The following is a 57,671-nucleotide window of genomic DNA, read 5'->3' on the forward strand; positions in this document are numbered from 1 at the left end:
CACGGGATAGGGCCGTCGTCCCGGGCTGGCGAGCCTTACTAAGTCGATGGCCGAACTCGAGGAGATGGTCGGCGGCCAGGAGTGAGCTGCGATCCTGATGGGTAGGGCGACTTCGCTTTTGGGGCGGACTCCGATCGCTGGCGGTCAAGGTCCTGAAAGCCCGGTACCTGTAGCGATCTGGCGCCACTGCGGTGTTCTGGGTTTTCATTCAATTTGGACGTGCTGGTAGCGGGGGTGTAGCGGGGGGCGGTACGGTGCCGGTGTGCCGTTGAAGTTGGCGTCTAAGACGCAGGTTTCGGGTCATTTCTTTGTTCGGCGACGCTTGTCGTTTGCGTTGCTGCGCCGTTCGGTGAGCATGGAGATCAATCCGGTTCGCTGGCACCGCACGCTGTTGATGTTGTCGGCGGTGTTGGGTGTGGTGCTCGTGGTGGGGGCGTTCGTGTACGGGTGGTTTCGCCCGGCGGGGGTGATCGACGACTCGTCGAAGATCGTTGCTGATCGTTCGTCGGGGGCGTTGTTTGTGGTGGTCGACAAGCGACTGTATCCGGCGTTGAATCTGGTGTCGGCGCAGCTGATTGCTGGGTCGCCGGATCGGCCGACGTTTGTGGCATCGGGGGAGATTGCGAAGTGGCCCAAAGGGCCGACGGTGGGGATCCAGGGCGCTCCGGTGGAGACACCGGCGGTGGTGTCTCCGCAGGTTTCGCGCTGGGCTGTGTGCGACACGGCGCCGACGACGGTTGGTGGTTCGCCGTTGGTGACGGGCATCAATGGGCAGTTGTTGCTCGGGGAGGCGGCGGGAGAGCTCGCCGGCAGCGAGGCCTTGTTGTTGTCTTATGGGCCGCAGGTACACCTGGTGACTAATGGTGTTCGGATGCCGATTGATCTGTCTCAGTCCGCGGTCGCCGGGCCCCTGGGGATTGCGCCCGGGGCGCAGGCGACGGGGATGTCGCGGGCCCTTTTTGACGCGTTGCCGGCGGGGGGACCGCTGGCTGTTCCCGCGGTGCCTGGCGCCGGTGGGCCCGGTCAGGTGGATTTGGGGGCGGGGGTTGTTGTCGGTGCGGTGGTGGCGAGCCGGGATGTGGCTGCACAGTCGGACCGCTTTTATGTGGTGCTGGCAGATGGGGTTCAAGAGGTCTCGCCTGTGGTGGCTTCGATGCTGCGCCAGCATGATTCGTTTGGTTTAGCCACGCCGCCGCAGATATCGCCGGATCATTTGGCGCATATTCCGCTGCGTCATGTTCTTGATGTGGATTATTATCCGCGGTCGCCTGTGCGCCTGGTTGATGCGGGCAGTCGGCCGGTTTCGTGTGTGGCGTGGCAGTGGAGTGTGAGCGAGCGTCAGGCGCGGCTCGCGGTGATTTCGGGTCGGGGGTTGCCCATCCGCGCGGATCAGCGGGCGAAGATGGTGCCGTTGGTGGGTGCCGGCAATGGCGGGGTGCAAGCGAATCAGGTCTTGGTCGGTGATGGTGCATCGACGTTTGTTAGCACTACTGGTCAGGCATTGGATTCGCCTGCGCGCGAGACGATGTGGCTGACTAGCTCCACCGGGTCGCGCTATGGTGTGCCGTTTGACGACAATAGCGTGCAGGCGTTGGGGCTGGTGTTATCTCAGGTTCGTCCGGCGCCGTGGTCGATGCTGCAGGTGTGGCCTGCGGGACCGGAGTTGTCGCGGGCGGCCGCGTTGACGGTGCATAGCCCGTCGGACGCGGTGGCTGTGTTGCCGACGAAGACCAACGTACGGGCCGGCGGATAGGAGGGGGAGAAGGTTGTCGACGATTCGTTTCAGCCCGTCTCGGCGGCTGAGGGCGCCCAAAGTTGATGGCGGCATGCAGTCGGTACGCGATTCTCCGATCGCGCCGCGCCGGTTGCCGATGACGAAGGCGCAGATCATTTTGCCTGCAGTCATGGGCGCGGCGTTTTTGGGCATGATGGCCATGATCTTGACTCAACCGGGGCTGCGCTCGGGGCCGATGAGTTTGTTTTCGTTGTTTGTGCCGGTGATGATGATTGTGTCGTTCGCCGGGGTGTTTATGCAGGGCCGTTTTGGTGGCGGTGATAAGGCGTTGTCTCCGCAGGCGTTGGAAGAAGAGCGCCGTGCCTACATGGACGAGCTCGACCAGACACGTGATGTGATTCAAAGTGACGCCGAGCGTCAGTTCGCCAATTACCAGTTCTTGCATCCCGAACCGGCGATGCTGCGTGGGTTGGTCGGGTCGCCGCGGATGTGGGAGCGATCGGGTTCTGCTGAGGACTTGGCGATGCACTTTGGTTTTGTCCGTTTCGGAACCGGTACTTCGGATTTGGCGAAGAAGCTGGCTAAGCCTCGGTTGGGGGAGTCGGCCGATTATGAGCCAGTCTGCTATGACGCGCTGCGCAAGTTTTTGTTGGAGCAGTCCAAGATTAGTGGGATCGCTAAACCGCTGTCGCTCAAGGTGATTCCGCTGATGACGTTGGTGGGTGAGGATGGTCCGGACACAGTCCACGGTGTGGTGCGGGCGATGATTTGTCAGGCGGCCTGCTTCCATTCACCGCAGGACTTGAAAGTCATGGTCGTCACCGACGAACCAGCACGATGGGATTGGGTCAAGTGGTTGCCGCATTGCCAACACGACAAGCTCTTTGATAGTGGCGGGCCGTTGCGAATGGTGTGGACGTCGCCGACGGCGATGGATGCGGCGGTTGGTCACGAATTGCATGGCGCTCGAAAGAATTACGGGGACCCTGGCGCCGCGGACGGGGTACGTCCGCATTGGCTTGTGATCAACGACCAGCTCCGTGTGGATAGTGAATGGGACACGTTGAATCGCAGGGGCGTTGGGGGGGTCGCGGGCGTGACCTTTGTGCGTGTAGTGGTCAAGGAGGGCGCGGCGGATGACAACTGAGTTCACATTGCATGTCAAGCGCGACGGGGCATATGACGAGGAGGGGTTTTTCGCGCTCCCCGATACGCTGGACACGGCGTCCGCGGTCGCGTTTGCGCGCAAAATGGCTAGATACCATGCAGATTCGCGGGTAACGCAAAGTTCGACTGCCGCCGCATCGAAGGTCGTGGATCTGTATGAGATTCTCGGCCACGCTGATCCGGGCGATATCGATGTGGAGGAGGCCTGGGCGGCGACGCGGCTGGGTCCGCCGCTGCAAGACGACGAGGGCGAATTGCAGTGGGGTCGGGAGTGGATGCGGTTCCCGATCGGTATTGATCCACGCAATGGACAGCCCGTGGCCCTCGACTTGAAGGAGACTCACGAGTTCGAGGGGATGGGCCATCACGTCGTCGTCGTCGGCACGACTGGGAGTGGTAAATCGGTGTTTTTGACGGCGTTGATTACGTCGGCGTGTTTGACGCATTCGCCAGACTCGTTGAAGGTCGCGGTGTTTGACTTTAAGGGTAGTGCGTTGGCGCATTTGGTGGCGGGATTCCCGCACTGCGTCGCGGCGATGAGCAACTTGCGTAACGATCGCCTGTGGATTGTGAGGATGGAAGATGTCCTCTACGGCGAGATGGAGCGCCGCAAGTCTTGGCTTGACCGGGCTGGGGTCAGTGACATCGCTGAATATGAGTATTTGCGCATTCACAAGAAGGAGAAGTTGCGGCCGATGCCGCACCTGCTGCTGATTGTCGATGAGTTCACGCAGATGTTCGCTGAACATGACGGAGCCAAAGCGGTCATGGACGAGGTCGGCCGCCAGGGCCGCTCGCAGGGGCTTCGCCTCGTGATGGGGTCGCAGCGGCTGGGCCACCAGATGCAGGGCGGCATCATGAGTAACATCCCGGTGCGGGTGGCGCTGCGAACTGTCGGCGACACCGATTCCCACGAGGTGTTGGGTAGCGATGAGGCCAATCATCTGCCCAAAAAACCTGCTGGGGCTGGGCTTTTGAAGGTAGGTGCCAACAAGAACCTGACGAGGTTTCAGACGGCGTTCGTGCTCAAGAGCTATGTACCGCCCCAACGGGCAGCAGCTGCTGCGGCCAGGCAGGAAGCCGGTTACCTTGAGCCACAAGAGTTCCAGGCGGTCGGTATGCCTGCTCTGCAGATGGCCCGCGACGGCGAGGGCGAGCAGACCAAAATCCCGGAACCACGCGCCATCATTGGCGCCGATGGCCGCACCGTCAAACAGGTGCAGGCAACGGTGGATTGCTTGAATCGGCTGAATCTTCCTCCACTGCAAGCGATGTGGCTGCCGCCGCTGCAGCCGGTCCCTGCTGATGAGCTGGTGCGGCGGTTGCGGGGCCAACCGTGGGATGTCGACTATGGCTCGGCCCAAAGCGAGCTCTCGAGGCTGATGTTTCCGGTCGGGATCGAAGACAGGCCGCGCGACCACCGCCAGCTTGTCTATGCGCCCAATCTGGCCGAAGGTAACTGCGCGGTCATTGGTATGGGGCAATCGGGTAAGACGGTGGCCATCGCGACGATGATCTCGGGTGCCGCTTTGTTGTATCATCCTCGGCGGCTTCAGTTCTACGTCATCGCACTCAGCGGGCCGGACCTCAACCTGGTAGCTGGTTTGCCGCACGTCGGTGGTTTCGCACGCGAGGTGGACCCCGAGCAGGTCAAACGAATCATCGCCGAGATGCTGGCGCTGATCGATCAGCGCGAGCAGGCGTTCACCAAGCTAGGTCTGACGCTAACCAAGCTGCGTGAACGCAAATTTGGCGGCGTGCCAGGTGAGGTGCCTCAAGACTCGTTCGGCGATGTGTTTTTGGTGATCGATGGCTGGCCAACGTTTGTGAAGAACTGGGAGCTGTTGGTTTCTGACGTGGAACGAATCTTGGCTAAAGGACCCGATGTTGGGGTGCACGCCATTGTGTCGACCAGTGGCTGGGTGGCCAACAAATTCCCGTCAGGAATGACCAAGAATTTCACCAGCAACGTGGAGCTCAAGCTCGGTGACAACGATGACATGACGGTCAACAATGTGAAGGTCGCGCGCGACGTTCCCTTCGGGGAGCAGAAGATGTTCCTCGACGAAGAGGACGACACTGGCGGTGAGGTCGAGCAGGTCAACGTGGTCAAGATCAGGGGCCGCGGCACGACGATGGAGGGGTACCATTTTCAGGCCGGGTTACCGGAGATAACCGTGCAAGGGCGGCGCGCCGACGTGGCAGCAGCCGTTGAGCCAATTCAGCGGCTCGCTGGACCTGACAGTGCGGCCGCGCGGGTACGGATGCTGCCCAAAATCGTCGGTATCGACGAGGTCTTCGCGCAATGGGAGCAGCGTGAGCATGGGCCGGGTGGGGTCGACTGGAGTGGTGTCGTGCCGTTCGGGATTTCAGAAATCGGTTTGGAGCCGGCGGTCGCGAACTTCGCTGCGACCCCGCATCTGCTGCTTACCGGTCGGCCTGAATGTGGATTGTCGAGCGGGTTGGCCACGGTGGCCCAAGCTGTGATGCGGGTGTACGGGCCCGAGCAGGCCCAGATCTATGTGGTGGACCCTCATAATGAGTTGCTGCGCGTGGTCGAAGGTGAACATTTGGGCGCCTACGTTTTCCGGGAGGACCAGGTGCGTGCCTTGGGTGACAGCCTGGGGGCGATCCTGACTGAACGTATGCCGATGACAGACCTAAGCCAGGCGGAGTTGGCTGCGGGGACGCGGCGTTGGAGCGGGCCAGAGATCTTTGTCTTCATCGATCGTGAAGAGACCCTTGCTAGTTGGGACACTGGTGGGTTCGTGGCAGGAACCGGATACCCGTTGGGCCCGCTGGCGCGGTTTATTGCGCGGGGTAAAGAGGTCGGCCTGCACCTGGTCGTGTCGCGGCGGATCGCTCAGTGGGGCCGCACGCTGACCAATCCGATAATCGGGGAGTTGCTCAAGGCCAAAGCACCTGTCGTGGTAATGGACGGCGACCCTGATGAAGGGCCGATCGTCGGCAAAACGAAAGCCGTGCCAGCTGACCCCGGTCGTGGCCTGTACGTCACTGACCGGATGGTGGCGCCGGTGCAGATCGCGTTCCCGGCGAGCGCCCATTGAGCGAGGATGACCCCGCGTGGCTGCTCGTCCACGCGGTGGAACAAGCCCGCTTAGAACAGGGGTTGTCCAAACATGATCTGGCACGCCTGGCGCGCGTGGCGCGGCCTACGATCTCGCGGCTGATCAACCATGGCATGGTCCCGTCTCGTGCGGCCACGCTGGATAGGATCGGCTCGGCGCTGGGCTGGGAGGCCGGGACGTGTGCGGCCTTGTTGGCCGGCCAACCCCTACCGGGTCCACGCGCGCCGGTGACTCGCTCGGCCCAGCTCGTCGCAGCGCGGCTCACCGAGATTGCCGAGGAGGCGCGGTCGGCCGCCGGTGCTGCCGAGCAGTCGATTCTGCGGCTGAAAACCATCGAGGAGCGTGCGCGTGCGGCTGCGCAGTTCGTGCTGGGCGGTTCAGTAGCTGATTAAGCGGTCGATCTGGACCGATTCATGCGTCGGCATGGGCCTTTGTCGCTCGGTGATGCGTGGCGGTATTTCGCCAGGTGAGCGGCGCCGTAGAGGGTGTCGGGAAACAGGGGGTGTTGCCTTGTGTGGAATGTCGGAGGTTTGGTTGCCGGTGTCCCTGGGGGCGGTTATCGTCGCATCAAACGGCGGCTTTATTGCTCGTGGGGCGAATGGGATATGTGGACAGGGGTGGGATTGCAATGATGTTCATTGAGGCGCCGGCGCTGGCGGCGCAGGCAGCATCAGAGGGCGCAGGCGGGGCGACCACGGCGGCCACTCTTGCCGCTGGGGCACCAGCGATGGGCGCTGTGCTGCCGATGGGCGGCGAGGAAGTGTCGGCAATGTTCGCTCAAGCTATCGCCGCGCACGGCGCGCAGTTCTTGGCGGCAGGTGCTCTAGGTGTGGCTCAGCGGGAGGCGTTCGCAGCCACCGTGGCTACGTCGGCGGCCACCTACACCGCTATGGATGCGGTCGGCAAGGCGCTGCTGTCGCTGTAGCGCGGCGGTGCACTGATGTACTGGGGTATCCCACCAGAGATCAACGCATTTCGGTTGACCAGGATGGGCGCGGGTCCAACGGCGCACGTCCCACAGATCACCGCCTACACGGCTGCTGCGGCCACGCACTTCGAGCAAGGGATGCAGCAGTCGGTGACCGCGATCGCGACCGCGCCGGTTTTCCAGGGCTCTGGCGGAATGGGGATGCTCGATAGTGCCACGCCGATGGCGGCCTGGCAGCAGACCGCCGGGCTGCATGCAGAGACTGCGGCGGCCACCATCCAAACTGGGTTGACTGCGTACAGCGCGGCCGTGTCCGCGACCATTCCTCATGAAGTGGTGGTGGCCAACCGGGTCCGCGAGGCCACTTTGGAATCAACAAATTTCATGGGGATCAACACCCCAGCGATCGCCGAGGCGAATGCTGAATATGGGGAGTATTGGTCGCAGAACGCCGGGGCCATGGTCGGCTACTTGGGCGCTATGGCCCCTGTCGTGAGCGCGCTGACCGTTCCCTTGCCGACGTTGCCTGATATGAGCAATCCGCTGGGGGCGACGGCCGGCTTGGCAGGGTTGGTCGGCGACGGGGTTGGTGCTGGCGTGCAGGCCTTAGGGTCGGGCATTAGCGCCGGTGGGGGAGTGGTGTCGGCTGGCAGTGGGATCAGCACAGGCGTGGCCACTGGGATCTCGAGCGGCGTGTTCAACGGCACGGGAGCAGGCGTGCAGGCCGCAGGGTCGCCCACTGGTGGGCAAACCCCGGCACCGCAGCCAGCGACCACCGGCACGACCGCGGGGCAGGGCGTGCCCGCAACGACGGGCACCGGCCAGGGCGTCACGAGTAACGCGCCGCAGGGAAAAGCTCCACCGTTGCAGGCGGGTCAAGGCGGTCAGCCGCCCCTGGAAGAGTCTGGACAGTCGTTGCTCGGCCAACTCACCCAGGCGCCAACCGAAATGATGAGTTCGCTCAGTTCACCACTGGAGTCACTGGGGCAGCTCCCGTCGAGTGCCAGTGGCCAACTAAGCGGCCTGATGGGCCCGTTGTCGGCGCTGACCGGTGGAATGTCCGGTGGATTGGGTGGGCCCCCAGCCGGGGGAGCACCGGGATTCAGCGCAGCCAGTGCACCGTGGTCGGGACTAAGTGGCGCCAACGGCGGCTTCGCCGGGGGCGCGTCAGCGGTTGCCGCGGCGTTGACGAAACCGTCTGCTGGCGGGCTAGGTGGGCCTGTGGGCGTGCCGGGCGGCTGGTGGGCCGACGTGGCTGATGGCGCTGAAACAGACGAGCAACCGGCTGCGGGACTGCGAAGCGGCGCGGCAGCGGGCAGAGGAGCCATGGCGCCCGGAATGTATGGACCCATGGCGGCAACGGGGCGCTCCGGACGCGGCAGTGAATATGCCGATGTCAGCGAGCAGGATAAGACGATCACGCTACCGGCCTCCGCGCATGCGGCGCCGGTGCTCACGTCTGAGGGCGTGGTCCACGTCGGGCAGGGAGGATAACTCCCGGCAGGGGCCCGGGTCATTGCTGAACTGATCGAACCAGCGGTAACCACTTGCTAGTGAAGGAGATACACCATCATGGCGTTGAACGCCGATGTCGCCCAGATGCTTTCGGGCGCAAGTCAATTGTCGAACATTCAACAAGAGGTGCTGTCGGCGTTGGGCCGTTATGTCACCATGAACCAGAACCTCACCGGTACTGGGTTTAGTGGTGATGCGGCGCTGGCCTCCATGGCCACCACCGAGGACATCAACCGGACCGGCCAACAGGTCAGCCAGCGGTTTCAGAGCGTCATCGACATAATGAAGCGCTCGGCGCACCAGTACCAAGAAACGAACGCGCAGAACCGCGCGGCGCTGGGCTCCATCCAGTCGACCTGACCGCGGCCAATCTTTCAGACATCGAACGACTTTCAGAGGAGAATGGTTATGGATTCAATGCGTTACGACCACGCCATGATCGCCGATCACGTGTCGGCCCAGGCGCAGCTGGTCGCTCACATGAACGATCTGCGTACCCGGGCCATGGGAACAATCAACCAGGTCGCCACAGTCTGGACGCAGCATGGTTCTGACGCTGCCCAGGTCGCCATGCACGAGATCGATCAGGCGTTCCAGGCGGTGTTCACCACGATCGAGCGCCATGGACAGGCCCAGGGGCACGCGTCGACGAATGCGCTGGGCACCGACCACGCGGTCCAGGCTGGTTTCCGGGGCTTGTGACCGAGACCGGAACCGCGGTTGCAGCGCGGCTGTCGACCACGTCGGAAGGTTTGTGGTTGACAGCCGCGCTTTGCGGTGTGGCTCAATTGCCACCTGCCCTCAAGATCCGGCCCATTGGGGCGGTGCAGGCCACCATCGCGGCTCACCCCGGGATGGAGGTGCTCGAAAACGCGGGGATTTGTCAGGGCGGCGAGGTTGACCCCAGCGTGGCCTCTTGGGTGCGGGCCTTGGGGCGTCCCGACGTCGAGATTGACGTGACGATTACCCGCCCCGAGATCCGACCGGAGCGGCTTGAAGGCCCACCAGCGGTCTTCACCGCCCCGGAGGACGCGATTGAGGCCGCCGAGGCGCTGGCACGGTGGTACGCCCAGCGGCCTCCCCAGCGAGTTGTGACATTGTGCCGGCGCGATAACGCGTGGGTGGCCGCCGCGCGGCTCTGGCGCCCGGGCCAAGACACCAGCGATGAGGTTGTGGTCACCCCGCTGGGTGGGACCGAGATCGCGCACGTCGTCGTCGACACGATAGGGCCGGCCGACCCGGCCCAATTCCACGGCATCAATAGCGAAGCAGCGGTACTCAATACAGTTCTGTCGGCCTGGCAGGCCAACCCCGCCATCGACATCATCGCGGGCCTCGTAGAGGTTGGACTTTCAGTTCCCCAGGCGCGGCTAGTCGAAGCGGTCGCCGACCGGGGCACCACCCGCGCGGTTATCGGCGCGGCCGAATTCTCTATCAGTGGCCCGGCGCGGGCGCCGATGGCGGTGACCGTGGCTGACACCTTGATCGGCCGCGTCGTTGTCAGCAACAGCGTTGGTCCTGACGGCAGGCAATGGACCACACTGCTGCCCGGCGCCGATCACGCAATCCACACGGCTGTGGTCGAGCTGCTCGAAACTTTGCCCTCGGGACGCGGCTGGGCGACTCATCAGCGGACATAAAATTTCGATACAGGCGAATATGGTGTCCGTTGTAGACGGATGAAAACCGTGGTTGTTACTGTCGCGCTGTGGCCAAATTATGTGGCGCTAAGCGAAATTCGAATACGTCTGGTGACGAGGGGACACGGTATGACAAGTCCGCATGAGCGTGAGGAACGCGACTTTTTCAATGGCCTGGCGGCAGGTCCGCCGCCCGAGACGCAGCCCGCGCCAGGCGCAGTTGAGCCCAGCCATCCCAACAACAGCGGCGAACCGACGAGCGATGATGGGCGGCCGCGGTTTTCACCCCCGGAGGCCGCTCTTGGGCTCCCCGCCCAGGATGCGACGCCGGCGCCGTCTTCGGCGCCCCAACAAGCCCCGGGTTGGCAGCCGCCGCGGTTTTCGCCCCCGGAGGGCACCTTGGCACCCCAGGGCCAAGACACCCCTCCGCCACCTCCGTGGGCGCAGCAGGCCGGTCCCCATCAGCAGGGGACGCCCAGCGAAAGCTACGGTTCCTCAAGTCAATTGGGCCGCCCACCGCAGGGAGTGTCGGAGGCGGCGCTCGGTGGGCGTCACGGCGCACCGCAGCCAGCCGGTCACGCAGATCCCAGCCAGGTTGCGCGTCCGTATCCGCCGGCAGAAGAACATGGTTGGCGTGCGCCAACACCCCAACCGTCGCCTCGCACCGCGGGCACGCCACGGTCTTCGGACGCGCTGCGAGAGCACCTGCGCGCCACGGACTTGATTGCCCCACACAAGGAGGCGCCATCCAAGGGGTGGCGCAGGGCGTTGCTCAAGGTTTCTGGTGGGCTGATTAACGTCGGTGAGTCCAGCGACGAGCGCACAGTGCGTGGCCTCAAGGCTGCGATCGGGGCCAATTTGCGTGGCACTTATACCGTCGTGGTGCTTGGTGGCAAGGGCGGTTCGGGCAAGACCGCGATGACTGTCGCGACCGCCAGTGAGTTTGCACGCAATCGTAACGACCAAGTGGTCGCTGTCGACGCCGATCCGGCACAGGCCGCAAATTTGGCGGCTCGGGTGGATCCCAAGGCGTCATCGCTGCGTGCGATTAACGACGACCTTAATCTTCATCGCTACGCCGATGTTGGGGCCTTGACGGGCCACAACCAAGTTGGTTTAGACGTTGTGGCTTCCCCGCGCCATGGAGGCGCTCGCGGGGAGGGGTTGACCGCTGATGAGTTCAGCAAGGGCCATATGCGTCTACAACGGTTCTACAGTGTGCTTTTCGTTGACTGCGGTGTCGATCTCGAACACGAGGTGATGAAGGGTGTGTTCGAGCGCGCCGATGCGGTGTTGATGGTGGCCTCGGCCGTCCCGGACGGCGCCGAAGGCGCGAGCACCAATTTCGAGTGGTTGCGCGACGAAGGCTATCACCAGTTGCTGTCGCGAACAGTGTTGGTGATCAACCACATTCGCCCGGCGCGCAATCGGAAGGATCGTAAGGAGGCGGCCAAACTGGTCGCCACACTCAGGGAGCATTTCGGGAGCTGGGTCAAAAACGATCGCATTATCGAGGTACCCTTTGACCCCCACATCGCCTCGGCGGGCGAGTTGGACCTTCGAAGGGTCAACCCTAAGACCGCCAGGGCGGTGCTTAAGACCGCCGCCGCATTGGCGGCAGGGTTCTCGACAGCGGCCGATGCCCGATGACCACCGCCAATTCCGCACAACAGGCGCCGGAAGTCCCTCGGCTGTGCAAGGTTCATTTGCTGGTCGGGGATGACACGCTCATCGATTACGTCCTGCCTGCTGGGGTGGCGTTGATTGCGGTGATCGAGGACCTCATCCCGCGGGTCAATGCGATTCTCAAAGATCGCGGGCGGGCACCTCTTGATGACACGTTGACCTTTCAACTGTGCCGTGCAGACGCCACTCCGCTCGATCCGCAGCGATCCCTTGATGACAGCCGTGTCTACGACGGGGACTTGTTGTGTCTCTTGCCTACTGACGCCACCGAACGCTTCGCACCTGTCATTGAGGAGGTGTCGACGGCGCTGGCTCGTTCAGCACGCCAGCAGTTCGCCACAGTCGATGTCACGGTCGCGCGTCGGGTAGCCGGGGGGCTTTTCGCAGCGCTGGTCGCGTGGGCCGAGGTGATGTTGGCGCAGTTGTGGTGGCAACAGCACGGCTGGCTGCCCGCGGCGGTGTCGTGGGGATTAGCCGCCGTTTTCTTGGTGTCGGCGAGGGCGGCGACGCGGGCACGAGATGAGCAGCGACGCCGATCGGCGGACTTCCTGGTGTGGTCGGCGCTGATTTGCGCCGGTGCAGGCGCGGCGATGTCGGTGCCGGGACCACCCGGTGGCTGGCATGTGGTGGCCGCGACGGCCACCGTGTTGGCCGGCGTGGCGGCATTGACGATGCTGACCGGCCGCTATCTGACTGTGTTTGCGGGGATGGCTGTGGTCGGGTTATCTGCGGGCGCGGTGGCGGCGATCCACGCCAGCGGTTGGCGAGTGCTGCCAGCGCATCTGGCGGTCGTCTTCTTGGTAGCGGACCTGGTGCTAGTGACGTTTGCAACCAGCATCGGGATCGTGGGGGCCGGAGTGCCCGGGCCATGGTTTCCTTCGGTCACTAACCGGGGGGTGTTTGAGACTCGAGAAGGCGCTGCCCTAAACACGGTGTCGCCGGTGGAGCGTCCGGGCAATGAAACCGTTGAGCAGATCGCGACGTGGGCTCGGCGCGGCACCGCCATCGTGACGGGTCTGCTGGCTGGCGGCGCTGTGGTGTTGGTGGCGGCCGCGCGCTATGCAGTGATGCCCGAAACTGGCGGCGGGTGGCGGTTTTTGGCATTCACGTTGGGGATTTGCGCAATCTTTCTGCTCCGGGCGCGCTCGTTTGTTGATCGCAATCAATCGGTGATGCTGGCCGTTGGTGCGGTCGTCGCGGTAGCGGTGGTGATCGGACGATACGCAAGCGCTCCCAACCCGGCTTCGCCGGTTGTCACCCTGATATGTGTTGGCGCAGCGCTAATGTTGGCCGGGGCGGGCCTGCTTGGAGCGCTGGTGGTGCCCAATGCGCGGATCAGCGCACCGGTAAACCGCGCCGTCGAAGTCAGCGAGTACATTCTGCTGATTTTCGTTGTGCCATGGGCGATCTGGCTGCTGAATCTGCTGTGGGTGGTACGAAATGCGGTCCACGGCTGATGATTAAAGCCGTGAGTACGCTGGGCGCGATCGGGCTCGCCGCAGCACTGGTTGCCGTATCTGGCGGCGTGGCCGGCGCGATTGATCCCCCGGTGGTGCCGCCTGGGCCACCCCCGCCCGATCCCGCACCCGGGCCGGATCAGCCGATGCGCCAGATCGCGGCGTGCACAACAACCGGCGTGTTGCCCGGCAGTGATTTGCGTGAGTTGCCCGCGGCGCTGCAGCTGATGAACATGCCAGAAGCGTGGAAAGAATCCACCGGTGTTGGCGTGGTCGTCGGGGTTATCGATACCGGCGTGGCTGCACAACCTCGGCTGCCGCACCTAGTTTCTGGCGGGGACTATGTCATGGGCCCGTTTGGCGACGGCTTATCGGATTGCGACGGGCACGGCACAGTAGTGGCTTCACTGATTGGGGCGGCGCCTTCAGGGCTCGCACTGGTCCCCAAGCCGGCGTGGGCGGCGCCTGCGGCCCCGCCGGCCGGGGCTCCGCCGCCGCGCGCGATTCCACCGCCACCGCCTCCGCCGACGGTCACGGTGACCCAAACGGTGGCGCCGCCGCCGCCACCACCGCCGCCGCCGCCGCCGCCCGACGAGCCATCATGGGTGGGTATGCCGCCGTCTCCGGTTACTCTCGGCCACGCTCGCGGGCCGGCGCCGCTGGAACCGTCGCCCGGTGGTGGTCCAGACGGGCTGATCGGCATCGCCCCAGACGCGGTGCTGCTGTCGATTCGCCAGACCGCGCAGACTTTCGGCCTGGTTGATCCCGGCGTGGTCGACAACCCCGAGGATGTTCGCCGCGCCGGTGACATCAATTCGTTGGCTCGCGCGATCGTGCACGCGGCGAATCTGGGCGTCAAAGTGATCAACATCAGTGTGGTGTCGTGCATCTCGACAGCCAAGCCCCAGGATCAAAGCGCCTTGGCCGACGCGGTCCACTATGCCGCGGTTGACCGCGACGTGGTGATCGTGACCGCGGCGGGCAACGTTCATGCCCAGGGCTGCAATGGGCAAAACCCGGACCCATTACCGGGTGATCCCACTCGGGGGTGGTCGTCAGTCAAAACGATCGCCACCCCAGCATGGTTTAGCGACTACGCGTTGGCGGTGTCGGCCACCGATTCGACCGGCGTTCCCGCCAGCGGCGACGCCGCCTCATTGCACGGCCCGTGGGTAGGACTGGCTGCGCCGGGAGCCGACATCGTGGGGCTGTCGACGAGCGGGCAGGTGATCAACGGTTCAGTCGATGACGACAAGCTGCACCCTATCGCTGGTAGCTCGTTTAGCTCGGCGTTCGTCGGGGGAGTGGCGGCTTTGGTGCGGGCCAAATTTCCCAACCTGACAGCCCATCAAGTGATCCACCGGTTAGAGGCCACCGCGCACCCTCCCGCTGGTGGACGTGACAACGTGGTCGGTTATGGAACTGTGGACCCCGTTGCGGCGCTGACCTGGGATGTGCCGCCGGGTGAGACGTTTGCCCCCGGGGTTCAGCGCGCCCAGTTGAAAGTGCCGGCCCCGCCCCCGCCACGCGACGCACGTCCGGGCTGGGTCGCGATGGCCATCACCGGTCTCGCCGTCGTCAGCGTATTGGGACTTGCTGTGGGCCTGACCGTCTCGCGTCGCAGGGAGCGAATCTGATGAAGCAACGGTTTGTCTCGGCCCGTATCGCACCCCGCGCCGTGGTCACCGGCGAAGTGGTCGCAGGTCTGGTTGCGCTGGCACTGAGCGCCACGCTGGATTCGTGGCCGATCGCCGTCGCCAGCGGCGCCGCGACCGGACTGGTGATCTGTGTGCTGACCTTCCGGGAGCGCACCGTGTGGCAGTGGGCGTGGCGGGCCATGTCCTGGACGCGCCGCCGGGTGCGCAGACTCCAGCTGCCTCAACCGGTCGATGTCACCCTCAACGAGCACACAGTCGGTGTTGTGATCGACGGGCACACCGTGTCCACGATGATCACTGTGCTGGGCAAGCCTTACATCCCCACCCTATTGCACGCCGACCACACCAAAACACTTAATACCGTGCCGATTAGCGTAATCGCACAAGAGATGCAGCGCTGCGGGTTGAGTGTTGATGTCGACATCATCTGCGAGGGCAGCCGCACAGCCAGAGACAACTATGCCGAACTGTATGAAGCGGCGCTACGGGGGCTGCCGGCGGCCGGTCAGCGTAGCGTGACGTTGGTAGTCCGCTTCGATACGCGCAGCGACCGCATTCTGCCTGGACTGCTGTGGCGGCGAGACACGATCGGCGCGGCGGTGGCGGCTTCTCAGCGCATCACCAGAGCGCTGTGCCAAACAAACTGTCGTGCAAGGCTTTTGACCGCAGCGCAGATGAACGACGCGGTAGCGGCCAGCCTGGGTGGGCCCGAAAACGCGACAGCTTCTTACCAGGACCGCTGGACGAATCTGCAGCGCGGCGGGAAGGCCTATGTCACAGCGTATTTCTTCAGCGCCAGTGACGTGCGCTCTGCTCAACTCGACGACGTGTGGGCCTACCAGAGCGACCACACGACCCTGGTGATCGCGTTGCGCAGCGATCCTGCCGGCGTGCGGGCTTCAGCCCTCGTCCGGTTGACCACCGTGCAACCGCTTGCCAGCTCGCCGCGGCTGGTGCTCAACCCGATGGCGGGCCGACAGTGGGAAGCGTTGGCGCTGACCTTGCCTGGGTGCAGGCGGCTGAGGTTGCCATCAACGCCAGTAACTACCGAACTCAACACAGCTGTCGTAGCCGGCGCATCGGGTGTTCTGCTGGGTGAACTGCGAGACGCTATGCTGTTGATGCCGATATCAGATCCCGCGGCCCCCACCCGAATTGCTCTGCACGCCGATGATGACCAGGCGGTGAAACGGCTGATTCGCCGGGCGGCCGCAGCAGGCGAACAGGTCGCCGTTTACGACCCCACTGGGCGTTGGACAATGACGTCTGCTTCCCCACGGATCTGGACGACGCGCGACGTCACAGCCCAGCCGCCACGTCCTCCGACGATGGTGGTACACAATGGTCGCGTCAACAACTACCCACCCGCGCGCACATCGATCACGGTCGGCGATGTGCCCGCCAGCGCTGCACCCGATATCCGTATCGAACAGCGGGGCGAGCGAATCACCGTGAAAACACAGCGTTTTCGCACCACGTTGAGGTCTGTGACATTCCGCAACGAGGATGCTTATCTGCGGTAATCGATCCTCCCAATGTGGCTGACTTTGGTAGACGAATACCGGGGTGGGAGTGCACGATTGCGGGTATGGCTTGCGATAGCGCCCGCAGCACTCCCGCCGATACCGATCCGAAAACCCACCGGCGCGCAGTGCGTTTCTTTTGGGTGGTGTTGATAGGAGCAAGCGCGGCCTCGATCGCTGGCAACGCGTTACACGCGATCGTGCAGGCCGATCACGTCGCCCCGGCGCTGGCGGCCGCGGTGGCCACGGCCCCACCTCTGGTATTGCTCGGGTCCACGGAAGGGCTCTCGCTGCTCATCAAGGTGCACCGCCGGCCCACCTTGACGTTCTGGGCGGCGGTGATCATGACGCTGTTACTGGGGGCCGGTGCGTTTCGCCTGTCATTTGATGCGTTGTGCAGCTTGGCTATCCGGTGCGGTATCCGCCCAAGCTTGGCATGGTTGTGGCCGCTGATCATTGACGTCACGACCGCGCAGGCCACCGTTGCGCTGGTAGCCCTGACCCGGCTCCTACACAGCCGCGCCGAGGCGCCGCCGGCCCTCGTCGAGGAGGACGTCCCGGTGTCCCTGTCGGCGACACCTCTGCCAGTCGCTGGGTCCTCAGCAGGTGAGCGTGATAGGGCCATGGTGGCGGTCGAGCCGGACCGGTCGCTGTCATCGGTTCCAAGAGTGGACGCCGCTGTGCCCCCGCGAGAGCGTCATGAACACGCCGTACGCACAGTGATGGCATCGAAAAGAACCAAGCAGCCTGCAGAAATCATTGACGCTGTGCTGCGCCGCCACGCTGACGGGCAAAAGCCGGGTGAAATCTCAGAGGAACTCAAGCTGCACCACACAACGGTGAACCGGATACTGGCGACGGCGCTCCACTCGGCAGCGGCGGTGTAAACCCGAAGCTTCCGCCGCAGTGACCTACGTCCGGCGATCGCGAATGTCGCTGCTTTGATAGACGTTCGCGGCCAGTGGCGCCCATGATGACGTAGTGGTCAACGAACCGTACACCCCGTACTGCGGCCTCACCTACAATCGCCAAAACGTTGCCGTGCGTGCGGAGACAGCACCTCACATTCTGGTAAGCGCACCAACACGTACGGGTAAAACACGCAGGATTTTGGCCCCGGCGGCGCTCGTGCATCCTGGGCCGGAAGTTTTGGTGTCGTCGAAACCCGACCTGGCAGAGCTTGTTCTAACACGACGCAATATCGGGATTACCGGTGTGATTGATCTGCGGCCTGAGCACACTGAGGTATGGCCGGCCGGGGTTAGGCGTATGGTCACCGACCCGACCCGCACGATCGCCAGCGCCCATGAAGCACTGACCGTTGCTGAGACCATGCTCGCGACCTCGGGCGTGGGTTTCAGTGGCGCATCGGGCGGCAACGCTGTTGCTGCGGGCGGGCTTTGGGAAAGTCAGGCCGCACCGCCGTTGGCATGCCTGCTGTACGCGGCCAGCCCGCAGGGCAACAGTTTGGGAATGCCCTGGGTGCTCGATGCCGTGCAGGATTTCGGTATCGACGAAACCGGCGGCGACCAACCCATCCCCGAGCTCGGACGCCCGTCGTGGCTGACCGCTTACGGGCTTTGCGAACAACCGAAACTCGCGGCCCCGCTGTATTCTGTTATCGCCGGGATGGATTCCCGGCTGCGTGACAGCATCAAGATCACGGTGTCCAAGGCCGTAACACCGTGGCTGCGCTTGGGTTTGAGCGCCGACGAGGGAGCACCGTACTTGAGCGCGGTCGAACGTGTCGCTGTGGAGTCATTCGACGTCCACATGCTTGATGAGCCGGACGCCACATTGTTTGTGATCGCCCCGAACACCGGCTCGGTCGCCGGAGCCGCGGTGGCTCTGATCGATTCCATCGTGCGTCATTTCCGCCGCAAGATGGCCAATCATCAACTGACGCATCCGCTGCTGCTGGAACTCGACGAGGTATGTAACTCATGTCCGTTGCCGGATCTGTTGACCTACGTGGGGGAGTCAGCGGGACTGGGTGTCAACATCTTGGCGACGGTGCAGGCGTCGGCGCATTTCGACGTTGTATTTGGGTCCAAGTACGCTGAAGCGCTGCGGGAGATGTTTCCGGGCACGCTGATCATGTATGGAGCTCACGAGCGCCATTTGCTCGAACAGGCCTCACATTGGCTGGGAGAGACAACCCGACGTACCGAAGCCTATGAGCCCACAGGGGGGAGTCGGGGCCAATCGTCGCAATTCGGCCAGGCGATCGGTTGGCAGGAACTGCTTCCCCAAAGCCGGGAAGAAGCCCAGCTGTTGCAGCGCGGCACGGCTGGCGAGCGAGTTCATATTCCAGACTGGACCGAGTTCCTGGCTCTGTTCGACCAGGCGGTTCAGCGGCGAATCAAAAAGGCGCAGTGGGGTTGACGGGCGGTTGCCGCGACGGGCGCAATCTATGACTGACGCATTGGTCTCGGTGCTCGCGTCCAGCTTCCCAAGTGCGACCGCTGGGCAGCTCCGGGTAGCTGCACCGTGTAATCTGCCTGTGCTGCAACTAATTTGCTGTCGACGCGATCAAGCGTTTCTCGACGCTGGCCGTGTCCGCAGTAGCACTCCAGCTGCGGACCTACCGACGAATGTTGCCCTCACATGACCCTGGGTCCTGACGCGTGTTTTTCACGATATCGCTTGCGTCTGAGGCGATTTGACGCAGGATCTTCAAGAACAGCACTTGCCCGGCCGAGGTGTTGAGATACCACGGCGGATCGCTGAGCATGGCAATGATCTGTTGCCGCATCGCCTCGAGCGACTGCGAACCCGGCGGCGTGTCACAAACCTGGCCAGCTCGCTCGAGCGCGGCTAACACCCGATGCACAACTGCGTCTACGGTCGTACCCCGATCCATACCTTGAACCGTATCTGTGCCGCCACCCCCCGCTCACACCCCAATTTTTGCAAAGCGGTGTAGGCATCAGCGCGCCAGAGTTGGCCCCGAGCAGCGAACTCAGTTCGCGAATAGCTGCATCGAGGTTGACCGGGAGCTGACCGTGTCGAGGTGCTGGTTGGTGGAGCCGAACAGGACGCTGATTGCGCAAATGAGACACCAGATGGAGATCGCTGCGATGACCGCAGTCCCGCCAAGGATGGGGACCCAGTGGATAGGTGGTGGGGTTCGCCGGCGCGCGTGCAGGGATGGCGGTATGCGGCGGGCGGAGCCCGGTTCGGGGAGTGGATCTAAGACGGTGGTGATGGGCAGCGTCGGCCCGAGAATGAGGTCGTCGTCAACCTCGACAGCTTGGGGTGTCAGTGGCCACCAGTCGCTGGATCCTTCCACGGCTAGCCAGCCTTCGAGGACCCCGCAGACGGCTGCGGTGAGCAGGGTTGCGGGCAGTTGTGTTAGAAGCCAGGGGATGATCAGCTCGCCCCAGAGACTAGGGGAGGGGTTATAGAACGGCAAGGGCAGCGCTGCGAGCGCGGCGCCCCAGAGCAGTGCCGGTATCGGGTAAGCGCGGAGCCGCTCGGGGATGAGCGTGACGATTAGTCCGTAGGCGAGTTTGCCGGCCAACCAGCCCAGCGGCGCGATGGCCGCACAGGTTAGCACCAGTGCGACTTCAAATGATCCGCTGGCTGAGGTGGCGGAGCGCATCGGTAGTGGCAGGGCGACGACGTCGTCGTGTGGGTCGGGTCGGGCACCAACATGGCTGCGTGTGCGAGCGCGAATCTTTTTGGCGAGCAGCTCGGCGCGACGCTTTTGGAAGACAAATATCCCAGCGTGTGCGGCTATCCATGCTCGGCGTTGGTCGTCGAAAATGTCAGCGGGCATGCTCGGCCGGGTCCCGGCTTGTCAGGAGTTCGGTGAGCAGCTGACGGGCGTCGGCCAAGATTGAGTGGCATTGCTCGACGAGGCCTTCGACGGCGTGCAAAACGGTGTGTACGTGGGTGTCTTGGGGCGGTGGTGTGGCTGGGACCCCGCCGTCAAGGATCGCCCTTGACGACCCGTGGGCCCACCCGAGCGCCTCATCGAGTCGGGCCAGCGTGGCCAGCGACATGGTGCGTGAGCCGTTACTGGATTTGTGCAGTGTCGAGCGGTTGGGTCCGCCGCGGCGGGCCAGTTCGACACGGGACATGTGCAGGACCGCCAGCCGTTCAGAGACGAAGTAGTCGAGTCGCGCTGGCCCATCATTAGGTGCAATCACGCCCACAAAACTACCTAAACGCAACCATTATCGTCTAACCATGTGGACAACCTTGCCTATTACCGCTTACGGTTGCGTGCATAGGCGCCCACCCGATTTAGCGGCGCCGAGACGACGAAGGGACACCGCGATGAAGGGGCTTGTGGCGACGGCCGCAGTGCTGATGACAGTCATCGCCGCGATCGTGTTGGCGATCGTCGAACTGCTCATCAAACTCGCTCCGTTGCTGGTCGCGGCGGCGTGCTTGTGGGGAGCGGCCAAGCTAATAGGCGCACACCGCGCCCGAGGGGCGGCCGACGAGGAGCGTCTTAAGCAGGACTGGAGCCGGACCGCTCCCCAAGGCCCACCGCAGGCGGCGCCATCCACACCGCTGCCGCCGGTAATTGCTCATCGCGAACGCATGTATGTGGTGCGCGGTGAGGACACCGGCTTGGCCTCTGACCGCGACGACGGCTATGTCAAGGTTTCGGCGACGGCATTGCCGCGTGTGCAGCGTTTGCCGGCCACCTACCATCACCGGCGCAAATTCACGCCGCGCCGGGCTAGCGGGCACCGTTCGGGGCGGCGGCGGCCGTGAGCTCGGTTTCTGATCAGCAATGGCTGCGTCAGATTGGGGTGAATCTCGACGCCGATGCAGAACACGACCAAGACACCCTCGACAGCGGCGCGGCCGGGGAGTCAGCCGACGAGCATCCCGATGATGATGGCGCGATCAGCGACAACGACGCCGCACCCTTCGGCGAGGATCAAAGTGCCGACGCCTTTGCGGGTGCGTTCGTTTCCGACGGCGACGACCACACCGACTCGGCAGAAAACGAAAGCCCCGGTGCCGACGCTGATTTAGATCACGAGGCGGAGCGGCGTACGCGCCGATTTACGCCGTGGGTACTCGGCGCGTTCGCTGGCGTCGTGTTGTTGGCAACGGTGATAACCACGCTGGGCGTCACACTCTCAGGTCCCGACAACCCTTCGCCGAGTCTGCGCCAGCACGCAGTCAAATCGGGCCCCGCACCGACAATGGCGGCAGCACCAGCGCCGACTCCTGCTGATGGCGGCGATCACCCACTGCCGTTTACCGCCTCAGCCGACTGCCCGGCGGGCGCCTCAACTTCGGCGAAATCGATTGCCGATCCCGACAAGCCATCGCCGTGGATCTGCGTGCGGCATACGGATGGACAACCGCTCTATATCACGCTCGGGCCCGCCGGAATCGAACGCGCTTACGTGATCACGGCGGTCAGTATCGTGCCGGGGGATACTGCTGCGGCCCAGGGGTCCGGCGGTGACCCATGGCTACAGCATCGGGTGGTCACGTTGCTGCAGTGGCAGTTCAATGACACTGCGCACACGGTCGTCGACCAGGACACCGGCAATGCTCACGGCGAAGCGGTCAAACTGATTCCCGGGATCAGCGCCTCAAAAATCACTGTGATCATTCGGCACACCAGCCGTCCGGTCGCAGCCCCCCAGCCCAGCGTGTCGGCCCCAGACGGCGGACCGTTCGGCGGAATCCTGGGTGGGCCCACCCCGGCCACCGGCCCGGAACCGACCAACGGGCCTGACCCGACCGGCTTTGGGTCGGGACACGACACCGATCCCAGTGATGGAACCTTCGCGGTGTCGAGCATCAAAGTCATTGGGCACCAGGCGACATGAGGACGATGTGGTGAGAATCAGCAACGTATGGAAGAAGCGCATCACGGTGCTGGGCCACAGCGCCGGCCGGGTCGCTCTTGTGATTCTTGTGGCCAGTTCGTCCATCAACGGTATCGCCCTGCTGTGGGGGTTTGTCTTTCCCCCTGAACCAGCACCAGTGGCGGCGGTGGCCCGCGACGTGATCAACGAGACCGATCCCGTGAAGGCTTTCGCCGTGAATTGCGTGAAAGGGCTACTTGTCGGAACCACCTCGGGTGCTTCGAATTTGACACGCTGCTTTCCCGGGGGACAAAAGTACGAGTTGCCCACGACATCGTCGATGACGGTGTCGAACCCGGCGGCGTGGGCATCTAAGCGCAAGACCTCTTCCAACGACATCGTGCTCTATAGCGTGAAGGTTCAAATCGACGAACTGCCCTACCCGTCGGCGCCGCCGACGACGGCTTTCTACCAGCTGCCGGTGGCGGTATACCGGGATATGGGCATTCAGGCTCTTGATCGGATCAGCAGAGTCGATATGCCGCCTCCGGGAGCCTATGTGCCGCTGGGCTATTCAGCACCAATCGCTGCCAACAGCCCACTTTTTACGATGCTGTCTGGGTTTGCGACGTCGTTTTTAACCACCTCGGGTGGACTGGAACGGTTTATCACCACCGACTCGGGCATCACAGCCGTAGGGTCGTACTCCTCGGCCACAGTGACTGCTGCTCAGGCCGACAACACTCCACCCGATGCTCCCTCCGATAACAACGAATTAGCCACGCACATCGATGTTTCGGCGCGCCGATCCGATTACACCCTCGTATCGCTGTCTTATTCCCTGACGCTGCGTTCGGTGGGCGGCACCTGGTTTGTTGCCCAGATCGACGCGATCCCGCTGTTGGCTGACGCGACACCGACACCGGTGCCCACCACGGCGGTAGCACCGCACTGACCATCACTCACGTTGAGAGAAAGAGGGATTGATCATGATTAGACAGCTAACATTACAGACGTTGGCTACCCACACGACAAATGTGGCTGCCGGGGCCGGCGTGATCAACATGAGCCACGAAGTGCTTTACATCATCGTCGCAGTCGGCGGCACATACTTCCTGGGCAGCGGCATCGTGCGCGGTATGAGAGACCATTGGAAGCGCGGCACCGGTGCCGGATTGTCGGCAATCGCCGGCGGGGTGGCTCTTGCAGTTGTCGTAGCCCACATCGTCGGGCTGTATCAGCGCGGTAACCAGGAATTTGAGCACCTGCCCGGCAGCGTTGGCCACTCCAATACCCGCGGATGGTGACCACCGGCCCAGTTGCCCCACCACGGCCCGTCGACAAGGCCGAAGCGTGGTCGGGCATCCGCGACATCGACATCCAGATCGGGGAAGCCGCTCCCGGGCAGGAATGGCCCGGCGGGCCCTACCGCGGGGTGGAATGGGTGGCCATTGCCGCGATCGCGGGTCCCACGCTGCTATGGGTCGACAGCCAGCCCGCCGGAACCACGCTTCCGGTCCTCGCCGGCGGGGTGGTGCTCTGTGTGGTGACCGTTGGGCTGATGCGGCTACTTTTGCCCAAGGGACGTCCATCTCTTTCAGCACGTCTCGTTTTTGCCCGCAACACTATTCGGCCACCTCACCTGATCACCTCGCAGCCTCGTGCCGCTGAGAGGAAGCTGCGTGTTGACTCCAGTTTTGACCCTCCTGAACGTGTCGAGGACAATCTGGTCTTCACCGGCGGAGGCGTCTATGCCGAATTCTTGATCGATGGTTTGTCGGTCAATATGCGCTCGCTTGACGTCCACCGGCGAGCCGCCAGGCTGACGCGGAACTTGGGGCGCTACCTGCCCTCAGGCTCGCAAGTGCGCGGGTTGCTGGTCGCCGAGGACCAAAACGCCATCATGCGGGCAATGGTGGGTCCGCACACCAACAAGTCGACATGGATTGGGCAGTGCAAGCACTGGGTCCCAACTATCGCCCAAGCGAACAAGTGGATCACCAAGGGATATCGCGGTCCCGTGCGCCCACGGTTTTGGCTAACGGTGCCAGTCGATGCTGGCACCGCGGGACGCACACCGCTCGGACAGGGCAGGCGGGCTTGGGACTGGGTCAGCGGGCGTGACAAAGACTCAAGCACATCGATTCAGCACTACGCCAGTGTTGCCCGCCAGATCTGTGGTGCCCTACCTGATGAGTTTCACGTTCGCGCGGCTAGTCCAGCGCAAATCCATTGGTATCGGCGACATCGCGCCATGCTCGGCGTCATCCATGAGCCGATGCCAGCGGCCAGCACGGGGCCGTCCTCACTGAGCGCTCACGATTTCCCTACCATCGCTTTCGATGAAGGCGACAACGCCGGGCGGCCATGGTGGCGACCCAGTTTCAAAGCCTTGGTTCGCGTCTATGATCCCCACGAGCCCACCTGCAGATCGAGCTACCAGTCGTTTTTGACCGTCGAGCACTTCCCGGAGACAGGCCTGGCCTTTCCACGCGCTTCGTATCTGAATGCGCTGCTCAACGTGAACACCCAGGCCAGTATTGAGTGGACCCAACATATTTACATTCGCACACCCCAGGATGCGCAAGCCCGCAATTTCCGCTACACCAAAAACATCAAAGACCAGATGCGTCAGCGTGGTCACCGCGGAGCTGAAAACGACGAATTGCCAAGGAAGCTAGCGCGCACGCGGGCCTACACATCGCATCTGAACGGCAATCCCGCCGAACGCGAGCTTGACCACACGGTGATGATTGCGGTCGGTGCCGACTCACCGCGGGTCTTGGAGGATGCGGTCAAACAGGTCCGCCAGGAGCTTGACACAGTCGGCATCGCTGTCAAACGCCACCGTGGCGCCCAGGCGTTGCTGTGGAAGGCATTCAATACCGGAAGTGAAAACACCTGCCCGCTCGATGAATTTCGCAATCCCACCAGCGCACATAAGTGGTCGCTGTTCTTGCCGCTGATTTCGGGCCGCGTGGGCAACGTCAAGGGCAGTGCGCTGGCCATCGACCAGACCACGATGCGACCGGCGATCATCCTTCACGATCCCGAGGGAACTGCGCGCCGAAACAAGAACACCGGGCTGGCCGTCGTCGGCGATCCCGGCGGCGGGAAGTCCAACCGCACCAAACTCTCGGCGTATGAACTGATCCTGCGTGGCGGACGCGTTGTGGTGTTCGAGCCAGACACAATCGCTGAATGGAAGCAGGCCCTCACACCCATCGAGGGTGTACGGTTCATCGACCCGACAACGCCGCAGTACTTGTATGACCCGCTGGTGATCTTCCCAGCGCACCTGGCAGGGCGCATCGCGGCCTCGCACATCCTGCCCTGGATTGGGCTGTCTTATGACAGCCTGCTTGCCAAGCGTTACCGACGTTTGGTGCGACCGGAAACCCGGGCCAGGCAAGGGATTACGAGCCACCGCACACTGCTGGACTATCTGCGTTCACAGCCGGACGCCGACAACGACGAGTTGCTGCTGCGCTTAGAAACAGCCCAGGAGGATTTTCCCGGGCTTTTCGATGACCACTTGCCGCCCTACCGGCCAGAAGACTCCCCGGCCACGGTCTACCTGACCGGCAACCTGGGCTTGCCCAGCACCGAGGATCTCACCAACGCCGATCTCTACGCGAAACTGTCGGGGACCCAGCGCGCCGGAATGGCTATCTATGGCCTGCTCATTGAGCTAGAGCAGCGATACATGTTCGACCGCCTCGACGTATTCGACGTCATGATCTTCGAGGAGTGCGCCGAACTGCTTGCCTTTCCCACCACGGCACGCATTGCGCACAAATTCACTCGGCGGGGCCGTAAGCACGCGAGTGGAATCTGGTTCATCACACAGGATTTCAGGGACCTTGCCCGCATGGGGGATGAGTTTGTCACACAAAAATGGATCTTTCGTGTTCAAGACCCTGAACTGGCCTACGCGACACTGAAGTGGGCGCGCATCGACCCAGAAATGTATCCAGAGCTTGTCAGCGCACTAAGCGAGGACACCAGTCCTGGCTCCACCGCTGATGAAGACGTGTTCTCTGATCGCGGGGAATGGGGCGGCTACGCCACCGAGGCCGGGGCGGTCGATCGTGCCCGACTCGGCGAGGGATTCTTAGTCGACGAACTTGGACGTCCCGCACGCGTTCAATTTTTCGGCGCGCCAACCGAAGAGCAGGCACGCGCATTCGATAGCACCGCATCGGTGATCGCATGACTGCCAGCGATTCCCTCGCAGTCTGGCTAGTTGAGCACCCACGGTTGCGCCGCGTGATCGGCGCGATGACAGGTGTCTACGTGCTGTGTCTGTGGGCGGTGGTGGCCGCACCTAAAGCCTCGGCGGCGGTGGGTGCCGCTGCTCTGGGGTGGACGGGACTGCATGACTTGGACAACGTGCCGATCGCTGACTACTTCCTCTCGATGGTCGATACCACCGAAGCCACCTTCAACAACGGCCAACACGTCAGCGCGTTCGATCCCGAATCGTGGGGGTCGTGGATCGTCAAAGCCACCCAAACCGCGATCGCGCATACCACCGCAGCCTGGTGGCTGACCAATGAAGCTGCTCTTGTCGTATTCGCTATCGGGATTGCGCTGTGGCTTCTGCGATTTGCAATGTCGAGCTCGTGGCTCTTGGCCCTCGTTCAAATCGGGCGCCCCGTTTTCGCTACAGTGAACATGCTCGTCAACCAGATGTGGCTGGGGCCATTGGCGGTCGCGGTTTGTGTGGTGTTGGCGGGGTATCACCAACAGCGAGGGCGGCCGGCCCAGGCCCGCAATCTGCTAGGCACCGCCGCGGTGCTAGCTGCATTGGTGTGGACGGTCTTTCGTGACCCCATTGACGATCTAGTCAGCGATCACGGCCTGCTGGGCATGGGTCGAGCGACAGGCTTTCAGATCGCCCAGGACGCCCGCCAGAGTTCGTACGCTCCGGGCCAGTCATTGGATACCCAGCTCGACGCCCTGCTGGCGCAGCTGGTGTCTTCGACGGCGCGACCAGCTCTACAGTTACAGAACTTCGGCATGGTCGTTGATGATGTGGGCACCTGCCGCCAGGCCTGGTCCCAGGCCATCTTGGCCGCGCATAGCCAAGGTCCTGGACCGGCGCACGCGATGGCCGGATGCGGTGCTCCCCAAGCCTTGGCGCACGCTCAACAATTGGGGGCCAACGACTTTGTGCTGGGGCTGGTGTTCTTGTTCGCCGCGTTTTGGATCGGCCTGTTCATCTGGTACGTCGGGGTGAGCACGTTGCTGGTCGGTGCCAAAGCCACCTACTACTGCATCGTGGTGGTTCCCGCGGCGATGGTCGGCATGAGCGGTTGGCAGCGCGGCAAGAAATACGCGGTGCGCTGCGTCTCGCAGGTGTTGTTGCATGGCGTCGAGATGATGATCTTCACTGTCTTTTTGGCGTTGAGTGCGGTCGGGATGGGGTGGGCGCTCACCACGCCGCAACTGGGGCATGGCGCCACCGCGGTCCCGCGCCTGTTGTTGGTGAGCCTGGGTTCGGTCGTAGGCATCTTCTTGTTCCATTACATCGACAAGCATTTCTACACAGACAGTTTGGGCACGATCGCCCACCACATCACTGGGGCGTGGTGCTCCACAAGCGGCGCTGTGCGCGATGAGTACAACGATTACGCCGAGGCGGGACGCAAAGCGCGCGGGCTGTTTCGACGGGTCGCGCGACGCGGCGATAGCGATGGCGCCGGCGACGATGACGGTTCTAACGGCGACGCCGACACCTCAACGCCGGGGTTCGATGCGGTCAAACCTCGGCCCAGCCGGATGCGCGGTGAGGAGGAGACCACGGCGACCCGGACGACCGGGGCCACCACCACCCGGATGGCAGCAGAAAAGGCCGGGGCGAGCGAGGCCGCGGCGACCGCAGGTGGACATGCCGCGGCTGCGGCAGCAGAGGGGGCCGGCGCCACAGCGGCAGAAGGCGCCGCCGCGGCCGCCGCGCCAGAGGTGGTGATTCCCGCCGTCATCACCGAAAAGACCGTCCAGCACATCCGCGGACACCACCACCGCAACGGCTCAGACCCCGGGTCCCAACAAGGCGTCCCGGACAGCGACACCAGCCCGCACCTGGCGGCGTCCAATGCCCTCAGCAACGGCCAGCCAGGGGAACCAGATCAAGGCGAGGTGGCGCCGATGGCCGGCTCAGATGGGCTGCCATCGCTACCGAGCCATCCGCGCCGCCCGGCCCAGGGCGTGGGTCGCCACCAGGCGCCCCCGTCGGCAACCCCTGATGAGGACCCCGGCCTGCCGCTAGATACATCATCTGAGCAGCAGCGATCGTTCGAGCTGTCTGAGTCGCCCGTAGAATTTCCGTCACCACCTCGACCACGAGCAAGGGACTATCACCAGTGAGTGCCCGTGACTATTTCGACATCGGGATTAGCCGCCTGGGCTTCGGTGGGCCCGTGGCCGATCACGCGGGAGCGCGCGAAGCCTTCACGCAGGCCACCGACATGGATCCCGGCATGTGCGACGCGTGGATGGGGTTGGCGGTTGCTGGCGACGTCAGCCTTAACACCATGCGCGGCGCATATGATGCGCTATCGACTTTGCATCGCGAAACGCGTCGGATTGGCCTGGCAGATTCTGCGCTAGCGCCAACCGTGTCTACGCCATTCCTCATTGACCTTTACCCGCACACTCCGACCGGGATCACCATCGCCTACGCGGCGACACTTGTTAGCCAAGGCGACTACGACCAGGCCGAAAAGATCCTCGACGGGGTTGACCTCACCGTCGAGCCCGCGCAAGCGCAGATACACCGGTTCATCGGGGCCACAATGTTTTTCCTGACGCGCCGCTGGCCAGACTTGTTGACGTGGACCTCGCAGGCCTCGTCGAGCAGCGGTGGAATCGTGGAGGCCGCCACACGGCTGCTCAAAGGAATCGCCCAAACCGGGCTGGGACAGTTCGAGGCGGCGCTGGCCACATTGACATCCGTCGTGACGCAGGCCGACCAGGCCAAGCTCGACCAGAGCGGCATCGATACCTCGCACCTGCTGGCCGAGGCGGCCGTATATCGCGGCTTGTGCCACCGCGCGTTGGGGGACGAGGCCGCCGCCCGCAAAGAGTTCAGCGCAGCCAGCGTAGACGGTCAACTGCGCCCGGACGCCGCCGCCGCGCTCGATGACCCCGGCTACGGCGTCACCGTCACGACCCCAGACGTGATTGCCGCCCGGTCCAATCGGTGGGACCCGGATTCTGGACCGAGCGTGGCCGACCTGCGCAGAGCCCGGCAACGCAAGGAAGCCGTACGTGTGCTGGAGCGCGCCGAACGCGAACTCGACGAATTCATTGGGCTCCGCCGCGTCAAAGAGCATGTCAAGGAACTCAAGTTCGTCAAGGTCTACGACCAGAAGATGGCCGAGCGCGGCGTCCAGATCGGTGAGCGCGACACCTTGCACATGACTCTGGTCGGCCCGCCGGGGACCGCGAAAACCTCGATAGCACGGCTGATTTGCGAGATGTATTTCGGCCTGGGCATCCTCGAATCGCCAGAATTCATCGAAGTCTCCCGCAAGGATCTTGTCGACGAGCACATCGGTGGCACCGAGAAGAAAACATCAGCGATCTTGCAAGCTGCCAAAGGCTGTGCACTGTTCATCGACGAGGCACCCGAACTCTACAAACCGGATAATGAGCGCGATTTCGGCCACATCGCCGTTGACGTCATCATGAAGTGGGCAGAAGACCATCGCCACGACACAATGATCGCCATGGCTGGCTACGCCAGCCCAATGAACCGGCTTTTGAGCGCTAACCCGGGACTGCGGTCACGGTTCCCGTTCCAGCTCGAATTCACCTCCTGCGACACCGACGACCTGGTACGGATCGCTGAGCTGTTCGCAGCGCGGTTCCATGTGGCCATCGAACCCTCCGCTCTTTCGCGCTTCAGCAGCAACGCTGAGTGGCTATGCAACACGCCAAGTACACGCCCCGGTGAACCACACATGCTCATCGATGTCGCCGCCAACGGCCGGTTCGCCCGAACCGTCATTGAACAAGCCCTGCGCAAAGCCAAAGCCCGCATCGCAGCGGACCCGACGGTGGACTTGCTCACCGCCGACCTGAGCAGCATTAGCACAATCACGCTGGCAGACATGGACGCTGCCCTCACCGACGTCCTGGCGGCCTTTGAGCTCGTCACGCCCTAAGCCCATCGTGGGCGCTGAAATGCGGATCGTTGTAGGCCACACTGATGCTGGGGATGCTGTCCAGGTGGACGTGGGTCAGCATGGCCTCGTGGTGGTCGCCGGCCGTGAGCTCGTCGGTGCGACGTTCATCGACTACCTCGCACTTGGCTGCATCCGCTATCACACCTGGCGATCTAGATGTCTGGGTAGTCCGGTCGGGCCTGCCCGAGCCGGGCGCGGCAGCCGCAGCCTTCGAAGAACTGCAGCAACAACTGCCCACCTCGGACCTTCAGATCGTCTACGACGATATGAGTCGCGACCGTGACCGCTTCGACGCTCTCACAATGCTTTCCGCGCTGCCGAGAGTCGCGACTGCGATGGGACCTGTGGTCGACGAGCCCGACATCACGGACTACCGCCTTGGCACGCCAGAACCATCGGAGGTCTGTAAGGCTGTCCCCGACGATTAGAGAGGTGGACGGGATCCTGAGTGCGACTCTGGATGTCAGCTGCTTGGCGGGGTTGTTCGCCCGAGCTCTTCTTCAAGGGCAGACAGCTGTTGTCGGGCGGTGTTGATGAACGTTCGAGCGCAATCGCTGCAGTAGTGGGCAGTGTCACGGTCGACCTTGACGATAAGTATCGGGTCGCCCTTATTGAGCACGTGGTTTTTGTCTGACCGACACGGGTGCCGTCGTCCTGCCGTGCCAATCGACAGCGTTCGCAGCAGTGAGCGGGGCTTACCCATGTCGCAGTTCCTCCTCGACCGCAGCAACGATCTGAGGCAACCGCGCGATGAGGTAGTCGCAGTCGTCCGCGGTGTAATCCTTCCTATTGGTGGCACCGCTGGGAACCATTGTCTTGATCCGCCTGTCGATGGCCGATTTCACGGTGACGAAGTTCTCCCGGGTGCGGTCCAGCTCGCGGCCAACGCGATTGAGGCTGTGTTTGGCCAGAAACTTGCCAGCCTCGTTCTTCACCAAATCGTCGAGCAGGGTCTTTTTGGATCGACGTGTCTGTTGTTTGGTGGGCTGGACGCGTTGTAGCTGATCGAATTTGACTCCGGTGTCGATACCCTTTTCCTTGAGCACGGTCAGGGCCTGCGCAACATCTGGGTCGGCGCTGAGGGCGATCAGGGTCAGGTTTTCGAGTTGGATGTCGGCCTGGCCAGTGATCACCGGCAGCGGAGCGTTCTGGCCACCTCCAGGTGGGGGTTCGCGAGTGGGCAGGGGTTCAACAACGGTCTCGTCGATGAGCTGCGCGAAGAACTCTTGGTCTGCTTCGGCGAACTCCTGGAAGTCGTTCCAGACCCCGGTGATGTTGCCGCCGACGTGAAAAACGACGACGCCATCGTTGACGGCATCGAAGGGGTCAACATCTGGAATCACCCGCATGATGCGCCCCACGAACTGCATGAAAGGGCTGAGGTTGTTGAAGATGCTGAAGACAGCGGCGACGCTGAGATACGGGTGGTCGTATCCTTCACCGAGTTTGCGCACCTGTACGATCACGTCGAGTTCGTGGTTCTCCAACCGCTGGTAAACTCGCTCGTTCGCTTTGCTCTTGCCTTCGATCAGGCTGTGAACGAAGTCGGCGCGGAGCCCCAGTTCGCGGAACTTGGCGACGACCTGTTTGCAGTGCTCCATGTTCAACGCCGCCGCAATGATCTTAAGCCTGGCCTCGCCGGTCTTTTCCCGCAGCTCGAACAATTTCTGGCGGGAGGCCTCGGCGATGGTGGTGAGGGTGGCGTCTGAGCTCACGACGCTGCGCCGGAAGCCTGCGTCGCGCTCGCCGAGGCGGCGGACCTCTTCCAAGGACACCTCGACTTCGGTGTTGTCGTCAGGGCGCCGGACGTAGTGCAGCGTGGTCGGGTTGAGGCGGTAGCCGTTGATGCGCTTGACGTATCCCTTCTCCACCGCGCGAGAGATGGGGTAGCTGTAGATGATTTCACCGGCCATGATTCGCCCGTCGGCACGACCGGGGGTGGCGCTCACGTTCACGATGCGTGCGTCCGGGAAGTGCCGCCGCAGAGTGTCCCAGCTCTCGGCCACGTTGTGATGGCCTTCGTCGAACATGATCAGATCGAAGAAGTCGGCAGGAAGCTTTGCAAGCCAGGTGTTTTCGGCTCGCTGGAGCTGATGAATATTCGTCACCACGATGTCAGCCACTTCGAGATCGGTGACGTTGGTCGACGTGCCTCGGATTTCTGCGGGCTCTGGGAACGGCGCGGAGTCCAACACTTTGCGCTTAAGGTAGAAGAACTTCGGGTCGCTAGGTGTCAGATCCTTCAGCAGCTGGTCGGCGATCTTGAGGTTCGGTGCGACCAGCAGTGCGCGGTGAGACTGTGCGGCGAACGGCGTGAGAGCCAGGAGGCCTGACTTCCCGCAGCCCACCGGCAGCACGACGGAGACTTCGCGGCCCTCGGGAGCGTCGAAGTCGTGCCCGGTGAGCGTTTCGTATGCCTCGATCTGCGGCTCGCGCAAGGACGCATTGCCCGTCACGGTGGGTCGCAGGGTGACGTACTGGTCGATTTTCATAAAGCTACCCCTTTTGTGGAAAACGTTGTCGGCAAGGCGATCTGGTTCAGGATGCGGAACTCTTCGGAGGCCGCAGCTTCTCGACGCCGCTACGGATCGCGGGGGGCAGCGTGCGGATCGCGAAATCGCTGATCGACCACTCGACGTCATCGGCGTCGGCCGCCCGCAACGCTTCCACTGCTGCCGAGGCCATCTCGTCAGACTTGACCTCCTGCAGGATCTTGACCAGGACGTCACGCACGTGCCACCGGTTGTGGCGGGGCCCCAGCGACGCGAGCGCGCCCACGCTCATCCGCATCACGCTGGAGTCCTTCGTCTCGGCCACGACAATGCGGGTGAAGTCAGCCAGCACGTCGCAGTACTCGAACGAGAAGTTCCCATGCCTCAGAAAGTCGGTGAACCGCTGGTAGACGCGCTGGAACGCGCCCCGCTGTTCGCTCCAGAGGAATTTGACGGACCCTCGAGTGCACCAGGGCAGCACTCGGGTCAGCACGTGCATGTCGTCGTGGCTGGACTCATCCAACGCGGCTGCCCACTCGATCATCTCGATCAAGTCCGCGTCGGCGACCGACGGACTGCGCATGCGGTCCTGCAGGCGCTCCGCTGCCTCTTCCTTCGACTCGTTGGCCACGTATTCCTCGTGTGCATCAACAGCACGCTCGAGTGCATTCATGAAGTGCTCGATCGACTGGTAACGGCGATCAGGCGAGTTGGCGATCGCGGTCTCGATGACAGGTCGCAGCGGGCCGGGCTCCACCTCGTTGTTCACTGGGAAGTCCTGAGTCACGAGCTCCTGCAGGATCTTGCCCAGACCGTAGATGTCGGAACGGTGGTCGGCGCTTCGGGCCCGTTGCCACTGCTCCGGTGCTGTGTAGACCCACGTGCCCAACCCTTGTCGCAGCGTTGAGGTCAGCGGGTCGGTGTGCCGCTCGGCCTCAACGGCAAGCCCGAAATCCGATACCGCCCAATCGCCGTTGCTCAGCCGCAAAACGTTGGCCGGCTTGAGATCTCGGTGATAGATGCCCCGATCATGGACGTAACCGAGCCCCGTGCAGATCTGACGCATGATGTCGACGATCAATCGCGCTTGGCCGCCCACCGTGTCGACGTAGTCGGTCAGGCTGCCCTGCGCCAACGGCATCGCATACCAGATGTTGTCGTCGTCGGTCTCGCCGTGGGCAAGCACCGAAATAACGTTGGGGTGGTGCAGGTCTTCGAGGAGCCGAAGCTCACGCCGAAACCTCTTGATGGCTTCGGGGTCAACCGCGACGGTGTCCTTCAGCACTTTGACGGCGACCAGTTCGCTGGTCTTGCGGTCGGTGGCACGGAAGACGTCGGCGAAGCCGCCACCACCGATCCGAGCGTGTTCCAGCAGGAATCGCCCACCCAGCGTGCGGGTCTTCTCGTCCGACTTCGGCCTGCCGGCCTTGGTCTGACGGAGGCCTGAGCTGTTCCATCCAGCGACAACATCGAGGTCCCAGATAGGGCCCTGCGCAATCTCCCCCACCGCGTCGGGGAAGTCGTTTCGCTGCCGCAGTGTCGCGATGCGCTGAGTGCTCACGCCGAGCTCCTCGGCCACCTCCGATATTCCGCCAAGACGCACGGTTGCCTCCAGAAATAGTTGTTCTCAAATCAAGTATAACACCGAATTGGTTGTGGTTGGCTCAACTATTTATCGCGTCGTCGCCGAGCGGCGACAAAACCGGTTGCCCACGTCCGCGCGTCGTAGCACGGTGGGGACGACGACGAGTCGGTAATTTGGCTGCGAGAGACCCCGAACGGAACGGATCCCTGTTCTAAGCAGATCACTCAGTCATCGGTGATGCCGATTTCTGGAGATTGTTGCTTGGCGTGGGGGCCGCGTTCGCGAAGCCAGGTGGCCTCAAGGTGTCGCTGGTAGGCGGCGTGGATGGTGGCGTGGAGCTGGGCGGCGCGTGCGAGGCTGTCGCGCAGTCGCTCGTCGAGTATGGCTGGGTGCAGGCGCCCTGCCTGGGTGAGCGCGGGGTCGAGGTCGGGCGGGGTCCCGCGGTTGATGACAGCCGACGTTGGGGGCGCGCCGATGGTTGTCGTCCAGGGTAATTCGGTGGCGACGAGTCGCAGGAGCCGCTGGGCAGGCTTGGGTGGCCACGTTTGGCCGGTCGTGTCGAGCAGGACAAGGCCGGACTGGTTGGCCGCGGCGTGTTCGGCGAGGTCGGCGATTATTGCAGGGTCGGCGCTGGCGGCGTCGTCGATGATGATGAGACTGCCGGGGGGTAACGGCGACTGCGACTTTTTGTTGGTGATGGTGGCGTGGGTTTCGGTGATGGTGGCAGCGGTGTCGGCGAGCTCGTTGGTCACGGCGTCCTCGGCTTGTTCGCGAGTAGGGCTGCACCACAGGATCTTTCGTTCGGAGGCTGCAGCCGCGCTGTGCAGGGTGTGCAGGGCGGCGCGGCGCTCGGGCGAGGGTTGGGCGTGCACGACCGTGACGGCGAAGGGCAGCCTTGCGGTGCTGGTGATGGCGGCGGCTATGGCGGGGGAGAGGTCGGCGGCGGCACTGTTGGCAAGGCTGAGGGGGCGGTGCGGTTGGAAGCGGCTGGCGGCTTCGAGCACGCGTAGCTCGATGGCCAGTTGGCCGAGTTGGGCGGTGATGTGCTCGGCCGAACGGGTTTCGGCGGCCGCGAACGCGGCGGCGGCAGCCAGTTCTGCGCGGTCAAGGTCACGGCGCAGCTGGCTGGAGCGCCGGCGGGCGGCCAGCACGGCGCGATCGTCTTCGGATCGTGCTTCGGCGATGACGTTGTCGACGTCGTCACCGCTGATGACGCGGTCCGCGCCGCCGGCGGCCTTTGCACGCGCCGCGAGTGCTTCGCGAAGCGCAGCCTGATAGCGCTCGGCGGGCGCAGTGTCGGGGAGTGCCATGAGTCGCAGTTGGACATCGAGTTTGGCCGAGGCGATGTCAAGTGGGTCGACGTCAGGTTGAGCCTGCAGCTCGTCGAGCTGGTTGCGCGCCCAGTCGACATGGCTTAGCGCTGTCTCGTATTCGGCTTCGGCGTCGGCCCATTCGGCGGTCACGTCGTGAACGGCGATCAAGTAGGGGCGGTCGGCGTCGGCGCGCTGGCGCAGTTCGCGGATGCGCGGGGTGGCTTGGCGCATTGCCGGTCCGTCACCAATTGCGGCGCGGGCATGCAGGGCCTGATGGTCGGCCAGCGCCTGCTGGTATTGGGTCCGCAAGCTGGTGAGGTCAAGCAGAGCGGCCGGCAGTGGCGGGGGTGCCACGCGGTGGCGGGGGAGGTCGTCGAAGTCCAGGCCGGCGAGTTCGTCGGCGGTCTCAAGCGGGGTGTTGGTCGGGTCGGGCTCAACGAGTTCGGGGTGCCACGGTTGCGTAGACAGGTCGGTGGCAGGCATGTCAATCCTGGTTGCGTGGGGGTCGGGGGGAAGTTGTTCTTCTTCCTCGGGGTGCAGTGGGGGTTGTTCGGGTAGCGGGTGGTCGGCGTGGTCGTGGTGGCCGCCGATCAGGTCGACGGTGTAGGTGATGGTGCGGGCGTATTGGTAGGCGGGGATGGTGTGGTCGGGGTCGACGTCGGCCAGGTGCTCGGCGGCGACGTGAAGAAGGTCGGCGGGGGTCCAGCGGGTGGGGTCGGCGGCATTGACAGCTGAGACGAGGCCGGGCCAGGCGGGATCGGCGACGATGGATTGCGCGGTTGCTGACCCAAAGACGTTGTGCAAGTCAGCGATCCAGGCAGGGCGCAGGCCGGTGTGGGGGGCATCGACGGTGGCCGCGGGCGTGAGTTCGGCGGCAAGACGCCACCACAGCGCGGCGGCGGGCAGCTCGTCGGGGAGCGGACGTTGGATGGCGGCCGCGCGAACGAGGCCGGGCAGGTCGGGCCGGCTGGTGGCGGCTTGGGCGAGGTGGGCGGCCAGTTGGGGCCAGTACCCGTCGGCGCGGATGCGCGGATCGATGGAGTCGATCAGCTGCTCAAAGCGGCGAGCATGCGGGCTTTGGGTGCGCACCACCGCTTGAGCCCGGTTTTCGAGGAGTTTTTGGATGGTGCGGGCGCGCACGGCGTATTGGGGTGGGCCGAGCAGGGTGGTGTCTTCGGCAACCACGTTGTGGGCGGCGCGGAAGACCGCGATTTCGGCGGCGAGTTGGGGGTTGGCGGCCAGCACGGGTTTGGCCCAGGCCGGCGCGGTCGCCGGTGTCCATTGGTGGGTGACGGTTTCACGGATCTGGTCTGCCAGCTCGGCAACCAGCACGGCGCGACCGGTCAGGCAGTTCTCCCATGCGGGGTCGTTGGCCAGCAAAGTGGGAGTGGCGGGCAGCCAGCGCAGCGGCCCGATACCGGCAGAGTGTCCGCCGGTGGGGTCGATGCGCCAGTCGAGCACCGCGGCGGGATCGTGGGCACTGAAAAGCTCGCCTACGCTGGCGGCCTCGGTCAGTGTGGCGAACGGGTCGCGCCCGTCGGCGCCGATGATCGCCAAGTGTTTGCAGAGCACTGGCCATGCTTCGGCGCGGGTCAACCCTGGATAGAGCTGATCGGCGGTGATGTGCAGTTGGGCCAGCAGGGCCGGGGAAGCCAGGGCCTGGGCGGCGTCGCCCAAGGCGTTGTAGTACATCGCCGCGGCCGGGCCCAACCGCACGAAGGGGTCGCGGGCTTCGCGTGCGGCACTGGTGGCCGAGACTTGTGCGCCGTCGCGTGACAGCGTTTTGGTCAGGACATCGACGGCCGTTTCGGGGTGAGTTGCTTTGGGCGACAACACCCGGTGCGGGTCGGATTCCGCGGTGGATAGATAGATGTGGTTTTCGATGCGGCCGCGAGTTAATGCCACGTAGAGCAGTTGGCGAGTGAGACTCCCGGCACCGACGATGTGGCAGGCGTGTCCGGCGGTGAGTCCTTGTGCGGAGTCAATGGTTGCCGCATAGCCGAGGGTGACGTGCTTTATGACGTAGTGGGCGGGGAGGCGCACTGTTTGGCCGCTGCCGAGGTGGCGGGCTTTGATGCTGCCGTTTCGGTGGATTTCCAGGATTTGGAAGCGGTAGCCGTTGCGCACGTAATCGGTGGGGCTCAAGCGCAGCCGGCGGGCATTGCGGCGGGTGCGAATAAGGTCGCCGGGAGAGGCGGCAAGCCGATCAGAAAGGGTGATTTCGTGGCCGCGCCGTGTTGCCGGGTCAGCCGCGGCGAGGCGATCGAGTCGGGCTCGGGCGTTGAGGGTATCGACGATGGCGTTGGTGGGTGCTAACAGGAGGGAATCGCGGCCCGCGTCGAGGTCGGCGGCCCACGCGGTGTAGGCCATGTCGGCGGCGGTCTGATCGGCACCGACGTGCACACGCTGGTGGTCGATGTAAAACCCGAGTCCAGAGGGGTCTCCTCTGCGGATCGCCAGGGTCGCTGCGCTTTCGGCGGTGGAGCCAAAGCGAACCAACTGAGACAGCGTCAGTGAATCGGTCTTGTGGGCGATGTTGCGCAGCACGCCACCGGCTGAGATCGACGCGAGTTGGCAGTCATCACCGACCAGCCGGATGCTGGCGCCACGGGCTAAGGCGTGGGTGATCACCGCATCAAGTTCGAGCGTTCCGGCTTTGCCGGCCTCGTCGATGATGATGAGCGTGTCGCGTCCGACGTTGGTGAACCATGGCGGTGGGGCAGAGCGACTCGACCCGCTGGCCGGGTCGGCCGACCAGACGTATTTGGCGATGGTGTCGGTCGGGGCCGACAGATCCTCACCCAGTTCGATGGCTGCCGCCGCGGTGGGGGCTAAGCCGACGATGGTCGCGCCCGAGGAGCGCCACGCATGCGACAGCGCGGCCATCGCCGTGGTCTTCCCGGTACCGGCCGGGGCCAGCGCCAACGCCACTCGGCGCCCGCTGCTTGCCATTTCCCGGACCAGTGCGACCTGGCCCTCGTTGAGTTGCTTATCGCGTGCGGCCGAGTCTGCCAGCGCCAGCTCGATATCGATGTCCTCGACCGTGCGCCCGCCGCGTCGGAGGGCGGCAGCAACGATGCGTCGCTCAGCGGCCAGCAGCTCCTGAGAGGTGTAGGTAGCGCTGCCGTGGCGGCTATGCACGCTGGTTCCATCGCGGCGACGCAGCTGCGCAGGTTCTCCCATTTCACCGTCGTCGATATCGATGTGCTGAACCGACAGCGGCTCGGCCAAAGCAGTCTCGGTGATCTTGTCGGCCAGCGTCTCGTCGGCGGCGTGCCCGCTGCCACGAACGAGGCGCTGCGCCTCGGCGAACACGTGGTGGCGTTGCCAGGTCGCGCGGGACCGGGCAACCGTGGCGATGACTTGGGCAGCGCGCGCGGTGATCCAGTCGTCATCGACAGCATCGATTTGGGGCGCCGGCGCGGACAAGACGGTGCCCAGCATCGCGGTCAGCTCCCGCACAGCGCCGAGCACCTCGATCGCTTGGCCGCGCCACATGTGGCGCTGCTCGGCGAATGATCGGGGTTCGTGTTTGGCTTCGCGGGTCTCTAGGGTCGCTTGTTGAGCCAACGCGATGGTTTCCACGTGGGTCGGCTCGCGGCCGTGGGCGGCTTGAAACTGCTTGGCCAGATCGGCGGTGCGGGCTTCGATGGCCAGCCGCCGCGACGACCACGCGGCCATCAGCTCGACTGAGATTCCCACGATTTCACGCACCGGCCTCTTGCCGCGGCCCTCGCCGACCACATCAGCGAACCGCAGCTGCAGTCGCTGTCCAAGGTGGGCTTCCAGGCGCGTGTTGTACAGCTCGGAGGCGGCCACGGTGAACTGGTGCACAGGCTGCCCGTCAAGCGCCAGCCAACGCAACACACCGTCAGGGCCCACCGTGGCGACCTTGTTGGAGATCGCGACATGGGTGTGCAGATCAGGATCGCCAGCGCGTGAATCGCGGTGGGTGAACGCCGCCCCGAGCAGCCCGGTGGTGTCGACCTGGGCGACACCACCCTTACCTGAACGGGTAAATGCGGCGTGAGTTTCTAGCCACGCCAGCGCATCACCGACCGCTACGTCGTGACATTCCTCTACCACTGTTGCGACGGCGCGCGGTGCGATCGCCCACAGCGTCGACACTGACTTCACGGGCGAAAACGTCAAGTCGTAGCCGGCGACCGCGGTCGTGCGCGCGCGAGTTTCCCGCGCGATAAACCCACTGAGTTCGCGATCGTCGGCGGGCGCGCGCTTGTACTGCTCAGCGAACATTCGGCGCGCGACAACGGTGCGGATCGCGGCGCGCGTGGGCGCGGCGATGGGCGCGTTCCAGTGCAGGCCGGCTTCTTCGTTGTGATCGCGGTAGGCCACTGCCAGGGCGCGCACAAAGGTGGTTTCGCTGTCGCGGATATGGAACTTGCGGCCCAGTTTGGCGGCTTCGGCGGCCGCGAGGCCGCGCACGCCGCATTCGGCGACATACTTGGTGATCGCATCGGCGTTGGGGTGCAAGCCTTCCCCGAACAGGGCCTTCATTTGGGCCTCGGTGACCGGCGAATCAACCGGTACGGCCCAAACTTTCGCGAGGTCTTCGGGGGGCACCGGACGTGCCCTTGTCGAGGACAGCGATGCCAGACCCGATCCCACCCATCGGCCCGGAGATTCGCCTTTGGTCGAGTAGTAGTCGATCAGCGGGGCCCGGCCGCGCGCGGTGGTGTCGACAGCAGCGACTTGCCGGATCAGGTACTGGTAACCGTCTCCGGCGGTGAGCTTGTGGCTAGTCATCGTCACTGCAGTGCAATCCCTTTCGAGGCGCACGTTAGAGACGACACCGCAGATCTGTCCTACACAGATCAGGCGGTTCTTAGGAAACTGTGACCTTAATGCAAGAGGTGTGTGGTGTCTGGGGTGGTTCAGAACGGTTGATGCCGGTGGTCATTGGTGTGTGGTGCATGAGGGTGGGATCGGCTTATGTTGTGGGACTGGGGGATCGGGAAACATTGGTGGTGGACAAATGTGGACGCACTGATGTTGGTCAGTGTGGTAGAGCGGGACAGCCGGTTCGTCGTATGGTGCGGCGATGGGAACGATCAACTCGAAATCAGCGGCGCGTAGGCGGGTTCGCGAGGCGCAGCTTAGAGCGAACGAGGCACGCGTGGAGTGCGAGCGGCAAAACGTCGATGACGCGGCGTCGTTACTCGTTGAGCTGGGTCGCCTGGCGGCCGTGGAGGAGTGGGAGGCAACTCGCATCCTCGAGATTCGGGCAGAGGCAGAGCGGCGTCGGCACACGCACCGCCAGGCCGGCGGCATCGCGGTGGCTCGAATGCAGGGTCGCGGCGAATCACTCGCGGCGATAGCGGAATTGGCTGGGGTCAAAGTCGGTAGCGTTCGGATGATGTTAAAGGCGGCGAGCGCGCACACTGGCGCGGCGGTGCAAGCACTAGGTGAGGGCAACGGCGCGGCGGCCCCTGGCGCGGCGCCGTTGGCACTAGGTGCGAACGGCGTTACTGCGCATGACGATGGCGCGGCGGCGCAAGCACTAGGTGCGAATGGCGCTGCGGCGCATGACGAAGGTGTCGGTGGCCGGGTTTAGCGTGGGCGCGTGCGTGTTCATCTGGGGATGCCGCTGTGGGTCGATCCTGTTGTGCACGCCGACGAATGCCGGCGCTTTGACTCCGACGTGGTGCAAGGACCCGGCGCTGACGACTGCGATTTTTTCACGGGGGCTATCGGTAAAGACGGATATGGCCGGTTCTTCATTTACCGTGGGGGTAAAGGGATTTGCGTGCGGCCGCACCGGTACGCGCTGGCGCGTCGACTCAGTGTGCTCCTTCAGCCAGACGAGTTGGGCCTGCACGAGTGCGATAGCCCGCTGTGCGTGAAAGTCTGTGCGGCCGAGGCGACATTCCAGCATGTGGTAATCGGCACTCAGAGTGAAAATATGCGACGAATGGCCCGGATGCGGCGCGGAGGAGGCCGCAGGTCGATTCCCAGTGATGGGTTATGGGCTCGGCGGGAGCGCTCGGTCGCGTTGCACACGGTGTTGCGGGAACGCGGCTGGGATCGGGCCGCAGTGGAGGCGGCGCGCCTCGGTGATATGCCGATGTTGTGGTGAGGGTGTAAGCACTGTTGGTGATTTAGCCGGCGAGTACTGCCGGTCGTGCTGCGCTGCTGTGGGAACGGGGTGGATGCGATCCAGCCGATAGACGGCGGTATGCATCGCCCAGTAGACGGCGACGATGTTGGCCCCGGGTATCACGCTGGCTAAGACGGGCCCGCACGTCGGCCGGATTGCTTCACCGTATGCGGCTGCGGCGCACTGCTCGGGGCTGGGAAGAACCCTGGCCGGGGCGCTGTGGGCGGTGTGAGGCGACGCTTGGCGCCAACAGGGTGCTTGTCGGACTAGTTCAGTGCACTTGCGGGTCGATGCACCGTACTCACTTCTGCCGCAGGACGAGCGGAATTGCATCTGCTGCAACATAATTGCTCGGTTGAGAGCGAGTATAGCGCCCAGTAAAGCGCGTCCCGCGGACATCGGATCACACCTCAGAAAGGGTGCTGTCTCGACACTTACGTCTGGCGCATCATTGTCGCATCTAGTACAACAGGATGGTGGGCGTCGAGTTGCCGGGGTCAGCAGCGCTGTCGCTGGTGTCGAAAGTGCTTCCGTTGGATCCAGAAGCCACGGTCTTCACCGCGATGCTGTCTGGCTGGGCTGATCAGCAGCGAGCCCGGGTGTGCAAGCCACCGACGGTGCAGGCGCGGGCGAGCGTGGTGCGCCGTTTCGCCGAGTTCACCGGGACGTATCCCTGGCAGTGGCAAGCAGATGACGCGGATGCGTTTTTCTCCCAACTGCTTTCCGGTGCGGAGCCAAAAGCTGACTCGACGGTACGGGGATACCAAAACGCATTGCGGTTGTTCGGCGACTTCGTTACTGACACGCGATATGGATGGGCGTCTTTGTGCGCTGAGCGGTTCGGGCAGGCCCCGGCACAGATCCTGCATGACTGGAACACCGTGCGTCACGTCAACGAGTTTGAGGGGCGGCCGGGACGGCGCCCGCTGAGCTATGACGAGGTTCAAGAGCTCTTCGATGCCGCCGATGGCTTGGTAGATCAGGCGCGACTTCGCCACCGCAAGGGAGCGTTGTCAGCGTTGCGGGACTCGACGCTGCTGAAGACCGTCTACGCGTATGGGCTGCTCTCCGGGGCTCAACCAGATGCAGCGGCGTGATTCTCTGAGTTTGTGCAGTTCAGAAGCTGATGTTGGGATGCTATCTGCTGCAACAGGTGTGGTGCAAGTCGACTCGCGGTTTCAGCGGGGCCGGCCTGGCGCGTTGAGTCGGGCCATGAGTTCGCGGTTGGTAGCGCGGGCGGCGGCGAGGTCTTCGTCGCGTTCGTCGAGTTGTTGTTGTTGGTCGAGGACCTGCTGTTCGAGATGGGTGATCCGTTGGTGGAGTGCATCGATGTCGGTTGGGGCGTCGAGCCCGGACTCGCGCCATGTTTGTTCGCCGAGTGCTTGGGAGAGCCGCTGCTCGAGTTGGCGGATGCGGGCGTTGAGCCGGGCGGCGCGTTCGTGGGCGGCGAGCAGGTCGGCCTGCAGTGAGGCTTGGGTGACCGTGGGGCCGGTGTGTTCGTCGGGGACTGGATCTGTTTGCAGCGCATGGATTTTCTCGAGTAGGTCGCGGTACCGATAGAGGAATGTGCGGTCGACTCCGGCCGCACGAGCGATCGCGGCCGCGCTGAGCCGGTCGCCGGCGGCTGCGGCTTGGTCGATCGCGGCCAGCACGCGCCGGCGTCGGCGCATCGAGTCGCCGCGACGGCCGTCGAGCATCGATCGGGTGCGTGTGCTCGACGAGACAGATTGTGCGCGTGTGTGATTCGACGTGGTGTCGGTGGTTGTGGTCATGCGGTGGCCTCCGAAGCGGGGGTTGCTGGTGCGGGTGGGGTGGCGGCGAGGGTGGGCATGCCGAGCGGGACCGTGTGGGCCGCACGATGACGACGCACGATGGCGACCGCGTCGTTGATCTGCGCTCGCTCCGTGTCGTCGAGTTCGGCGATGTCGCCTTTGATCCTGTTGATCAGTCGCCGGATTCGGGTGATCTCCTCCTCGGTGGGGGTGGCGTCGGCGCGGGCCCATTCGTCCACTCCGTCGATGGTGGCGGCCAGCCGTTCGCGGGTGCGCAGCAGGTCGTCCAGGTATGCCTGCAGGTCGGGCAGGAAGGCGATGTTGGTGCGGAAGTGATCGCAGCCGACGCAGCGGAATCGGATCGGGCAGGCACCGCCGCCGGCCTTGACGTTGGTTGGTTCGGTGCAGGTGCCGTCGGGGACGGCGACCTCGCCGATGGCGTGGCGGGCGCGCTCGGAGTCCAGCAGGGCGTGTGCGTCACGCCAGATCCGGTTGCCGTGCCGGTCGAAGCTGAGCGTGGTGACCGTGTCGACGGCGTCGCGGCGGCGGTCCTCGCCGATGCGGTAGTAGCGGCGGGTCACCGAATAGCTTCGGTGATCGAGCAGTTCGGCCAGGACGTCGATCGGGATGCCGGCGTCGGCGTGGCGTTGGGCGTAGGAATGGCTTGTCTCCGCAGTGGCTGTGTGCGGTCGGGTTCGTGTTGCGTTTGACGTGGCCGATTCTCGGCGTGGAGTTCGTGACGCTGATCGCCGTTCGTGTGGCGATAACGCGAAACCGATTGTGATGGACGTCACTGCCGGGTCGGTCAGCATGGTCCCATTACCCTCTGCTGGTATTTCGGGCGATTCGACGCGAGGCGGGTGATGCCTGCCGCCGGGTCGTTGGCCGTGCGGAGCCGAAGGATCTCGTCGTGCTGGGCAGCGATCCGGGCCAGGGCCTGGCTTCGGAAGTTGGTGAGCTCCTGGATTGTCGAGTTGACGTGGGCGAGGTTGTTTTTCAGCTTCTCGACCTCCGTCTTGAGGCGTTCGATCTGTGCGGTTTTCGGGTCCGGGGTTTCTCCGGCCTGCTGAAGCTGCTGGAGGCGGTGCTCGAATTCGGCGCGTAGGTGTGCGTAGGGCCGGGTGCCGTAGAAGGCGGTGCGGTCGACCCCGGCTGATAGTGCGAGGGTCTTGATATCGCAGTTGCCGCCGGGTGAGATCTCGCCGCGCAGAAGCCGGTCCATGGCGGCGCGGATGCGGTTCTCGTTGTGGATGCGTTGGGCGGCAGTGATTCTCATGCCTGTTCCTCGGGTGCGCTGGTTCCTGTGGCAGTGTCGATGCTGGTGATGACCTGGACGGCGCGGTCGTAGTCGGCCTGCAGACGAGCGCGTTCGGCGGTTCGGGTTTTGCCGAGTTGGCCGAGGAAGGTTTTGGTGCGTTCGGCGTGCTCGGCCCAGACGGGCCGGTGGTGCTGGTGGTGGGTGGCCTGCGGGCAGCGTGCGGAGTCACACATGCCGATCATCGGCCGGTCCGCGGTCAGGGTGCCTGCAAGTTTCAGGCAGAGCGCGCGGGAGGGGTCGGTGAACCAGCAGTAGTTCGCTGGGCCGAGGTGCAGCGCCGTGGCGCGTTTGGACAGCAGGTTGAGGATGTCGCGGTCGTTGCGCTGGATCTTCGGCGCCGCAGTGGCTTTGGTGTTCGGGTCGGTGTCGATGGTGGCGAAGAATTCGGTCAGGCTGCGGGCGCCGGGTCCGGCGGGCAGGATGCCTTGCTGGTAGTTGCGGAACTCGGCCAGCACGAGCTTGAGTATGTGGTCGGCCTCGAGCTTGTTGACCTCGGCCAGCAACTCTGCTTGAGCGCCGCCCGGTCGAGCCGCGTAGCCTTCCGTTGTCGCCGCGGCGATATGTTTGAGGTGCAGTTTTGCGGCGAGGACACCGCCAGGCCGGTAAGCCATCTCCAGGGCAACCGTTCTTCTGAGCATACGCAGTGCTACTGGTTCGTCGGGGATCGGGACGAGTCCGAGACGGGCTCCGGCCGGGGAATTCACCCAGGCGCGGAACCAGAGGTAGCGGACTCGGAAGCTGAACCGGGACAGCAGGAGAACACCGTCACGCGGGTCGTCGTGGAGCTGCTCGATGAGTTCGATCGCGCGGTGGACCGGTTCGATGACGACCCATTCGTCGTCGGTGCCGCCGAGGCCCTGACCTTTGATGATTTTGCTGGCGATGCGATAGCACTTCAGGCCGGAGATCGGTTCCTCGACCCGGCGGCAGCCGACCCGCAGTTCCATCAGCTCACTGGCCCGCATTCCGGACGCGCCAGCCAGGACAACGATCGCTGCGGTGCGGGCGATGCCGACCATGGCGACCGCTTCGGACCGGTGCACTGGCAGTGTCCAAGGCAGCAAGGTCGCACCATCGGCGGCCGGGACTTCGGCGGCGTTGCGGCCGAAGATCTTCTCGACTCCGACGGTGTTGAGGGTGTCGATCAGCGGTTTGCGCAGTGTGGGCATCCATTTCGCCCAGAACTGGACGTATCCGGCCTGCCGCGCCAGGGTCCCGGTGGAGACCGGCAGCAGCGGGTCGTTCGCGTCCCAGCCAGCCTTGAGTCTGCGGTTGACGTCGTGTTCTTCGAGCATCGGCAGCGGTGTGTCGGTCGCCCTGTGGTCGGCCAGCAGCATCGTGATGTCGCTGACCATCGCCGGGGAGCCGTGACGAAGCCCGGGGGCTCCGGTAGCCCAGACACGGTCGATCTTGCGGATCTGCTCGTTCAGCTCGACAACGTGCGGGCCGAGGATCTGCACCAGGTGCAGGGCCGCGGCCAGCATCGGCTGCAGCACTTCGGCAGGAACGGCAGGTGTCTTGTTTCCGTCGCGACCAGAAGGCATTTCGGCGACCGCGGATGCTGTTGCGCCGCCCCAGGGGCGCAGATCGGCCGGAACCCGGTCGGCGGTGAACAGGTCACGGTAGTCGACCAGATCGACGATCATCTGCGCGGCTGCGCGCCGGACGCCTGGGCTCTGCTCGCCAACGATGACGCCGTCGGGGTCGATCACGTAGCGTCGGAACGCCAGGTATTCCTCGCAGAGGTGGGTGTCGAGCTCGGTGAGGGCAGTGATGCCCCGCTGATCGAGCCAGCCGAAGAACTTGCCGGCCTCGTAGAGGCGGCTGTAGCAGCTGGTCAGATGCAGTGGGGTGCGGTAGGCGCGTGGCAGACGGACCACGGCATTGTGATTCGGGGCCAGCAGCGCCAGGATCAGCTCCTTGGCGACCAGCCGCCAGCGGGTGTCGGTGATGGTGGTGAAGTCGAATCGGCGTCGGTAAAGGGCCATTTGGACCGGGAGCCCGACCACGTCGGTGAAATCCCACAGGTCGTCGTCGAATACCGGTCGTGGCGTGCCGCCCGGCAGCGTGAGCCCGGCGTCGCGGCAGATGTCCGCGCCGGTGAACGGCGACCGTGGTTGAACGCCGGGTGCTGCGGTCGCGATTGTGCTCGTCATGCGGTGCGTTCCTCTGGGCGCAAGGGGATTTCGTCGTCGCTGTCGGTGACGCGTGCGGCTGCGACAGCGAGTTCGGCGGGGTCGAAGCGGTCGAGGATCTGGTCGATCCGGGCGGCGTAGGGGCCGAAGACGGTCATGAAGTGGGCGGCGGGCATCTGCTGCCACTGGCGCGAGAAGAATGCCTTGAGCCGCAGCAGGTTCACTGCGTGCCGCGGAGCGAACACCGCCAGCGGGCAGAGCAGGCAGACCCAGGGACGTGCCGGGCATGGTTTGCCTGCCGGCCCGTGTAACCCGGCCAGCTGATCGGCGCAGGCTGCGGTGAACACATCCCGCGCGCCACCGACCAGCTCGGCGAGCACGCCTTCGTCGAGCTTCATCACCGCCAGCAGCTGCGGGTAACCCTCGGCGAGCGCCGCCGCGTCTTCCTCGGTGATCACGGCCGGAGGGTGCGCGCGGCGGAGGATGTCGTGCTGGGCGTCGGCGATGATCGTCTCGACGGCGTGGCGTTGACCGGGAGTCGTCGCCGACAGGTAGTGGTCACCCTCGACCGCGGGCGTGTGGTTCGGGTCGATCGTGGCGCGCGCATTCCCGGTCCAGGACTTCTTGTCCCGCATCGCGTGATGGGTGGTGCGGATGCGGGACCGGTGCAGTTTCATCGGCTGACCGTCGTCGCCGACGATGCCATGGCGGCGCATCCACCGGCCAATCGCGGACCGGTTCACGTCATCGAGGCGGCGGGAGTAGCCGGGCTGGCTCATCCCCAACCACAGCGTGGTGCGCTCGTCCGGCGGCACGAAGCTGCGCAACAGCGCCGAGTGCGCCAGCCACTGCTCGAGCAACCGCACCGCCGGCCGCGGCAACGTCGCGCTCTCGGCGGCGGTGCGCCGTTTGATATAGGACAGCAGAACAGTCGAATCCCCGGCCCAGTCGATGTCCCCGATGTCCAAGTCGGCGATGCCGTCGGGGACGATGCCGGAATAGATCCCGAACAGCAGCCGGTAGGCGATCACGACCTCGAGATGCGGGAACATCGCCAGCGCAGCCTCGTGGAAGACAGCGATGACTCCTCGATGACGGAAAACGTTGATGGACATGCCAATTTCCTCAGCAGCTTCGCTGCTGCCAAGCGGGCCGAGTGTCGACAACAGCCAGCAGAAGTTCTGATGAGTCCACGCACCCGTGCCCGGATGCCGCCCTCCGGCGGCGGACGCCAGCGCGCGCCGATGTGCCGCGTAGGAGTCGTCGACCTGCTGTCGGCAGGCCATGGTCAGCCGCTGCCATGCGCCCTCGGAATAGGGCGGCAACGGGCGCCGATTGCGCTGAATGTTGAAGTGCCGCCCTGCGGCCAGCTCCAGCACCCCCTCGCCGAGACGGCCGCCGGATCGCGCATAACCTTCCACCAAGTACCGAGTCAGCGCCTCCAGCCAGTTCGGGCCCGCCATCCAGAACTGCGCCAGCTGTCCGCGCCGCAGATCGCCGACACCGCCGGTGAAACCCTGATCAGAAAGTGTTCGCACCATCCTGTGCAACCCACGCACGTACTGGTCGACGGTGCCAGCAGTATCGACGCTGCCGTGAGGATGGATCAGCTCCACCAACCCGGTGGCCAGATCACGCACCAACCCGGGGTTCGGCAACCCCGTGAGATCGAATGCAGCTCTGCTGCCGTCGCTGAACACGCAGGCCAAACGCAGCGGATCATCGAGCACCGTCGTCGGCATCACAGCTCCTCTTCGGTGTCGTCGTCGAACTCGGCGTCGGCTTCCCGCTGTGCGGCGGTATCCTCGGTGAGTCCCGCTGCGGCTCCGGCGGTTTCGTAGGCTTGCCGGTAAATCCGCGTCGTATCAAGACGTTTCAGGTATTTCTCGGTCGTCAGAACCGTGGAATGCCCGAGCAAATCGCGCAGCACCAGCAGCGGGTCGGCCTTGGTCAGGTAGAACACCAGCGCTGCGTCGGCGTCGGTGTCGCATACCAGCTTCGCTGCCTGTCGGTAATAGCCGGTCACCAGATATTCCAGCGTCTGCATCGAGAACGAGTGGCGGAGTCGGTGCGGGTGGACGTGCGGGAACCGTGGTTCGAACCGTGCGCGGATCCGGTCGGAGGTGCGTTCGAACACCGTCGCCCACGCCGTGAACGGGCCACCATCACCCTTCACCGCTAGCAGGCACGACCCGCCCTCGGGTGCCACCAGCCGCCGTCGCTCGGCCGGGGTGAGCGACTCCCAGGACCGGCGGACGCCGTTGATCCGGCCGCCACGGGCGTCCGGTTCGGTGACCTGCAGCGGTTCGCCCCGGCGTCGTGGTGGCCGCCAGGCCGATCCGTCGGTGACGGCAGCGCGGTCGAGCTGCAGGTAGTCGTGCAGCCCGGCCAAGGCGTCGTAGGAGATCCAGGTGGTTCTGAACTTGCGGCCCTTGGTGATTCCCGCAGGCACCGGAAACGGGATCGGGATCACCGTCGGCGCCGGCGGCAGAGCCGGGATTTCCCACGGCAGCAGATGTGTGAACTCGCCCAGCCGCAACCCGGTCGCCAGCGCGAGGTCCCCGATCGCGGCGTTGCGGGTCATCTCCCGGCCCGCGAACCCGGTGTCGCGGGTGCCATCCGGCGCCAAACCGCGCAACCCCTTCCGGAACAGGTCGGTGAAGTCCGGCTCCAAATACTTGATGGTCACATGCGGTTTCGGGGTGCGGCGCACCGCCAAGTTCACCCGGACATCGCGGCCGGTGCCGGCGAAGACCGCTCGCGCGGATCGGTAGGTGAACGGCTCCGCCTCGGCGTATCCCTCGTCCATCGCCCACCGGTAGAACAGCGACAGGATGCTCATGTGCTGCGCCCACGTGGTCGCCGCGAATCTCGCCCGGATTGCTCCGGCGGCGCGGTGCTCGGCGTATCGGCTCAGCCCTGCCTTGAGCCGGTCTCGCGAATCGAACAGGCCCACACCGTGTTCGGCGAGGAATTCCGTCCATTCCTTGACCGCCCGCGCGTAGTTCTCCCACGAACTCGGCGCCGGAGCCCCGCTGGCCGGAAGCAGCCGCAACCACCGATTGATCACCGTCGTCGGCCGCGGCACGGCCGGGCCGTCCTCGAACAGCAAGTCGTCATCGATCAGCACCGGCATCCCCTCTGGGATCACCGGCCGGTGCTCGACACCCCAGGACTGCCAGCCCTGCGACGAGAAAAAGCTCAAGATCACGACTGGAGACCATACAAACACCACACGGCCTCACCAAAGCAGAAACGCCGAGCACGCCCGGGCCTTTCAGGCCAATCGCAACACGGGAACTAAGCGGGGACAATGTGCCGGTAGGCGTAGGGCACGATCTTGGTCATGTCAAACTCGACTCCATCGCGGGTGCGCAGTGTCGGCAGGTCGGCCACCCAGTCGCGGTGGCGCGCCTGCAGGGTGGTTCTGCTGATTGCCTTGTGCCCGTCGGGATTTCGATAGGGCGTGGGCAGCAGCTTCAGCTTCGCGGCCAGGGTGTGGGGGAAGCGTTGACGGATTCGTTGTTGTTGGCCGGTGATCACCGCGGCGGTGGCCGTGCTGATCGGCAGCCGTCGGCCGAGCCGGTTGGCTTTGATGTTGTCGTAGACCAGTACGTCGCCGCCGTCTTTGTCGCGGGCCAGGCAATCCAGCGGCAGATTGAGGATGTCCTCGGGGCGGCGGCCGGTGTCGATGCCGATCTGGGTGGCGACCCTGACCTCGACGGGTTCGAGGGAGTCGAGGTTGGCGCACAGGACGGCCATGATCTCCGGTGGCAGGCATCGGCCGGGCTCGCCGCGTTCGGGGTCGGCGGGGATGTCGGCGCGTTCGATGGCGCAGTCGCCGGGCAACCCGGCCGCCGGCCGTCCGGTTCTCGTCAGCCCCAGGGATCGGATCCCGGCCAACACCTGCCGCATGTCACGGCAGATCATGTTGCGGCGGTAGCGACCGATCTGGCCGGTGAACTCCAGATGGCCGAGCCGGTTGAGGAATCCCTCCAAGTCGGTCCGGCCCAGCGCGGTCGGGTCAAGCCCGTGATCGGGTCGGCGATGCAAGTGCTCGGACAGCAGCCCGATGCTGTTGATCTTGCCGCGAACGCGAGAGGCGCCGCTGCCGCGGTGCTGGGGCAGTTGCTCGGCAGCCCACCGCTTCGCGGCCCCGGCCAGCCAGGGCTGGGTGATCTTGGTGAACGACAGCGTGCCGGGGTACCGAAGATCGCCAGATCCCAGCGGTCCTTATCCTGCTCGACACCCGGATCGGCCAACACGCGGCGGGCGTCGCGGGCGAACGAGGCCAGCACCGAGCGTGCACGCTTGCCGGGAGCCAGGCCCGGATCGCAGTCGTGGATCGAGCCGACCTGGTGGCGACGCAGCGTGTCGCAGACCGCTCGCAGCACAACGTCGGTGAGCCGCAAGCCATCCCTAACACGGGTCTGCAAGCCCGTCAGCACTTCCACAACTACCAGGGAAGGCAGCGCCCGCAGGTTGACCTGCCCCGGCTCGGCCACGCCCGATTCCCGGACCCGCCACCACTGTTCATCGAGTTCGGCATGCTCTTGCTGGTCCACGCTCCATCGCTGATAGTGGGTCGTGCAGTAGCCGATCGCGCCGTCGGCCGTGCGGGTGCACGCCGGCACCAGGCATGCCGGCAGCGGCGGCCTTGGCCGCACTCGCGGATCGCTCACGAACTGTTCCAGCGAGATCGGGATGCGCCTGCCCCGGAACTGTTGGGCGTGCGGTTCACACATCACCGCGTCCCGCACCGTCGGCGTGCACCGGCACTGCGGGACGGCGCAGCGTTCCGCGGGAACCGGTGCGGCGGGCAGGCTTTCGGCAGCGGCGATGTCCTCGACGCTCATGCCCATGCCGGTCAGCCTGGTGAAACATCGGTGGCAGATCTCGGGGGCGTCGTTGTGGACGGTTCCGACGCATCGTTCCACCCGGCACACCTTCCGGCCGAGCAGCCGATGCTGCGCGGGCAAGTACAGCACCCGGGTCACCGGATCCCATCCGGCCTCGTCAAGCAGTCCTTGGTCCAGCGCCCTGGCCAGGTGCGTGGCCGCGCCACTCAGGGCGGCCCCGTCCAACACATGCGCGAACTTGCAGGATTCCTCATCGCCCGGGATCGTCCTGGCCGACGTCACGGCGGTCACCGGCTCGCTCCGGTCTGTTCGCGGGGGCTGGGCACCGCGTCCACCGCGGCCCGCAGTCGAGATGCGTCCGGATGCAGGTAGATCTGGGACGAGGAGACAGCCGCGTGTCCGAGCAAATCAGCGACCACGTCGATACCGGCCCCGGCGTCGACGACGTTGCTGCCGTAGGCGTGTCGCAGCTGGTGCGGGCGGACCGGGGTGTCCAATCCGGCCCGGCGGGAGACCGCTGCCATCAGCTCGCCGATCGCGTCGGGCCGCATCGGCGCGCCGACGCGGCCGCGGAACAGGTTGACGAACACGAAATCACTACCCGCCGCGGCCGGAACTCGCATGCGCTCGAACTCGTAGACGTCGAATGCTTGCACGACAAGGAAATCCAGCGGCACCACCCGCTGTCGGCGCGATTTGGCCCACGCCCCGTTCGGGTTGTCGTCTCGGCGCACCACATGCAGATGCGCCCGAGCGACCTCGCATCCCAACCGGCGCGAATCCACCAGCAGGTGCACATCACTGCGCCGCAGCCCGCACACCTCGCCCCGACGCAGCCCGCCCCTGGCCATCAGCAGCACGATCAGCTTGTCCCGCGTGGACCGGCAGGCCCGCAGCAGCGCGACGATCTGCTCATCGCTGGCCCGATCGATCGTCGTTTCCGGTTCCCGCAACCGGTGCCGGGCCCGCATCCGCCATGCCAGGTGGCCATCGTCGTTGCGGGCTTCCGCCGGCAGGTCTCGGTCATCGGCCACCTCGTACAGCATCGACACCAAACCCGCCGAGCCGTTGCCGGTCGCGACCGCGTGCACCACCATCCCCCGCACCGCGGTGAGCACCCCGTTGATCCGCGATGGGCCCCGCGCCGGGGCGGCCCCCGGACCGGCCAACACCACTCCCGAAGCGACGTCATCGACGCCCGCTGGCCAGCGGTCCGGCATGGGCCAGCCACGTCATGAACAACGCGAACTGCTCGACACCGGCCTGCCAGGACCGGCCCGTCCTGGCGCACCAGCGCAGGAACAACGCGATCGCGTGTGCATACGCCTTCGTCGTGGATTCCGCGCCGTCGCGGCCGAACCGCTGATGCCGCAGATACTCATCGGCGATGCCGACTACCTGCAGATCCTCATCCAGCACCGTCCAATACCGTTGCCCGGACGGCAAACTCACCGGAAACGCTCGCATGGGCCCTCGCTTTCAAGTCGACAGTCAGAAACGACTACCAGCCACGAGCACCACACCCACGGAGAAACGCCGCACCGCCCACCAGATCACCCACTACGAGCGACGTCATGCAACAGGTCGCAGACCCCCGGAGAAGGCTTGCGGCGCCAAGAGGCGGTGGGGCTAGACCTGGTGGATCTGAGATCGAATCCAAAGCTACCGTCCTACGGGCGTTTTGGCGGCGTATTCGTCCGATTCGGAAAAGCGTCCCGCGGTAGTTCGCCGAAGCGACGCGTCGTGCTGACGGTGCCGGAAATGGACTGGATTGTCCAGGTTTTCGAGTCCTACCTGGAGGAGGTTCGTCCATGCTTTCGAGCGGGCCGGCATCCGGCGTTATGGGTCACCGAACGTTGCGGCCGTCTCTCCAGACGCGCCGCGAACGAGGCCTTTGTGGCTGCGCGTGACGCCGCGGGGTTGCCGCAGGAGCTGGACCTGCATTCGCTGCGCCAGACCCTACGTCACACACCTGACCGAATTCGATTACCCGGAGCGCTTCGTGCAAGTTCTCTCGAGCCCGCACAGGGGTGTCCACGACGTGCAACACGCACGTGGCGTTGGCGGCGATCTTCGTGGCGGAGGTGGTTATCTGCAGCGGTCCATCACGCAGATTCCACGGAGGTTTGATGCTTGTGCAACGGGTACTGATGCCCACTTCGTCGCTTGAATCCTGGACGGTCCTCGGCGACGGAGGCGGCTCGGTGGAGCCAATCGAGCGCTACCTGGCCTATCTGACCGACATCGAGCGGTCCCCGAACACGGTCAAGGCCTATGCGCACGACCTGAAGGACTGGTTCGTCTTCCTCGACGCTCGCAGCCTGAACTGGCGCGAGGTCCGATTGGAGGATCTCGGGGAGTTCGTGTCCTGGCTGCGGCTGCCGCCGGCTGGCCGGGCTGGCGCAGTGGTGCTGTTGCCCTCGGCTGAGCATCACTGCTCTGCGGGAACCGTCAACCGGAAGCTGGCGGCGATCAGCGGCCTCTACACGTTTCACGCCCGGCACGGAGTCGACCTCGGCGACTTGGTCACTGAACTGCACCCAGGTCGGCGCCGGCGCTCGGGATGGAAGCCGTTCCTCTACCACCTGAGCAGCGGCCAGCCGGAGCGGCGGCGCACGATCAAGCTCCGGACCCCGCGTCAGCATCCGACCATTCTGACCGCCGGTCAGGTGCAGGCGATCCTAGATGCCTGCATCCACCTGCGGGATCGCTTGTTGTGGGCGTTGTTGTGGGACACAGGGATTCGGATTGGTGAAGCGCTAGGTCTGCGTCACGAGGACGTGGCCGCTGCCGAGGGTGAGTTGACGGTCGCGCCGCGATCCAACGACAACAGGGCGCGCGCCAAGTCGGCGACACCGCGCACCATCCCGATCAGCCCGCAGCTCATCCGCCTCTACGCCGACTACCTGCACGACGAATACGGCGATCTGGACTCCGACTACGTGTTCGTCAACCTCTGGGGCGAACCGTTCGGGCACCCGTGGGGCTATCCCGCGGTCTACGACCTGGTGTTGCGGCTGCGCCGGAGCACCGGCATCGACTTCGATCCCCACTGGTATCGGCACACCTACGCCACGCGTTTGCTCCGCCAGAACACCCCGATCGAGGTCGTCAGCACGCTGCTGGGACACTCCTCGATCGCGACCACGATGGACATTTACGGGCATCTGTCCGTCGAGGACGCCCGCCGGGCTCTGGAGGCGGCCGGCTTCCTGACCGGGCAGGAGGTGCAGTGGTGACCGCGGCAGTCCCGCCGCTACCGTCGGCTGCGGCTCCGGGCTTGCTGCGCAAGCTGGTGGCCGCGGTTCGACCGGAGTTCCGGGTGGACATCCTCGTTCCCGAGCGTGGTGCGCTGGTGTTCGACACCGCGCCGTGCCGGGTGCCGGGCTGCGTGCGCCAACCGCGCACCCGCGGGCTCTGCAAAGGCCACTACGTCGGTTGGCAGCAAGAAGGCCGCCCGGACATCGACGTGTTCGCCACGACTGCAGCACCGGAAGGGCTCGGGCGCAAAGAGCTCACGGTCTGCGCCGTCCAGGGCTGCCGGTACGGAGGTGCTCGCCGGGGTTTATGCCCACGCCACCAAGGGTTTTGGGAACGGTCCGGCATCGCCGACCGAGACGTATGGCTGGCTGCCGTTGCTCCGGTGGATGATCCCGATCATCCCGTCTGCGCGTTGTCCTATTGCACGCTATGGACGCAGGGACGGTCGCCGTTCTGCGTCAATCATCGGTCCCGATGGGCAGCGGTGGGATGTCCCGACATCGACGAGTTCATCGTGCTCTGCGAGTCCTATGGCGACGACCGGTTCGACTTCCGACCGTTCGGTGATCGCCGACAGCTCAAATTGGAGATGCAGTACGCGCTGCAGTGCCGGCACGATGAACGCCAGGTCAAGACTCCCGCTGCCGTCGCGCGTCCTGTCATCGCACTCACGGCCGCCAGTGGGGTGGCCTCGCTGCTGGACTGGCCGATGGCACGTTGGATCGAGTTCTTCGACGCCAACCACGCTGCGCAACACGGCCAGAACGGACAGCTGGCGTTTCTGCGTTACGCCTATCGCTGTCTGGAGGACCTGCACTGCGGCAGCGGGTGGGAGGCCGAGTTCCCGCGCGACGTGTGGGAGCTGCACCGGCTCGGCGTCGAGGGCCGCAAGCGGCTGCGCTTCGACGGCATTGCGCAACCGTGGCTGCGGGATCTGGCCAAGCGGTTCGCCCGCTGGCGGTTAAGCATCGGACGCAGCCCCAACCAGACCTACATCGACGTCCAGGCGGTGACGCGTTTGGCCGGCTTCTTGGCGTCCCCGCCGGTCGACATCACCAGCCTGGCCGGCATCAACCGCGCGGTATTGGAGCGCTACCTGGCCGACCTGTCCACCGACCCCCGGGCACTGCACTCCCGCAGCCGCGACATCAGCTCGCTCGGTGCGTTCCTCGACGCGATCCGCCGCCACGAGTGGGACCACGACCTGCCCGCGAGTGCCGCGTTCTATCCCGACGACTTCCCCAAACCCGCGAAACGCCTGCCCCGCGGGCTGGCCGAGCACATCATGGCCCAGGTCGAACAGCCCGCGAACCTCGACGGATGGAACAACCCCGAGAGTCGGCTGCTCACGATCATCCTGATGCGCTGCGGACTGCGCGTCGGTGACGCCACCAAGATCGCCTTCGACTGCGTCATCCGTGGCGGCGACGGAGCTCCCTATCTGCGCTACACCAACGGCAAGATGAAACGCGAAGCTCTCGTCCCGATCGACGAGGAAGTCGAGCAGGCCATCGCCGAGCAACAACAGCGGATCCTGCGCCGCTGGACCAACGGCAGCCCCTGGCTGTTCGCCGCTCCGAAGATGAACCCAGACGGCCGCCGGCCGCTGACTACGCCCTCCTACCGCGGCCAGCTACGGGACTGGCTGGCGCGCTGCGAGATCCGCGACGAGCACGGCCGTCCAGTGCATCTGACTCCGCACCAATGGCGGCACACCTTTGGAACACGGTTGATCAACCGGGACGTGCCGCAAGAAGTCGTACGGGTGTTACTCGATCACTCCAGCGGTGAGATGACAGCTCACTACGCCCGCCTTCACGACACCACCGTCCGCCGGCACTGGGAGTCCGCCCGCAAGGTCGATGCCAGGGGCCAAACCGTTGCGATCGACCCCGACGGCCCACTGGCCGAAGCGAACTGGGCCAAGCAACGGCTCGGGCGCGTGACCCAAGCATTGCCCAACGGCTTCTGCGGGCTGCCAGTTCAAAAGACCTGCCCGCATGCCAATGCTTGTCTGACATGTCCGATGTTCGTGACTACGCCCGAGTTCCTGCCGCAACACCACGAACACCGTCAGCAAGTCCTGCAGATCATCTCCGCTGCCGAGGCGCGCGGTCAGTTACGCCTCGTCGAGATGAACCAACAAGTCCTGGGAAACCTCGACACCATCATCACCACACTCGAAACCGACTCCGGTTCAGAGGAATTGGATTCTGCTGATGCGGGCTGACAACACCCGGCACCTCATCGTCGCCGCCCGACAACGCCACGAACTCACCCGAGCCAAGGCGATCCAGGCATTGAGGACCCTCGACGCCGAAGGGCGCCCGGTCACCTTCGAGGCCGTGGCTCAAGCAGCGGCGGTGTCTCGGTCCTGGCTCTACGCGCAATCCGACGTCCGAGCTGAGATCGAACGGCTTCGCGCTGCCCACCGTC

General features: G+C 64.6%; 45 protein-coding genes and 1 pseudogene (1 of these 46 only partly in view). 29 read left to right on the forward strand and 17 right to left on the reverse strand.

What is annotated here, in order from left to right; all coding sequences use genetic code 11:
- Positions 1-262 precede the first annotated feature (262 nt).
- The 15 genes from eccB to HMPREF0591_RS27980 all read left to right on the forward strand — a co-directional run bounded on the left by eccB (position 263) and on the right by HMPREF0591_RS27980 (position 18,783).
- On the forward strand, positions 263-1,753 hold the full coding sequence (gene eccB, locus HMPREF0591_RS27910) for a type VII secretion protein EccB (RefSeq protein ID WP_007172147.1): 1,491 nt from the start codon (positions 263-265) through the stop codon (positions 1,751-1,753).
- Positions 1,754-1,826: 73 nt separating this feature from the next.
- Positions 1,827-2,882 carry a hypothetical protein gene (locus HMPREF0591_RS32005; RefSeq protein WP_007172148.1) on the forward strand — a complete coding sequence of 352 codons (1,056 nt, stop codon included), beginning with the start codon at positions 1,827-1,829 and terminating at the stop codon, positions 2,880-2,882.
- Positions 2,872-5,970: a type VII secretion protein EccCb gene (eccCb, locus tag HMPREF0591_RS27920; protein WP_007172149.1), complete on the forward strand. Its 3,099-nt coding sequence runs from the start codon at positions 2,872-2,874 to the stop codon at positions 5,968-5,970. Before HMPREF0591_RS32005 ends, eccCb begins: the two co-directional genes overlap by 11 nt.
- Positions 5,967-6,383, forward strand: coding sequence for a helix-turn-helix domain-containing protein (locus tag HMPREF0591_RS27925; protein WP_007172150.1), 417 nt, complete (start codon positions 5,967-5,969; stop codon positions 6,381-6,383). The genes eccCb and HMPREF0591_RS27925 overlap by 4 nt, the downstream gene beginning before the upstream one ends.
- A gap of 239 nt (positions 6,384-6,622) precedes the next feature.
- A complete protein-coding gene (locus tag HMPREF0591_RS27930) occupies positions 6,623-6,916 on the forward strand; it encodes a PE domain-containing protein (RefSeq protein ID WP_101930858.1) in 294 nt (97 codons plus the stop codon).
- 15 nt (positions 6,917-6,931) lie between these two features.
- A complete protein-coding gene (locus HMPREF0591_RS30480; protein WP_007172152.1) occupies positions 6,932-8,413 on the forward strand; it encodes a PPE family protein in 1,482 nt (493 codons plus the stop codon).
- 78 nt (positions 8,414-8,491) lie between these two features.
- Positions 8,492-8,794 (forward strand): WXG100 family type VII secretion target, encoded by a 303-nt coding sequence (locus HMPREF0591_RS27940; RefSeq protein WP_007172153.1) that lies wholly within the window; start codon positions 8,492-8,494, stop codon positions 8,792-8,794.
- 75 nt (positions 8,795-8,869) lie between these two features.
- Positions 8,870-9,136 (forward strand): hypothetical protein, encoded by a 267-nt coding sequence (locus HMPREF0591_RS27945; RefSeq protein ID WP_232060647.1) that lies wholly within the window; start codon positions 8,870-8,872, stop codon positions 9,134-9,136.
- Positions 9,133-10,074 carry an ESX secretion-associated protein EspG gene (locus HMPREF0591_RS27950; RefSeq protein ID WP_007172155.1) on the forward strand — a complete coding sequence of 314 codons (942 nt, stop codon included), beginning with the start codon at positions 9,133-9,135 and terminating at the stop codon, positions 10,072-10,074. The genes HMPREF0591_RS27945 and HMPREF0591_RS27950 overlap by 4 nt, the downstream gene beginning before the upstream one ends.
- Positions 10,075-10,842: 768 nt before the next feature.
- Positions 10,843-11,724: a MinD/ParA family ATP-binding protein gene (locus HMPREF0591_RS32670; protein WP_007172156.1), complete on the forward strand. Its 882-nt coding sequence runs from the start codon at positions 10,843-10,845 to the stop codon at positions 11,722-11,724.
- Positions 11,721-13,217, forward strand: coding sequence for a type VII secretion integral membrane protein EccD (gene eccD, locus HMPREF0591_RS27960; protein WP_007172157.1), 1,497 nt, complete (start codon positions 11,721-11,723; stop codon positions 13,215-13,217). Before HMPREF0591_RS32670 ends, eccD begins: the two co-directional genes overlap by 4 nt.
- Positions 13,217-14,854, forward strand: coding sequence for a S8 family serine peptidase (locus HMPREF0591_RS27965; protein ID WP_040624272.1), 1,638 nt, complete (start codon positions 13,217-13,219; stop codon positions 14,852-14,854). The genes eccD and HMPREF0591_RS27965 overlap by 1 nt, the downstream gene beginning before the upstream one ends.
- Positions 14,854-16,398 (forward strand): type VII secretion protein EccE, encoded by a 1,545-nt coding sequence (gene eccE / locus HMPREF0591_RS27970; protein WP_007172159.1) that lies wholly within the window; start codon positions 14,854-14,856, stop codon positions 16,396-16,398. The genes HMPREF0591_RS27965 and eccE overlap by 1 nt, the downstream gene beginning before the upstream one ends.
- A 65-nt stretch (positions 16,399-16,463) precedes the next feature.
- Positions 16,464-17,285 (forward strand): DUF2637 domain-containing protein, encoded by an 822-nt coding sequence (locus HMPREF0591_RS27975; RefSeq protein WP_080691135.1) that lies wholly within the window; start codon positions 16,464-16,466, stop codon positions 17,283-17,285.
- Positions 17,286-17,379: 94 nt separating this feature from the next.
- Positions 17,380-18,783 carry a type IV secretory system conjugative DNA transfer family protein gene (locus HMPREF0591_RS27980; protein ID WP_040624275.1) on the forward strand — a complete coding sequence of 468 codons (1,404 nt, stop codon included), beginning with the start codon at positions 17,380-17,382 and terminating at the stop codon, positions 18,781-18,783.
- Positions 18,784-18,982: 199 nt separating this feature from the next.
- Here HMPREF0591_RS27980 and HMPREF0591_RS27985 read toward each other — a convergent pair whose 3' ends face one another.
- The 3 genes from HMPREF0591_RS27985 to HMPREF0591_RS32675 all read right to left on the reverse strand — a co-directional run bounded on the left by HMPREF0591_RS27985 (position 18,983) and on the right by HMPREF0591_RS32675 (position 20,552).
- Positions 18,983-19,261, reverse strand: a complete 279-nt coding sequence (locus HMPREF0591_RS27985; protein WP_007172162.1) for a hypothetical protein — start codon at positions 19,259-19,261, stop codon at positions 18,983-18,985.
- A gap of 99 nt (positions 19,262-19,360) precedes the next feature.
- Complete coding sequence (locus HMPREF0591_RS27990; RefSeq protein ID WP_007172163.1) at positions 19,361-20,179, reverse strand: hypothetical protein; 819 nt, start codon at positions 20,177-20,179, stop codon at positions 19,361-19,363.
- The gene (locus tag HMPREF0591_RS32675) at positions 20,169-20,552 is read right to left on the reverse strand and encodes a helix-turn-helix domain-containing protein (RefSeq protein ID WP_073877511.1); all 384 of its coding nucleotides are present in this window, start codon (positions 20,550-20,552) and stop codon (positions 20,169-20,171) included. Before HMPREF0591_RS32675 ends, HMPREF0591_RS27990 begins: the two co-directional genes overlap by 11 nt.
- 130 nt (positions 20,553-20,682) lie before the next feature.
- Here HMPREF0591_RS32675 and HMPREF0591_RS28000 point away from each other — a divergent pair, with 130 nt between their 5' ends.
- The 7 genes from HMPREF0591_RS28000 to HMPREF0591_RS28030 all read left to right on the forward strand — a co-directional run bounded on the left by HMPREF0591_RS28000 (position 20,683) and on the right by HMPREF0591_RS28030 (position 30,361).
- On the forward strand, positions 20,683-21,129 hold the full coding sequence (locus tag HMPREF0591_RS28000) for a hypothetical protein (protein ID WP_007172165.1): 447 nt from the start codon (positions 20,683-20,685) through the stop codon (positions 21,127-21,129).
- Positions 21,126-22,208: a hypothetical protein gene (locus tag HMPREF0591_RS32680; RefSeq protein WP_046182038.1), complete on the forward strand. Its 1,083-nt coding sequence runs from the start codon at positions 21,126-21,128 to the stop codon at positions 22,206-22,208. The genes HMPREF0591_RS28000 and HMPREF0591_RS32680 overlap by 4 nt, the downstream gene beginning before the upstream one ends.
- Positions 22,209-22,218: 10 nt before the next feature.
- Positions 22,219-23,142: a conjugal transfer protein gene (locus tag HMPREF0591_RS28010; RefSeq protein ID WP_073877513.1), complete on the forward strand. Its 924-nt coding sequence runs from the start codon at positions 22,219-22,221 to the stop codon at positions 23,140-23,142.
- Between the two features lie 61 nt (positions 23,143-23,203).
- Positions 23,204-23,494: a hypothetical protein gene (locus HMPREF0591_RS28015; RefSeq protein ID WP_225325409.1), complete on the forward strand. Its 291-nt coding sequence runs from the start codon at positions 23,204-23,206 to the stop codon at positions 23,492-23,494.
- Entirely contained in the window at positions 23,488-26,403 is a 2,916-nt protein-coding gene (locus tag HMPREF0591_RS28020) for an ATP-binding protein (protein ID WP_225325408.1), read from the forward strand. The genes HMPREF0591_RS28015 and HMPREF0591_RS28020 overlap by 7 nt, the downstream gene beginning before the upstream one ends.
- Before the next feature lie 53 nt (positions 26,404-26,456).
- Positions 26,457-28,559: a hypothetical protein gene (locus tag HMPREF0591_RS28025; RefSeq protein WP_047323961.1), complete on the forward strand. Its 2,103-nt coding sequence runs from the start codon at positions 26,457-26,459 to the stop codon at positions 28,557-28,559.
- On the forward strand, positions 28,556-30,361 hold the full coding sequence (locus HMPREF0591_RS28030; protein WP_007172172.1) for an AAA family ATPase: 1,806 nt from the start codon (positions 28,556-28,558) through the stop codon (positions 30,359-30,361). The genes HMPREF0591_RS28025 and HMPREF0591_RS28030 overlap by 4 nt, the downstream gene beginning before the upstream one ends.
- On the opposite strand, the gene HMPREF0591_RS32685 is transcribed toward HMPREF0591_RS28030, so the two are convergent.
- From HMPREF0591_RS32685 to mobF, 4 genes are all read right to left on the reverse strand, one after another.
- On the reverse strand, positions 30,351-30,524 hold the full coding sequence (locus tag HMPREF0591_RS32685; RefSeq protein WP_154074410.1) for a hypothetical protein: 174 nt from the start codon (positions 30,522-30,524) through the stop codon (positions 30,351-30,353). The genes HMPREF0591_RS28030 and HMPREF0591_RS32685 overlap by 11 nt on opposite strands.
- Positions 30,525-31,077: 553 nt before the next feature.
- Positions 31,078-32,874: a DEAD/DEAH box helicase gene (locus tag HMPREF0591_RS28035; RefSeq protein WP_007172175.1), complete on the reverse strand. Its 1,797-nt coding sequence runs from the start codon at positions 32,872-32,874 to the stop codon at positions 31,078-31,080.
- 46 nt (positions 32,875-32,920) lie between these two features.
- Complete coding sequence (locus HMPREF0591_RS28040) at positions 32,921-34,435, reverse strand: serine/threonine-protein kinase (protein ID WP_197083339.1); 1,515 nt, start codon at positions 34,433-34,435, stop codon at positions 32,921-32,923.
- 248 nt (positions 34,436-34,683) lie between these two features.
- Complete coding sequence (gene mobF / locus HMPREF0591_RS28045) at positions 34,684-40,539, reverse strand: MobF family relaxase (protein WP_046182041.1); 5,856 nt, start codon at positions 40,537-40,539, stop codon at positions 34,684-34,686.
- Between the two features lie 295 nt (positions 40,540-40,834).
- Here mobF and HMPREF0591_RS28050 point away from each other — a divergent pair, with 295 nt between their 5' ends.
- From HMPREF0591_RS28050 to HMPREF0591_RS28060, 3 genes are all read left to right on the forward strand, one after another.
- Positions 40,835-41,347 carry a hypothetical protein gene (locus HMPREF0591_RS28050; RefSeq protein ID WP_007172179.1) on the forward strand — a complete coding sequence of 171 codons (513 nt, stop codon included), beginning with the start codon at positions 40,835-40,837 and terminating at the stop codon, positions 41,345-41,347.
- A gap of 9 nt (positions 41,348-41,356) precedes the next feature.
- Positions 41,357-41,869, forward strand: a complete 513-nt coding sequence (locus HMPREF0591_RS28055; RefSeq protein WP_225325864.1) for a hypothetical protein — start codon at positions 41,357-41,359, stop codon at positions 41,867-41,869.
- 497 nt (positions 41,870-42,366) lie between these two features.
- Positions 42,367-42,987, forward strand: coding sequence for a hypothetical protein (locus HMPREF0591_RS28060; protein ID WP_225325865.1), 621 nt, complete (start codon positions 42,367-42,369; stop codon positions 42,985-42,987).
- Between the two features lie 81 nt (positions 42,988-43,068).
- Here the strand turns inward: HMPREF0591_RS28060 and HMPREF0591_RS28065 are convergent, their stop codons facing one another.
- The 10 genes from HMPREF0591_RS28065 to HMPREF0591_RS34175 all read right to left on the reverse strand — a co-directional run bounded on the left by HMPREF0591_RS28065 (position 43,069) and on the right by HMPREF0591_RS34175 (position 53,441).
- On the reverse strand, positions 43,069-43,662 hold the full coding sequence (locus HMPREF0591_RS28065; protein ID WP_007172182.1) for a hypothetical protein: 594 nt from the start codon (positions 43,660-43,662) through the stop codon (positions 43,069-43,071).
- A complete protein-coding gene (locus tag HMPREF0591_RS28070; RefSeq protein ID WP_007172183.1) occupies positions 43,659-44,243 on the reverse strand; it encodes a hypothetical protein in 585 nt (194 codons plus the stop codon). The genes HMPREF0591_RS28065 and HMPREF0591_RS28070 overlap by 4 nt, the downstream gene beginning before the upstream one ends.
- A gap of 224 nt (positions 44,244-44,467) precedes the next feature.
- Complete coding sequence (locus HMPREF0591_RS28075; RefSeq protein WP_007172184.1) at positions 44,468-44,938, reverse strand: hypothetical protein; 471 nt, start codon at positions 44,936-44,938, stop codon at positions 44,468-44,470.
- A complete protein-coding gene (locus tag HMPREF0591_RS28080; protein WP_007172185.1) occupies positions 44,935-47,136 on the reverse strand; it encodes a site-specific integrase in 2,202 nt (733 codons plus the stop codon). Before HMPREF0591_RS28080 ends, HMPREF0591_RS28075 begins: the two co-directional genes overlap by 4 nt.
- Positions 47,133-48,857, reverse strand: coding sequence for a hypothetical protein (locus tag HMPREF0591_RS28085; protein WP_007172186.1), 1,725 nt, complete (start codon positions 48,855-48,857; stop codon positions 47,133-47,135). The genes HMPREF0591_RS28080 and HMPREF0591_RS28085 overlap by 4 nt, the downstream gene beginning before the upstream one ends.
- Positions 48,857-50,326, reverse strand: coding sequence for a tyrosine-type recombinase/integrase (locus HMPREF0591_RS28090; RefSeq protein WP_162839945.1), 1,470 nt, complete (start codon positions 50,324-50,326; stop codon positions 48,857-48,859). Before HMPREF0591_RS28090 ends, HMPREF0591_RS28085 begins: the two co-directional genes overlap by 1 nt.
- A gap of 89 nt (positions 50,327-50,415) precedes the next feature.
- Positions 50,416-51,045: a hypothetical protein gene (locus tag HMPREF0591_RS34170; RefSeq protein WP_007172188.1), complete on the reverse strand. Its 630-nt coding sequence runs from the start codon at positions 51,043-51,045 to the stop codon at positions 50,416-50,418.
- Entirely contained in the window at positions 51,042-52,265 is a 1,224-nt protein-coding gene (locus HMPREF0591_RS28095; protein ID WP_007172189.1) for a hypothetical protein, read from the reverse strand. Before HMPREF0591_RS28095 ends, HMPREF0591_RS34170 begins: the two co-directional genes overlap by 4 nt.
- Positions 52,262-53,194 (reverse strand): tyrosine-type recombinase/integrase, encoded by a 933-nt coding sequence (locus HMPREF0591_RS28100; protein ID WP_007172190.1) that lies wholly within the window; start codon positions 53,192-53,194, stop codon positions 52,262-52,264. Before HMPREF0591_RS28100 ends, HMPREF0591_RS28095 begins: the two co-directional genes overlap by 4 nt.
- Entirely contained in the window at positions 53,163-53,441 is a 279-nt protein-coding gene (locus HMPREF0591_RS34175) for a hypothetical protein (RefSeq protein ID WP_007172191.1), read from the reverse strand. The genes HMPREF0591_RS28100 and HMPREF0591_RS34175 overlap by 32 nt, the downstream gene beginning before the upstream one ends.
- 135 nt (positions 53,442-53,576) lie before the next feature.
- Here HMPREF0591_RS34175 and HMPREF0591_RS34180 point away from each other — a divergent pair.
- The 4 genes and pseudogenes from HMPREF0591_RS34180 to HMPREF0591_RS34185 form a co-directional block, all read left to right on the forward strand.
- Positions 53,577-54,144: pseudogene (locus HMPREF0591_RS34180) on the forward strand (tyrosine-type recombinase/integrase); the annotation flags it as partial.
- A complete protein-coding gene (locus HMPREF0591_RS28105) occupies positions 54,104-55,213 on the forward strand; it encodes a tyrosine-type recombinase/integrase (RefSeq protein WP_007172192.1) in 1,110 nt (369 codons plus the stop codon). The pseudogene HMPREF0591_RS34180 and the gene HMPREF0591_RS28105, both read left to right, overlap by 41 nt.
- A complete protein-coding gene (locus tag HMPREF0591_RS28110; protein ID WP_007172193.1) occupies positions 55,210-57,465 on the forward strand; it encodes a tyrosine-type recombinase/integrase in 2,256 nt (751 codons plus the stop codon). The genes HMPREF0591_RS28105 and HMPREF0591_RS28110 overlap by 4 nt, the downstream gene beginning before the upstream one ends.
- Positions 57,455-57,671: the 5' portion of a DUF6262 family protein gene (locus HMPREF0591_RS34185; protein ID WP_007172194.1), read on the forward strand. The gene runs 224 nt beyond the window's last position; 217 of the gene's 441 nt are visible here — the first part of the coding sequence; the start codon lies at positions 57,455-57,457; its stop codon lies beyond the right edge, outside the window. Before HMPREF0591_RS28110 ends, HMPREF0591_RS34185 begins: the two co-directional genes overlap by 11 nt.

The sequence above is a fragment of the Mycobacterium parascrofulaceum ATCC BAA-614 genome, from assembly GCF_000164135.1.
Classification (GTDB): Bacteria; Actinomycetota; Actinomycetes; order Mycobacteriales; family Mycobacteriaceae; genus Mycobacterium; species Mycobacterium parascrofulaceum.

Excerpts from the sequence above, each read along its gene's own strand:
- HMPREF0591_RS27940 (WP_007172153.1), top strand. The coding sequence starts at position 8,492 with ATGGCGTTGAACGCCGATGTCGCCCAGATGCTTTCGGGCGCAAGTCAA.
- HMPREF0591_RS27985 (WP_007172162.1), bottom strand. The coding sequence starts at position 19,261 with ATGGATCGGGGTACGACCGTAGACGCAGTTGTGCATCGGGTGTTAGCC.
- HMPREF0591_RS27965 (WP_040624272.1), top strand. The coding sequence starts at position 13,217 with ATGATTAAAGCCGTGAGTACGCTGGGCGCGATCGGGCTCGCCGCAGCA.
- HMPREF0591_RS28065 (WP_007172182.1), bottom strand. The coding sequence starts at position 43,662 with ATGACCACAACCACCGACACCACGTCGAATCACACACGCGCACAATCT.
- eccCb (WP_007172149.1), top strand. The coding sequence starts at position 2,872 with ATGACAACTGAGTTCACATTGCATGTCAAGCGCGACGGGGCATATGAC.
- HMPREF0591_RS28080 (WP_007172185.1), bottom strand. The coding sequence starts at position 47,136 with ATGACGAGCACAATCGCGACCGCAGCACCCGGCGTTCAACCACGGTCG.
- HMPREF0591_RS28050 (WP_007172179.1), top strand. The coding sequence starts at position 40,835 with ATGGGAACGATCAACTCGAAATCAGCGGCGCGTAGGCGGGTTCGCGAG.
- HMPREF0591_RS28075 (WP_007172184.1), bottom strand. The coding sequence starts at position 44,938 with ATGAGAATCACTGCCGCCCAACGCATCCACAACGAGAACCGCATCCGC.
- HMPREF0591_RS34175 (WP_007172191.1), bottom strand. The coding sequence starts at position 53,441 with ATGCGAGCGTTTCCGGTGAGTTTGCCGTCCGGGCAACGGTATTGGACG.
- HMPREF0591_RS28020 (WP_225325408.1), top strand. The coding sequence starts at position 23,488 with ATGGTGACCACCGGCCCAGTTGCCCCACCACGGCCCGTCGACAAGGCC.
- mobF (WP_046182041.1), bottom strand. The coding sequence starts at position 40,539 with ATGACTAGCCACAAGCTCACCGCCGGAGACGGTTACCAGTACCTGATC.
- HMPREF0591_RS32005 (WP_007172148.1), top strand. The coding sequence starts at position 1,827 with ATGCAGTCGGTACGCGATTCTCCGATCGCGCCGCGCCGGTTGCCGATG.
- HMPREF0591_RS27945 (WP_232060647.1), top strand. The coding sequence starts at position 8,870 with ATGATCGCCGATCACGTGTCGGCCCAGGCGCAGCTGGTCGCTCACATG.
- HMPREF0591_RS34170 (WP_007172188.1), bottom strand. The coding sequence starts at position 51,045 with ATGATCTGCCGTGACATGCGGCAGGTGTTGGCCGGGATCCGATCCCTG.
- HMPREF0591_RS28105 (WP_007172192.1), top strand. The coding sequence starts at position 54,104 with ATGCTTGTGCAACGGGTACTGATGCCCACTTCGTCGCTTGAATCCTGG.
- HMPREF0591_RS28100 (WP_007172190.1), bottom strand. The coding sequence starts at position 53,194 with ATGCCGGACCGCTGGCCAGCGGGCGTCGATGACGTCGCTTCGGGAGTG.
- eccE (WP_007172159.1), top strand. The coding sequence starts at position 14,854 with ATGAAGCAACGGTTTGTCTCGGCCCGTATCGCACCCCGCGCCGTGGTC.
- HMPREF0591_RS27975 (WP_080691135.1), top strand. The coding sequence starts at position 16,464 with ATGGCTTGCGATAGCGCCCGCAGCACTCCCGCCGATACCGATCCGAAA.
- HMPREF0591_RS30480 (WP_007172152.1), top strand. The coding sequence starts at position 6,932 with ATGTACTGGGGTATCCCACCAGAGATCAACGCATTTCGGTTGACCAGG.
- eccD (WP_007172157.1), top strand. The coding sequence starts at position 11,721 with ATGACCACCGCCAATTCCGCACAACAGGCGCCGGAAGTCCCTCGGCTG.
- HMPREF0591_RS27990 (WP_007172163.1), bottom strand. The coding sequence starts at position 20,179 with ATGCCCGCTGACATTTTCGACGACCAACGCCGAGCATGGATAGCCGCA.
- HMPREF0591_RS28085 (WP_007172186.1), bottom strand. The coding sequence starts at position 48,857 with ATGCCGACGACGGTGCTCGATGATCCGCTGCGTTTGGCCTGCGTGTTC.
- HMPREF0591_RS27930 (WP_101930858.1), top strand. The coding sequence starts at position 6,623 with ATGTTCATTGAGGCGCCGGCGCTGGCGGCGCAGGCAGCATCAGAGGGC.
- HMPREF0591_RS28000 (WP_007172165.1), top strand. The coding sequence starts at position 20,683 with ATGAAGGGGCTTGTGGCGACGGCCGCAGTGCTGATGACAGTCATCGCC.
- HMPREF0591_RS28035 (WP_007172175.1), bottom strand. The coding sequence starts at position 32,874 with ATGAAAATCGACCAGTACGTCACCCTGCGACCCACCGTGACGGGCAAT.